51 protein-coding genes, 1 tRNA gene, 3 pseudogenes and 1 riboswitch (1 of these 56 only partly in view) are annotated in these 57,450 nt (G+C 70.8%); of the genes and pseudogenes, 17 read left to right on the forward strand and 38 right to left on the reverse strand.

All coding sequences use genetic code 11. The features are described 5' to 3' along the window. The 8 genes and pseudogenes from HNR02_RS36935 to HNR02_RS00035 form a co-directional block, all read right to left on the reverse strand. A pseudogene (locus HNR02_RS36935) lies at positions 1–455 on the reverse strand (M23 family metallopeptidase); the annotation flags it as partial. A gap of 8 nt (positions 456–463) precedes the next feature. Next, positions 464–1,464: pseudogene (locus HNR02_RS00005) on the reverse strand (replication-relaxation family protein). Positions 1,465–1,496: 32 nt separating this feature from the next. Further along, a pseudogene (locus HNR02_RS36685) lies at positions 1,497–4,031 on the reverse strand (DUF8128 domain-containing protein). A 19-nt stretch (positions 4,032–4,050) separates the two neighbouring features. Further along, positions 4,051–5,916 (reverse strand): VirB4 family type IV secretion system protein, encoded by a 1,866-nt coding sequence (locus tag HNR02_RS00015; protein ID WP_179771175.1) that lies wholly within the window; start codon positions 5,914–5,916, stop codon positions 4,051–4,053. Continuing rightward, positions 5,916–7,079, reverse strand: a complete 1,164-nt coding sequence (locus HNR02_RS00020; protein ID WP_179771176.1) for a PrgI family protein — start codon at positions 7,077–7,079, stop codon at positions 5,916–5,918. The genes HNR02_RS00015 and HNR02_RS00020 overlap by 1 nt, the downstream gene beginning before the upstream one ends. After that, complete coding sequence (locus tag HNR02_RS00025; protein WP_312860856.1) at positions 7,076–9,157, reverse strand: TrbL/VirB6 family protein; 2,082 nt, start codon at positions 9,155–9,157, stop codon at positions 7,076–7,078. The genes HNR02_RS00020 and HNR02_RS00025 overlap by 4 nt, the downstream gene beginning before the upstream one ends. Before the next feature lie 64 nt (positions 9,158–9,221). Beyond that, positions 9,222–9,593, reverse strand: a complete 372-nt coding sequence (locus HNR02_RS00030; protein ID WP_246338470.1) for a pilin — start codon at positions 9,591–9,593, stop codon at positions 9,222–9,224. Next, positions 9,584–10,546, reverse strand: a complete 963-nt coding sequence (locus tag HNR02_RS00035) for a hypothetical protein (protein ID WP_246338471.1) — start codon at positions 10,544–10,546, stop codon at positions 9,584–9,586. The genes HNR02_RS00030 and HNR02_RS00035 overlap by 10 nt, the downstream gene beginning before the upstream one ends. Positions 10,547–11,408: 862 nt before the next feature. Here HNR02_RS00035 and HNR02_RS00040 point away from each other — a divergent pair. Then, entirely contained in the window at positions 11,409–12,167 is a 759-nt protein-coding gene (locus tag HNR02_RS00040; protein WP_179771177.1) for a hypothetical protein, read from the forward strand. On the opposite strand, the gene HNR02_RS00045 is transcribed toward HNR02_RS00040, so the two are convergent. From HNR02_RS00045 to HNR02_RS00055, 3 genes are read right to left on the reverse strand one after another with little or no spacing between them, the layout of a single operon-like run. Next, positions 12,083–13,699, reverse strand: coding sequence for an integrase (locus HNR02_RS00045; protein ID WP_218902546.1), 1,617 nt, complete (start codon positions 13,697–13,699; stop codon positions 12,083–12,085). The two genes, HNR02_RS00040 and HNR02_RS00045, sit on opposite strands and share 85 nt — an antisense overlap. 5 nt (positions 13,700–13,704) lie before the next feature. After that, a complete protein-coding gene (locus tag HNR02_RS00050; RefSeq protein ID WP_179771179.1) occupies positions 13,705–14,028 on the reverse strand; it encodes a helix-turn-helix domain-containing protein in 324 nt (107 codons plus the stop codon). Beyond that, positions 14,029–15,108: a tyrosine-type recombinase/integrase gene (locus tag HNR02_RS00055; RefSeq protein WP_312860857.1), complete on the reverse strand. Its 1,080-nt coding sequence runs from the start codon at positions 15,106–15,108 to the stop codon at positions 14,029–14,031. It lies immediately after the preceding gene. A gap of 260 nt (positions 15,109–15,368) precedes the next feature. On the opposite strand from HNR02_RS00055, the gene HNR02_RS00060 reads away from it, so the two are divergent. The 5 genes from HNR02_RS00060 (at position 15,369) to HNR02_RS34985 (ending at position 19,015) form a co-directional block, all read left to right on the forward strand. Then, entirely contained in the window at positions 15,369–16,403 is a 1,035-nt protein-coding gene (locus HNR02_RS00060; RefSeq protein WP_179771180.1) for a TRM11 family SAM-dependent methyltransferase, read from the forward strand. Positions 16,404–16,438: 35 nt separating this feature from the next. After that, the gene (locus tag HNR02_RS00065; RefSeq protein ID WP_218902548.1) at positions 16,439–17,470 is read left to right on the forward strand and encodes a hypothetical protein; all 1,032 of its coding nucleotides are present in this window, start codon (positions 16,439–16,441) and stop codon (positions 17,468–17,470) included. A gap of 37 nt (positions 17,471–17,507) precedes the next feature. Then, positions 17,508–17,750 carry a helix-turn-helix domain-containing protein gene (locus tag HNR02_RS36690; protein ID WP_376772810.1) on the forward strand — a complete coding sequence of 81 codons (243 nt, stop codon included), beginning with the start codon at positions 17,508–17,510 and terminating at the stop codon, positions 17,748–17,750. Positions 17,751–17,873: 123 nt separating this feature from the next. Then, complete coding sequence (locus HNR02_RS34980) at positions 17,874–18,401, forward strand: site-specific integrase (protein ID WP_218902550.1); 528 nt, start codon at positions 17,874–17,876, stop codon at positions 18,399–18,401. 17 nt (positions 18,402–18,418) lie between these two features. Next, on the forward strand, positions 18,419–19,015 hold the full coding sequence (locus tag HNR02_RS34985) for a tyrosine-type recombinase/integrase (protein WP_218902552.1): 597 nt from the start codon (positions 18,419–18,421) through the stop codon (positions 19,013–19,015). 117 nt (positions 19,016–19,132) lie between these two features. Here the strand turns inward: HNR02_RS34985 and HNR02_RS00075 are convergent. The 3 genes from HNR02_RS00075 to HNR02_RS00085 all read right to left on the reverse strand — a co-directional run bounded on the left by HNR02_RS00075 (position 19,133) and on the right by HNR02_RS00085 (position 21,070). Then, positions 19,133–19,204: transfer RNA gene (locus tag HNR02_RS00075), tRNA-Val, on the reverse strand. 30 nt (positions 19,205–19,234) lie between these two features. After that, the gene (locus tag HNR02_RS00080) at positions 19,235–20,287 is read right to left on the reverse strand and encodes a nitronate monooxygenase (protein WP_179771181.1); all 1,053 of its coding nucleotides are present in this window, start codon (positions 20,285–20,287) and stop codon (positions 19,235–19,237) included. 9 nt (positions 20,288–20,296) lie between these two features. Next, a complete protein-coding gene (locus HNR02_RS00085; protein WP_179771182.1) occupies positions 20,297–21,070 on the reverse strand; it encodes a TetR/AcrR family transcriptional regulator in 774 nt (257 codons plus the stop codon). Between the two features lie 63 nt (positions 21,071–21,133). On the opposite strand from HNR02_RS00085, the gene HNR02_RS00090 reads away from it, so the two are divergent. From HNR02_RS00090 to HNR02_RS00105, 4 genes are all read left to right on the forward strand, one after another. Further along, on the forward strand, positions 21,134–22,057 hold the full coding sequence (locus tag HNR02_RS00090) for an ATP-binding cassette domain-containing protein (RefSeq protein ID WP_179771183.1): 924 nt from the start codon (positions 21,134–21,136) through the stop codon (positions 22,055–22,057). Next, positions 22,054–22,824: an ABC transporter permease gene (locus tag HNR02_RS00095; protein ID WP_179771184.1), complete on the forward strand. Its 771-nt coding sequence runs from the start codon at positions 22,054–22,056 to the stop codon at positions 22,822–22,824. Before HNR02_RS00090 ends, HNR02_RS00095 begins: the two co-directional genes overlap by 4 nt. A 9-nt stretch (positions 22,825–22,833) precedes the next feature. Further along, positions 22,834–23,280, forward strand: coding sequence for a pyridoxamine 5'-phosphate oxidase family protein (locus HNR02_RS00100; protein ID WP_179771185.1), 447 nt, complete (start codon positions 22,834–22,836; stop codon positions 23,278–23,280). A gap of 177 nt (positions 23,281–23,457) precedes the next feature. Then, positions 23,458–23,685, forward strand: coding sequence for a hypothetical protein (locus HNR02_RS00105; protein ID WP_179771171.1), 228 nt, complete (start codon positions 23,458–23,460; stop codon positions 23,683–23,685). Positions 23,686–23,737: 52 nt separating this feature from the next. Here HNR02_RS00105 and lepA read toward each other — a convergent pair whose 3' ends face one another. Further along, the gene (gene lepA, locus HNR02_RS00110) at positions 23,738–25,588 is read right to left on the reverse strand and encodes a translation elongation factor 4 (RefSeq protein ID WP_179771186.1); all 1,851 of its coding nucleotides are present in this window, start codon (positions 25,586–25,588) and stop codon (positions 23,738–23,740) included. Positions 25,589–25,690: 102 nt separating this feature from the next. Here lepA and HNR02_RS00115 point away from each other — a divergent pair, with 102 nt between their 5' ends. Then, a complete protein-coding gene (locus HNR02_RS00115; RefSeq protein ID WP_179771187.1) occupies positions 25,691–26,287 on the forward strand; it encodes a class I SAM-dependent methyltransferase in 597 nt (198 codons plus the stop codon). A gap of 310 nt (positions 26,288–26,597) precedes the next feature. On the opposite strand, the gene HNR02_RS00120 is transcribed toward HNR02_RS00115, so the two are convergent. Both HNR02_RS00120 and HNR02_RS00125 read right to left on the reverse strand, forming a co-directional pair. Next, positions 26,598–26,975, reverse strand: coding sequence for a VOC family protein (locus tag HNR02_RS00120; RefSeq protein ID WP_179771188.1), 378 nt, complete (start codon positions 26,973–26,975; stop codon positions 26,598–26,600). Between the two features lie 22 nt (positions 26,976–26,997). Beyond that, positions 26,998–27,855, reverse strand: a complete 858-nt coding sequence (locus tag HNR02_RS00125) for an EamA family transporter (protein ID WP_179771189.1) — start codon at positions 27,853–27,855, stop codon at positions 26,998–27,000. 158 nt (positions 27,856–28,013) lie between these two features. On the opposite strand from HNR02_RS00125, the gene rpsT reads away from it, so the two are divergent. Further along, on the forward strand, positions 28,014–28,274 hold the full coding sequence (rpsT, locus tag HNR02_RS00130) for a 30S ribosomal protein S20 (protein WP_179771190.1): 261 nt from the start codon (positions 28,014–28,016) through the stop codon (positions 28,272–28,274). A 225-nt stretch (positions 28,275–28,499) separates the two neighbouring features. Here the strand turns inward: rpsT and holA are convergent, their stop codons facing one another. Beyond that, entirely contained in the window at positions 28,500–29,480 is a 981-nt protein-coding gene (gene holA / locus HNR02_RS00135; protein WP_179771191.1) for a DNA polymerase III subunit delta, read from the reverse strand. 136 nt (positions 29,481–29,616) lie between these two features. Next, positions 29,617–29,749: riboswitch (SAM riboswitch) on the forward strand. 13 nt (positions 29,750–29,762) lie between these two features. Between holA and thrC the strand changes: the two genes are divergently transcribed. Beyond that, entirely contained in the window at positions 29,763–31,028 is a 1,266-nt protein-coding gene (gene thrC / locus HNR02_RS00140; RefSeq protein ID WP_179771192.1) for a threonine synthase, read from the forward strand. 12 nt (positions 31,029–31,040) lie between these two features. On the opposite strand, the gene HNR02_RS00145 is transcribed toward thrC, so the two are convergent. The 3 genes from HNR02_RS00145 to HNR02_RS00155 all read right to left on the reverse strand — a co-directional run bounded on the left by HNR02_RS00145 (position 31,041) and on the right by HNR02_RS00155 (position 34,840). Then, complete coding sequence (locus HNR02_RS00145; RefSeq protein WP_179771193.1) at positions 31,041–33,407, reverse strand: ComEC/Rec2 family competence protein; 2,367 nt, start codon at positions 33,405–33,407, stop codon at positions 31,041–31,043. After that, entirely contained in the window at positions 33,404–34,159 is a 756-nt protein-coding gene (locus tag HNR02_RS00150) for a ComEA family DNA-binding protein (RefSeq protein ID WP_179771194.1), read from the reverse strand. The genes HNR02_RS00145 and HNR02_RS00150 overlap by 4 nt, the downstream gene beginning before the upstream one ends. A 228-nt stretch (positions 34,160–34,387) precedes the next feature. Then, positions 34,388–34,840: a MarR family winged helix-turn-helix transcriptional regulator gene (locus HNR02_RS00155; protein WP_179771195.1), complete on the reverse strand. Its 453-nt coding sequence runs from the start codon at positions 34,838–34,840 to the stop codon at positions 34,388–34,390. Positions 34,841–34,903: 63 nt separating this feature from the next. On the opposite strand from HNR02_RS00155, the gene HNR02_RS00160 reads away from it, so the two are divergent. Continuing rightward, positions 34,904–35,272, forward strand: a complete 369-nt coding sequence (locus tag HNR02_RS00160) for a VOC family protein (protein WP_179771196.1) — start codon at positions 34,904–34,906, stop codon at positions 35,270–35,272. Between the two features lie 114 nt (positions 35,273–35,386). On the opposite strand, the gene HNR02_RS00165 is transcribed toward HNR02_RS00160, so the two are convergent. The 5 genes from HNR02_RS00165 to nadD form a co-directional block, all read right to left on the reverse strand. Next, positions 35,387–36,250, reverse strand: a complete 864-nt coding sequence (locus tag HNR02_RS00165) for a DegV family protein (RefSeq protein ID WP_179771197.1) — start codon at positions 36,248–36,250, stop codon at positions 35,387–35,389. A gap of 10 nt (positions 36,251–36,260) precedes the next feature. Continuing rightward, positions 36,261–36,995 (reverse strand): diglucosylglycerate octanoyltransferase, encoded by a 735-nt coding sequence (gene octT / locus HNR02_RS00170; RefSeq protein ID WP_179771198.1) that lies wholly within the window; start codon positions 36,993–36,995, stop codon positions 36,261–36,263. A 1-nt stretch (position 36,996) separates the two neighbouring features. After that, complete coding sequence (locus HNR02_RS00175; RefSeq protein ID WP_179771199.1) at positions 36,997–37,608, reverse strand: histidine phosphatase family protein; 612 nt, start codon at positions 37,606–37,608, stop codon at positions 36,997–36,999. Continuing rightward, positions 37,605–37,994: a ribosome silencing factor gene (gene rsfS / locus HNR02_RS00180; RefSeq protein WP_179771200.1), complete on the reverse strand. Its 390-nt coding sequence runs from the start codon at positions 37,992–37,994 to the stop codon at positions 37,605–37,607. The genes HNR02_RS00175 and rsfS overlap by 4 nt, the downstream gene beginning before the upstream one ends. 72 nt (positions 37,995–38,066) lie before the next feature. Further along, complete coding sequence (nadD, locus tag HNR02_RS00185; protein WP_179771201.1) at positions 38,067–38,660, reverse strand: nicotinate-nucleotide adenylyltransferase; 594 nt, start codon at positions 38,658–38,660, stop codon at positions 38,067–38,069. A gap of 242 nt (positions 38,661–38,902) precedes the next feature. On the opposite strand from nadD, the gene HNR02_RS00190 reads away from it, so the two are divergent. Continuing rightward, the gene (locus tag HNR02_RS00190) at positions 38,903–41,008 is read left to right on the forward strand and encodes a RecQ family ATP-dependent DNA helicase (protein WP_179771202.1); all 2,106 of its coding nucleotides are present in this window, start codon (positions 38,903–38,905) and stop codon (positions 41,006–41,008) included. Between the two features lie 934 nt (positions 41,009–41,942). Next, the gene (locus HNR02_RS00195) at positions 41,943–43,232 is read left to right on the forward strand and encodes an MFS transporter (protein WP_179771203.1); all 1,290 of its coding nucleotides are present in this window, start codon (positions 41,943–41,945) and stop codon (positions 43,230–43,232) included. On the opposite strand, the gene proB is transcribed toward HNR02_RS00195, so the two are convergent. From proB to HNR02_RS00220, 5 genes are all read right to left on the reverse strand, one after another. Next, complete coding sequence (gene proB / locus HNR02_RS00200) at positions 43,229–44,338, reverse strand: glutamate 5-kinase (RefSeq protein WP_179771204.1); 1,110 nt, start codon at positions 44,336–44,338, stop codon at positions 43,229–43,231. The two genes, HNR02_RS00195 and proB, sit on opposite strands and share 4 nt — an antisense overlap. Next, a complete protein-coding gene (obgE, locus tag HNR02_RS00205) occupies positions 44,335–45,792 on the reverse strand; it encodes a GTPase ObgE (protein ID WP_179771205.1) in 1,458 nt (485 codons plus the stop codon). Before obgE ends, proB begins: the two co-directional genes overlap by 4 nt. 118 nt (positions 45,793–45,910) lie before the next feature. Next, positions 45,911–46,168, reverse strand: coding sequence for a 50S ribosomal protein L27 (gene rpmA / locus HNR02_RS00210; RefSeq protein ID WP_179771206.1), 258 nt, complete (start codon positions 46,166–46,168; stop codon positions 45,911–45,913). Positions 46,169–46,183: 15 nt separating this feature from the next. Continuing rightward, complete coding sequence (rplU, locus tag HNR02_RS00215; RefSeq protein WP_179771207.1) at positions 46,184–46,498, reverse strand: 50S ribosomal protein L21; 315 nt, start codon at positions 46,496–46,498, stop codon at positions 46,184–46,186. A 152-nt stretch (positions 46,499–46,650) separates the two neighbouring features. Next, positions 46,651–49,890 carry a ribonuclease E/G gene (locus tag HNR02_RS00220; protein ID WP_179771208.1) on the reverse strand — a complete coding sequence of 1,080 codons (3,240 nt, stop codon included), beginning with the start codon at positions 49,888–49,890 and terminating at the stop codon, positions 46,651–46,653. 501 nt (positions 49,891–50,391) lie between these two features. Between HNR02_RS00220 and HNR02_RS00225 the strand changes: the two genes are divergently transcribed. Then, positions 50,392–51,732 carry a S8 family peptidase gene (locus HNR02_RS00225; RefSeq protein ID WP_218902554.1) on the forward strand — a complete coding sequence of 447 codons (1,341 nt, stop codon included), beginning with the start codon at positions 50,392–50,394 and terminating at the stop codon, positions 51,730–51,732. Here HNR02_RS00225 and HNR02_RS00230 read toward each other — a convergent pair. The 7 genes from HNR02_RS00230 to HNR02_RS00260 all read right to left on the reverse strand — a co-directional run. Further along, on the reverse strand, positions 51,710–52,534 hold the full coding sequence (locus HNR02_RS00230) for an ABC transporter permease (protein WP_179771209.1): 825 nt from the start codon (positions 52,532–52,534) through the stop codon (positions 51,710–51,712). The genes HNR02_RS00225 and HNR02_RS00230 overlap by 23 nt on opposite strands. Positions 52,535–52,536: 2 nt before the next feature. Beyond that, positions 52,537–53,340: an ABC transporter permease gene (locus HNR02_RS00235; protein WP_179771210.1), complete on the reverse strand. Its 804-nt coding sequence runs from the start codon at positions 53,338–53,340 to the stop codon at positions 52,537–52,539. Continuing rightward, positions 53,340–54,251, reverse strand: a complete 912-nt coding sequence (locus HNR02_RS00240) for an ABC transporter ATP-binding protein (RefSeq protein WP_179775630.1) — start codon at positions 54,249–54,251, stop codon at positions 53,340–53,342. The genes HNR02_RS00235 and HNR02_RS00240 overlap by 1 nt, the downstream gene beginning before the upstream one ends. Before the next feature lie 54 nt (positions 54,252–54,305). Further along, positions 54,306–55,061 carry an IclR family transcriptional regulator gene (locus HNR02_RS00245; RefSeq protein WP_179771211.1) on the reverse strand — a complete coding sequence of 252 codons (756 nt, stop codon included), beginning with the start codon at positions 55,059–55,061 and terminating at the stop codon, positions 54,306–54,308. A 68-nt stretch (positions 55,062–55,129) separates the two neighbouring features. Beyond that, complete coding sequence (gene ndk / locus HNR02_RS00250) at positions 55,130–55,540, reverse strand: nucleoside-diphosphate kinase (protein ID WP_179771212.1); 411 nt, start codon at positions 55,538–55,540, stop codon at positions 55,130–55,132. 43 nt (positions 55,541–55,583) lie between these two features. Next, entirely contained in the window at positions 55,584–57,134 is a 1,551-nt protein-coding gene (locus HNR02_RS00255; protein ID WP_179771213.1) for an alkaline phosphatase D family protein, read from the reverse strand. A 60-nt stretch (positions 57,135–57,194) separates the two neighbouring features. Next, a protein-coding gene (locus HNR02_RS00260; protein WP_179771214.1) for a DUF4260 family protein crosses the window boundary here: on the reverse strand, positions 57,195–57,450 show its 3' portion. It continues 110 nt past the right edge of the window; only the last 256 of its 366 coding nucleotides appear in the window; the start codon falls outside the window, past its right edge; its stop codon occupies positions 57,195–57,197.

The raw sequence follows: 57,450 nt of genomic DNA on the forward strand, positions 1-57,450 counted from the left end.
CTGCGCGGCGCCGGTGACGCTCATCTGTTGCCAGTTCGGCACGGCGAGCAGGTGCTCGTAGAACTGGGTGGCGGCGTAGCTGGGGTTGAGGATCTGCGCCGGGGTGCCCCAGCCTTGCGAGGGCCGTTGCTGGAAGAGGCCGAGGCTGTCCCGGTCCCATAGTCGAGGTTGTGCAGCCGGGACTCCTGCATGGCCGCGGCGATGGCGATCACCCACCCGTACTCGGGCACTCGCATCTGCTTGCCGACGGCGACGATGGTGGCGGCGTTGGCAAGCTGTTCGGGGTCATATCCCGCGACTCCGGTCGCGGGGCTGGCACCGGCGGGAGCACAGTCAGCACCGCCACCGCTGGTGAACAGGGAGGCGACCACACCGGCGGCGGCCGCGCCGATCAGAACCGGAATGAGCAGCACCACGGCCGCCGCGACCGCCGCCGTCTTGACTGAAGCGGACACCTGCGCGCCTACCGCTGTGGCGGGGGCGGCATCGGCGAGGGCGGAGGCGGCACCGGGCCGGGCGCGGTGTCGTCCGCGGCGACCGGTGGCGGGAGGCCGGGCCAGGCGTCGGCGAGGCCGGCGAGTGTCCGTCGGCGCAACGGCCCTCGGGGTCGAGGGGAAGCCAGACCTCGTCGGCGGGGCTCGGGTGTGCGGCGTCGGGGTCGAGCAGGGCGGCCGCCGCGGTCGCGACGGGCACGGTGTGCGGCTCGGTCAGCTGAGCCTGAGCTCGGGCGAGTACCCGGCGGGCGTTGACCTCCCGGCGCGAGGTCGGCAGCCACACCAGCACTGGGGTGGTGATGCCGGTGGCTTCCGCCAGGGCGGCGTAGCCGGACAGTTTCCCGGCAAGCTTGGCCAGGGGCTCGGTGCCGAAGTCGTACTCCAGGAACCACTCGATCTGCCGGTCCCCCTGCTGCCACCGGCCGTAGGCGTCGGGCCGGACGAGGTCGCCGAAGTGACGGCTGCACCGTGTCTCGGACCACCAGGCCGTCAAGGCGCCCGGCTCGTGGCGTGCGCGGGCGACGAGGGTGGTGAACCACTCGTTCACCCCGACGGTGTGTGCGAGCCGCAGGCTGTGTGCGACGGCGAAGGCGCGGTCGTGCCGGTAGCCCATCTCCTTGACGTCCCGGCCGTCCTCAGCGGCGAGCACCGTGGCGCCGGCCGGGGCGAGCACGTAATGCATCGGCGCTGTCCCGACGGTGACGAACGGCTGGAAGCGGTCCACCACGCCCCACAGGTAGAGCTCGCGCAGCCGCTGGCGTCCTGACCTGAAGCTGGGAAACGCGAGGGCGGTGACCTGGTGCGAGGTCAGGACCCGGTGCTCCCACAGCATCCGGGCGATCCATTTGTCCCGCGGCGTCAGCCGCACCGCCAGCGCAGCCTGGTGCTCGGCCGAATTCGCGACGCGCGGGCTCGGGCGAGCGGGCCTGTGTCCACGCAGCGCTCGCTGGGGAGTCGGGTTGGTGATCAAGGTCGCCTCCAACGAGGTCAAGTTGGATGGGTTCAGCTGCGCCGCCGGGGATCAGCGCTGTGTGCGCCGGTGACTCGCTCGGTGCGGTTGGCGGGTGCCGCGCTGCCCGGCGACCTACCGCTCAGCCTCGTGGTGCCGAGCCTGGTGACGGGCGTGGCGCGACGAGCGGCGGCGCGGATTGCGCGTGCGCGACCGGGAACCGGTGGCGGGAGCGGCAGGGTGCGAAGGGTGAACGGCTGTGCCTCTTCGCCGTTCAGGACGAGTCGGGCGGCGGCGTGGTAGGCGCCGAGGTGGGCCAGGTCGTGGTCAGATAGCCGTGGCGCGGTGTGGCGGGCCAGCTCACGTGCGTCTTCGGGCGAGGCGTTGAAGAAGATCTTGCTGCGTGCGTTGGTCGAGATACCTTCGCGGAGTTCGCGGGGAAGCTGGCCGAGGTGCTGGTGCGCCAGCGTCATCGAGGTTCGGAACCCGCGGGCCTCGGCGAGCATGTCCTCGATCGGATAGGGCAGGTTGAGGAAGTTGTGGCACTCGTCGATCACCAGGCTCGCGTCCCTGCGACGACGCTGAGGGATGCGCGCGCGGCCGGTGATCGCCTGCCAGGTGCGCGCCACGACCAGCGACCCGACCAACCGGGTGGTCTCCTCCCCCAATGAGCCCTTCGGGATTCGCACCAAACAGATGCCACCATCGAGCACTTGGTCGAGGTCGACTGTGGAGTGTCCTCCCGCGATGGCGGCGCGGACGAAGGGGCGCAGCAGGAAGGCGCGGAGCTTGTTCATCAACGGGCTGATGACCTGCGAGCGGGCCGAGTCGGTGAGCTCCTCATACCAGGACCAGAAGCCACGTAGGACCGGATCGGTGATGCCGGCGGTGACGCGGCTGCGGAAGGCTTCGTCGGCCAGCAGTTTCGGCAGGTCCGCGAGGGTGGCGACGCCTTCCTGGGACCGGAGGGTCAGGCAGGCCGCGCGCATCACGTCGTCGGTGCGCGGGCCCCAGAACGCTGAGTAGACCCGGCGGAACACGGAGACGAGGTTGTCCACCATCAGGTCGGTTTCGCCGCCGTCCAGCGGGTTGAGGCATGGTGGGCGGACCTTGCTGTCGGCGTCGAAGAGCACGACCCGGTCGGCCGCGGAGCGGGGTAGCCGGGACAGGACGTCGGTGACGAGATCGCCTTTGGGATCGATCAGGACGGTTCCGCGGCCGGCCTCGGCGTCGGCCAGGACGATCGTGCCAGCAAGGTCGATTTGCCGGAGCCGGTCGCGCCTAGGCACGTGCAGATGGTTGTCGGGCGTCGGGGACTCGCAGGGCGACGGGCCGTTCGTGCGCGTGTGTCGTGACGCCGAGCGGTTTGGCTTCGGGCCCTGGGACGGCGATGCCAGGTGGAGGCGCAATGGCGCGGGCCCCGGCGCGCTGCAGCCCCGGGATGGCCTCGTCGGTCGGAGGTGGGCTATCGCGGCCAGCTCAGGCACCGACAGCAGGTCGCCCCGCGCCAGAAAGCCGGGAGCCGATCACCTGCTCGGGGCGGCGAAGGCGGTGTCGCGTGTAGTGGTTGTGCTCGGTGTAGGAGGCGAACGATGCGGCGAGGGCGTGTGCGCGCCCGCGGGCGACCTCTCGGGCTGCGCTGACAGCGTCGGCGTCGGCACTTGAGGGGAGGATGGTGGCGACGGCGTAGCGGACGACGTCTCGAACTGGCTGCCGCGCTGCTTGGCGACGATGCCCGTTTTGTGCCGCGTACTCGAGCGAGGTTTGCGGGTCGCTATGCAGAGCACCGGTCTTCGTGCGGTGCAGCGTCGTGCGGCGGGTTCGTGACATCCAGGGGTGACCGCGTCCAGCAGGCGGCCGACCAGCCCGCACCGAACTGCCGGTGTGGACCTGCCGGGCGGCGCGGCGGGCTCGTTGGACGCGGCGGCCGGTGACCGGGCGGGCCAGGACCTGCACGCAGGCGTGCTCGTTGCGACCCAGTCCGACCGGCGCGCCGATCAGCGCGCGGATCGGGTCGGCCTCGAAGGCCGTGCGAATAGGCAGTGCCTCCGACCGCGCGAGCCGCAGCTCGCCGCCGACTACGAGCCGCCGCTCGCCGTCGCGGGAGCTGGCAGTGGCGGCTCAGCAGGCCGCACCTGGGTGTGGGCGCCGGGCCACGTGGCCTCGAGGGCGCGCTCGACGAGGCCGGGTGGGATGGCGCCGGGCACCCACAACCGGATCGCAACCCCTGCCTCGGAGAACACGTACTCGCAGGCCACGTGCGGTTGTCCGGTGAGCGCCCGTCGCCAGCCGGGCCGCAGAAGGCCCACGAGGTTGGACCACAGCGCGGCGCCGCCGGCTGGATCGACGGTGGGAGGGGCGAGCACGGTGACTTGACGTGCGTCGGCGACGAGTCGCTCGTGGCACCGTCGCGCCCACCACCTTCGCCCGGCGAAGAGCGTCGCGATAAGCACGGCGAGCACCGGCACGGCGATCGGGCCTTCATCCACGGCGAGATCGCGGAGTCGGCTCAGCAACGCGACCAACGCACCAGCAGGGTCACGCAGGTAGTTCTCTAGCCAATCGGCGGAAGCGGAACGTATCCACATAGGACGCGTCTCCCAGTGATCAAGGGGCATCGAGGCTGATTTCCTCGCCCTCGACGGGCTGAGGACCGAGGTCGACGAACGCGGCAGCCTGGTCGTCGTCTTGCTCGGCGAGTTCGACCGGATCGCTGGTGATCAGGTAGTGCTCGGTCGGCGACGCCATGCTCTGGAAGGCCACGCGCTGGGTTCCGGTCGACAGCAGTCCCTGGCCGCGGTCGGCTGCGAGCAGGAACTGGCGTTCTCCGGCGGAGAGGGTGAAGGTGCGGGCGATCTCGTCGATGGCTTGCGGGGCCTGCCGGAGCAGGATCTGGGTGGCCGCGTTGGCCACGACGGCTTTGCCGAGGTCGGTGCCGAGGACGTCGTCGACGTCCTGGGTCGCCACTGTCAGACCGGCCCAGTACTTGCGGAAGGCTTTCGCCGAACGGAACAAGAACTCGGCACCGGCCTTGTCTTGCAGCAAAAGCCATGCCTCGTCCACCGCCACCATCCGCGGCCGGCGGATCGCGGGGTTCGACACTCGCCGCCAGATGACGTCGAGCGTGAGCAGCGTGCCGATCGCTTTCAGCTCGTCGGGCAGGTCGCGGAGGCTGAACACCACGAGCTGTCCCTCGGGTTGAACGGTGCTGGGCCCGTCGAAGAGCTGCTTGAACGCGCCCTCGACGAACGGATGCAACCGCGCGGCGAGCTCGCGGCCGGCACCGTCACCGGAGCTAGCGAGCTTTTCTCGCAGTGTGCGCAGCTCGGGTGAGGGTCGGGTCCAGGTGCGGGGATCGGTGGTGATGCCCACGCTCTGGTAGGTCGCGGCGATCGCGCGGTCCAGCGCGGCCCGCTCGGCTGCCGACGGTTCACCGCCGAGAAGAACTTCGATCGCGGTGTGCAGGAACAGGCTGCGCCGAACGAGCGCGTCCTTCGGTGCGGTGCGTCGTCCGTCCGGCCGCGTGTGGATGGGCAAATCGAACGGGTTGAGCCGAACTCCGGGCACGCCGAGGTGGACGTTGGTTCCCCCGACGGCGGCCGCGAGCCGGGCATACTCGTCCTCCGGATCGACAACGGCGACCTCGATCCCGCGGTACAGCGAACGCAGCAGCTCCAACTTGACCAGGTATGACTTCCCCGCGCCCGAGCGGCCAAGGATGACCGAGTTGTGGTTGTGCATGCCCTCGCCGAAGCGGTCCCAGTGGACCAGCCCCTGGGAGCCGATGTTGTACCCGTAGAGCACCCCGGCCGGTGCCGCGACCGAGGTCGGATCAGGCGCGGGCAGGTCCGGGCTGGTGAACGGGAACGCGGCCGACAACGCTGCGGTGTCGAAGGTGCGGCGCATGCCGATCAGGTCCAGGCTCAGCGGCAAGGTCGACACCCACCCCTGGAGGCTGCGGTAGGTGGTGTGCTTGGCGTCCAGCAGCAGGCTGGCGCACAGTGACCGCAGTGCCGCGACTTCCTCGGCGAGAGCGCGTTGGGTGGTGGCGTGGATGGTCAGGTACAGCCCGACGCGGAACAGCTTGCCCTCGCCTCGGGCGACGCGGGAGGACAGGTCGTAGGCGTCTTCGGTGGCGGCCTCGACGTGGGGGTCGAACAGCCGGCCGTGCTCGGCGGTGTGGCGTCGGCCGGCCTCGAGCTTGGCGAGCTGCTTCTTCAACCGGGCGGCGGCGGTGGCAGGGTCGATCGGCTCGACGTGCACGGAGACGTCCAAGCGGCCGGGGTAGGTCAGCAGCGGAGCCAGCCAGCCGGGGTGCACCTCGCGCGGGTAGCCGATGACCGCGAAGCTGGCGACCCATTCGCCGCCGACCTCCAGGTGCCGCGCCCCCACCGACAGGGCGTCCGGCGTGAATGCGGCTGCGGCCGGGGAGGCCGGTTGGCCAGGCCGACGGTGGTGGCTGCGATGGCGCATCAGAACTGCTCCTCTCGCTCGTCCTCGTAGTCCCAGTCGTCCTCGCCCCACGCGGGCTCGTCCTCTGCACGTGCATCCGCACGCCACCGGGCGGCGTCGTCATCCGCCGGGTCCGAAGCGGTAGTGATGACCTCATCCGCGCCGGCGAGCCCGGCTGATGGGGGCAAGAGGCTGTCGGGGTTGCACGCCGAGGCCAGGACCGCGGTGGCCTGCCCCGCGTCGAGCGGGGTCACCGTGATCCCGGCTGGGGACAGCAGCTCCACGGCTTCGGTGAGGCGGCGCACCAGGCGTGACTCGGCCGCTCGTCGTGCGGCGGCGTCGGCCTGGCCGGGCGTCCGGTTGCGGCGGCCCTGCAGAGCGGCCAGCGCCCCAGGGCCGCCGAGTCCGTCAGGAGGGTCGGCTGCGGCGAGCGGTTCCCGCAGCACGAGCAGCACCTGCCGTCGCAGCAGATCGGACTCCTGCCCGAGCTGGACCAGGTAGTCGGCGTGCTCGACCGCGGCCGCTTCCAACGCCGGGTGCGGCAGGCCACCCGCGCGCTCGCGCAGCTCGGCGATCTGAGCGGAGAGGTCGAGACGCTCGGTGCGCACCAGCACCTGGACCGGGGCGGTCAGTGAGTGCAGGTAGCGCCCGAACGAGGCGACCAGTGCCTCCTGCTCGGCCGGTGTCCGGAGCGCGAAGTTCACCGTGCTCGCGACGGCGACGACCGTCAACCCGTCCGGGCCCAGGTCCACCACGCCGGTCTCCGTGACTGCCTCAGCCGGCAGGCGCAGCGCGGTCGGGGAGACGGGTTCAGCCTCGGACGCTGGCCCGCGGCGGCCGGCTCCCTGGTCCGCGTTCGCGGTGAGCCACGCGGGCGCCGGACGGACGCCTTCCGGCGCGGCGACGCGGTGTCGCGGAGCGATCCGCTGGCGGATCGCGGCGATCAGGAGCTTGTCCAGCGGGACACCGTCGCGCTTGCCCAGGGCGAGCATCACCGACGCCGCGCCGACCGGAACCGCGAAGGCGGCGAAGAGCGGGATCGGCAGGAACGCGCGCGTGACGAGCCACACCAGGTACAGCGCCGCTCCGGCCGCGGCGAGGATGCCCAGCTGGCGCGCGGTGAGCGGGCCGAGCACGCGGTCGTGCATGTCGACGTCGGCGGGAATGCGAACGGGTTCGGTCATGACGTGCTACCTCCTGGCTTGCGCCGTCGCACGTTCGTCGGCGGTGGCGGGGTCACGCGCGGGGGCGGCGTCTTGGCGGGCTTGGGCAGGTCGAGCGGGAGTCGCAACTGCCGTCCGGCCTTCGGTGCACGTGGCTTGGGCGGTGGTGGCGGCGCGGGCTTGGGCGGCACGTGTTTCAGGCCGTCCAGGGGCAGCGGGTACTGACCGGACCGGGTCGGTCGGTTGCCCTCGTAGGGGTCAAAGGGCAGCGGCGGCTGGATCACGCGCCGGCCGGTTCCGCGACGAGCGGGAGGCGGTGGCGGGCTCGCCGGCCGAGGCACCTTGCGCAGTCCGTCCAGCGGCAGTGGGTACTGGCCGGACCGGAGCGGCCGGTTGCCCTGGTAGGGGTCGAACGGCAGCTCGAGTTGTTTCCCGGTGCGCCCGCGAGGCGCCCGTCGACCGCTCGTTCCCGCAGCTCCCGTGGCCGCTGAAGGTGGCGCTGCGCGCGGAACGTCGAAGGGCAGGCGGTACTGCCCGTCGCGGCCGAGCACCGGCTTGTTTTCGGGCCAGTCATCGCCCAGCGGCAGCGCCAGTTGACGACCGGGATTGCGCGGTGGTGGTTTCGGCTCCGGAGTGTTCTTCGGTGTGGGCTTGGGCCGGGTCCGGCGCAGGCCCGGCAGCGGCAACACGTACTGCCCGCCCGCGGTGGTCCTCGGCTCCGCTGAGCGCGTGGACGAGCTGCCAAGGCTGTTGCCACCGCCGGTAGCTCGGGGCCTCCGGGGCTTTCCGCCGCCCCCGCCCAGAAGCCCGAACGTCTTGTAGGCGAGGAAGCCCCGGACGAGCGATCCGATCAGGCTGCGGCCGCCTCCACCGCGGATCGAGCCCAGGATCCAGAACGGGATTTTGAGCAGGATGTACATCAGCGCGAGAGCGACGAGCAGGTTGATGAGCCCGGAGGCGGTCGGCCCGAACACGGTGAATCCGCCGGGGGTGAAGAACACCTTCAACGCGGTGATCAGGGTCAGGCTCTGGCCGAGCTGGATCGCGAGGCAGCCGCCGTAGGCTTTCCACCACCAGTAGGCGATGCCCTCGGTCTGCGGCAGGGCGTGGAACATCAGCGCCAGCGGCGCGGCGACGATGAGGATGATCGTCAACGCGACTCGCACGACGTAGGTCACCAGCAGCGCGACGAGCAAACCGGCCAGGACGAGTCCGATGAAGATGATCCACATGCCGCCTTTGAGTGAGCCCATGACGAGGTCGCGCAGAGCCACGCCGGCGGCACTCGCGTCGAGCCCGCCGCCCATGATGGCGGCGACGAGGGCGTTGGCGATCTGGATGCCCTTGGTGGCCACCCACAGGCTCAACGCACCGGCCAGGAACCCCACCACGAGGCGCGGCGCGATCTCCTTGGCCGAGTGCCGGGTCTGGACGGTCTGGTAGCCCATCACGATGACACCCGCGATGAGAATCAGCAGGGCGTAGGAGACGAGCAGGATCTGCCAGGAGTTGTCCCACAGCTCACCCACCCGCGGCAGCGAGTCCGGCGTCGGGGTGGTCAGCAGCGTCTTGGACAGCAGTTCGAGCAGCGGGTTGAGCGCGCTCTCGACGATGCCGCGGAAGAACCGGTCGATCACGTCGGTGATGCAGGCGCCGATGTTCGTGAGGCCGCAGTCGTCGCCGGTCTCCTCGTCCGGAACGGGCTGTTCGGCACCGGGCGCCGTGGGCGGTGTGCTGGTGCCGGGCTGCGGGATGCAGCCCTCACCCGTGCACGGCGGAGCGGTCGAAGTCGGCGACGGAGGGCACCCGTCCTGCAGTGAACCGGGGAAACAGGTGACCGAGGTCGGCGCCCCCGTCGGCAGTGGCAGGGGCACCTCGGGCAGCGACGGTGCTGTGGTCGGCGCAGGCCGCGAGCACAGCGGCAATCCGGGCTCACATGGCTCGACAGTCGGAAGCGGCAGTGGTTGCGCGGCAGCCGGCGGCGCCATCGACGAGCCGGGGTTGAGCGCAGCGACGGCAAGCGTGCCACCGAACAGAACGACGAGGCTCACCGCCAGCCCCACCAGCGCCCGGCCACGAGTCAGCTTGGGTAACCGCACCTTCCGGCGTGATGGCGGAGCGGTGAGTGCTCGACCGTCCGGCGTGTTCGAGGGGCGCATCGCGTCAAGCCCCCACGATGCCTTTGAGCACCTCGACGACCAGCGGGGCGAGCGCGGCCAGAACGTAGCCGATGCCGGCGGCCTTGAACGCCTCCTTCGCCTTCTCCTGCTCCCCCGGGTCGCCGCCGCCGAACACGCGCCGGACACCGCCGATGGTGAGGAACACCGTCGCCAGCCCGGCGAGGATGCCCATCAGCCAGTTGCGGATGTTGTTGAGGACTTCCTCGACGCTGCCCGCGAGCGCGAGCACCACGGTGTCCCCGCGGGCGCTCGCACCAGAGGTCAGCAGGGCGAGCACGACGAGTTCGGCCAGCAGCAGCGCCCGGCGGCGCCAGTGGTGCGTGCGCGGCAGGCGAGGGGTTCGGGTCAGGCGCATCGCGGCTCTCCCGGAGTCGAGCCCGGCCGCCGCTGCGGCTGCTCGGGCGAAGGGGTGGTGTTCGCACGGGAGGCTGGTCTCGTCCCGCACCCCTGAACTCCGGAAGACGCGCCCCGTGGGGACACGTGCGCGCTGGGTTTCTTGCCCGCCCGCGCGCGCAGAGTGGTTACGCGCGGTGATGGTTGGACGTCGGTGATGGCCACCGTGTCGGCCACCCGAGCCGCGACGTCGCACTCGCGATCGGCGGTGTCCGCGTCACGGCGAAGGTCCTCGCGGAGGTATGCGACGAGACGCCGCTCGGCCCGTTGCCTGGCCTTCTTCGCGGCTTGATACGACACGTCGCGCTCCGCCGCGGCATCGGCCAGCGGCACTCCTTCCAAGCGGGTGGCGCCGATCAGCTCGGCCTCCGCCGCGGTAATCGCGCCCTCGGCCACCGCGCGGGCGAGAACGAAATCGGGGTGCCCCCACGGCGGTGGCGGCAACGTCGAACGGAAGCCGTGACCGGATGGCACGGGGGCGTCCAGCGCCTCGCGGACGCACGCGTGCCCGGCGCGGTAGGCAGCCCACCGAAGCCGGAGCATGATACGCGGCCTGCGCAGGTCGATCGTCTCGAGCTCGGCGACGAATCCGGCGAGCACCGCCGCATGGATGTCACTGGGATCGCCGGCGAACCTCGCCGACAGGGTGGCGGCGATCGAGGTCAGCGCGGGCAGCGCGACGCCCACCGCGCCGACCGTCCAAGTGCCGCCTTCGGTGCGCGCCAGCAACACCAGGTGCGCCCACACCGCGTCCCGCAACGTCTGCGGACAACGAGGCCGGAGCAGCCGGTCACGCAGCTCGTTGAGCGGCACACGCCGCCGCGGCAACCCGGCGAACAACCGGCCATCGACCGCCACCGGATGGTCCCCGGTGACCAGCCACTCGAACGCCGCGCGGGCGGCGTCCAACGGCATCGCAGAACGCTCGAAACCCGAGCGCGGAACGGCATCACGTGAATTCATCAAGTGACTCCCAAACGGGCCGGAACAACGACCTACCCAGGACGCCACAAGAGGTGTTACCAACCGCTGACCGAAGTGGCACCGGACAAGTACCGACGGCAAACCGACGATCTTCAACCCGTCACATCGAAGATCGTCTTCGACCGACCCCTGTACTCCCTCAAGATCAGATGCGCCGCCCTGTAATTGCCTTCTACCTGCACCTTTTCCCCATCGGTACTAGATCGGTACCAGTTTGGTCAGCGCTCGAATCCGCCACGGCCACGGTGCCGCCGCATCTCGATGCCCCGGGGTAAATCCACTTGATTACGCACCGAGCTCACTATTTGCCGGCCCGCGGATAAAGGTTCCCCAAGACGTGTCCCCGCCAAGCGGTTCTTTCGGAGTTCAGGGGTGTCATCAGCGCCACGCACAAACGGACGCGCTCGCCTTCTCCGAGGGGATACCCGTGACCACGCCCGACCGTCCCGGCCGCCGCACACCCCGCAAGCGATCCGACTCGACGCACCCGTCCCCGACCCGCGCCGGCCGACGCCGCATCAGCGACCGCAGGCCCTGGCCAACCGCCCCGACCACCACTCGGCCCAGCCCCGGCAAGCCCGCGAACACCACTCGCCGCTCGCGTTCACAAGGCGTCGCTCCGATCCCAACTCCCGCGACTGTGTGGCCTGCCGGTTCGTCCGCCATCGACCTCAACGCGACATGGCCCGCGGCCCTCATCAATCGGGTCGTCACCGCCTTCAGCACGCCCGGCGCGCAGGTCGTCCTACTCCCCTGGCCGTCGCCACCGGGGCCGCGTCCGAAGCTCACACCCGTGGGTCCTGGCGGCGTCATCGACCGCGCTCCCGACGCCGATCCGGATGCCGAACTCACCGATGCCCTGCACGCCGTCGAACGCCTCGGCCGCACCGCTCACATCGAACGCGTGTCACACCCGGCGACCACCGGCACGTCGAATTCAGCACCCTTTTGGGCGGACCTGATCGGAGGCACCGATCCGACTCCGGAGCTGGTCCCTACCACCTCGGCAGTCCCCGCAGACGACGACATGACGGGGGACGAGACAAAGCACAGCAGTGGTGATGATCTGATCATTTCGAGCTTGCGGCCCGGGCTCTCCGGCGACCACTCCGCCGACCTCATCGCACTGTTCGCAGCCTGTCGGCTCCGGCTCGGCGGCATCCTCGTGGTGCTCACGCACTGTGACTGGACAACCGGCCAGCTCACCGACCCGACCGGAGCCATCGTCGCGGCCGGACAGAACGCCGACTTGCTCTACCTCCAACACATCGTCGCCGTCCACACGCCCGTCCGGGACGGCCAATTCGACCTCCCCGACGAGCACCCTGACCGGGCCGACGACAGCACTCGCACGCGGCACCGCGCGCGAGTGCGCGGGCTTCCGCTCCCGCATCACCGCATCCACCCGGACGTCCTCGTCTTCACCCAGGCCCAGAGTCCCGTGGGTTCACGCGAAGCGAAGGGATTTCAGGACGAACCCACGGGTCGGTTGCGCCGATCTCTGGGGGCGGGCCGGTCGGTTCGTGAGGAACTGGGCGAGGCGTCCTCGTGAGGCTGTTCGAGGAGTTGCCGGGCGGAGGCCGTGTAGCGGACCGCGGTCTTGGCGTCGAGGTCGAACACCTCGGAAAGGTGCAGCGGGTCAGCGCCGCTGACGAGGGCCTCGTCGAGTTGCCTGTCGATGCGCAGCCGCTCCAGGGACGCGGGCAAGCCGCGCAGCGTCGTGTTGGCCCAGACGTGACTCACAGGTCCCGTGCCAATCGCGGTCATCGCGTTGATCATGAGATGGGGGTTGGCCGTGTTCGGCCAGTTCCGTCGACGGTGGTCCGACCAGGCGAGCAACGTCTGGTGGCTCAGCTCGCTGAGCGGCTGGTTCCTCCCCGCGATGGTGATGCGCCAGTTTCGCAGGTCGAGGTCGGTCAGGTGCAGGGCGCGGATCGCGCTTGGCCGGGCGGCGTGCACGGCGGCCAGGACAACGAAGACACGTGCCTGGGGTGTGGTCGCGGCGCGAACCGTGCGGGTGATCTCGTCGGCGGTGAGCGGTTGCAGGACACCAGGTTCGACTTGGCCGACCCGGATGCGGTTGGTGGGGTTGGCGAACACGACGCCCTGACGTTTGGCCCAGGAGAACAGCGACCGCAACGCCACGAGCGTGATCTGGCGCCGGATGCCGTGCGACGGGGCGATCGCGGCCACGACCTCGTTGCGGGTGATCTCACGCAGGTGGTCGTGGTGTTCCGACCACGCCAGCAGCACCGGTCGCAGCAGGTCGATGTAGCCGCGCAGGGTCCGGTGGTTGCGGGCGCGGGTGCGCGGCCCGCCGGTGTGCATCAGCTGCACCCGTCGGCGGGTCTCGTCACGGATTCCCGGGGCGATGTCGGTGAGTTTCGCCTCAAGCCAGCGGGCAAAGGTGGGCTGGCGATCGTCGAGCAGGATCCCCATGGTCTGCAGGATCTCGGTGGTCTGGGCGAGGCTGGAACCACGACCGGTCAGCATGGGGTGATAGCTGGAGTAGCGGATCAGTTCGCCGTCGACGTAGCGCGTCAGCAGCATGGTGAGGTTGCGGGTCAGAGTCCGCGTCAGTTGCGGGGTGAACCCTCGGGCCTCGGCCATCGTGGTGGCGAGGTGCAGCGCCCAGCACAGCCACTCGTTGGTCGGGGGCTGCCGGTCTCGCCGGTCGACCATGCCGTAGCGGTAGGTGCGGCGCAGGTCGGGCAACAGCAGCAACTGCGGCTGCGGCAGTGCGCGCCGGGGCCTGGTCACCGCCACGGCCTCGGGTACCTTCGTGCGAGGGCTGGCGGCGCGCTGCAGCGGCATCCCAGCGAAGCACAGCTGGTGGTGCCGCACCTGCCGGACGTACGGCAGCAGCATCGTGTTGGGGCCGGTGGGCCGGTCCAGCTGCGCCTGTGCCCAGCAGGGCCGGCAATGGCCCTTCAACAGCGGCAGCCGGCGTCGGCAGGCACCGCAGTTGGAGACCTCCGGGTGGCGGGCGGCGAACTCCGAGCATGGCCTGCACGCCGCGTCGTGCCAGAGCACGCCCCAGGCGAAGCAGGTGCTGCAACTGTCCGCGTCGCGATGTGCAGGCACCCCGATCACGCCGGGGGAAGCGAGCGACCGTCCCGCCGCCGGGGGACCACCCGCGCGGCCCCTGGCACCGCCGCAGCCGGTGCGCTCTCCGCCTCGCCCGGTGCTGCGACCTTGTCGGGTTCGGGCAGCAGGAGTTCGCCGACCTCGCAGCCCAGAACCGCGCAGATGACGTCGAGGTCGTCGAGCTTGATCGAGGCCGGCTGCCCCGACCACAAGCCGGACATCTTCCCGGCCGAGATCACCAAGCCACGCTCGGCGAGGCTGCGTTGCAGCTCCGAGGCCTTCCAGATGCCGCGGTTGGCCGCGGCAAGACGCAGGTTCCAGCGCACTCAGATCAGCCCTTCCAGCCGTCGCGCCGCCCGCAGCTGCCCAGCAGCCCAGGCGTCTTCGATCCGGGTCCGGTGGACATGGACGTAGCGCATCGTCGTGGCGATCCAGGAATGCCCCAGCAGTTCCTGGATCGCGATGAGGTCCATGCCGTCGTGGTAGAGCTGCGAGGCGCAGTAGTGCCGCAGCACGTGCGGGGTGAGTGCGCCCGGCCAGCTCGGCAGGTGGTCCCTCGCCGCGGCGGCGAGTCCGCGCCGCAGCGCGTCATCGCCGACCCGCGAGCACGACCCGTCGCCGTTGCACCGCTCGGAGGGAAACAGCGGTGCTCCCGGCCGGGTGTGGTCGTCGTCGAAGTGTCCCCACACGTCCTCGACGTACCAGCGCAGCGTCCGATCGGCACCGTTGATCAGCGGCACCATCCGCTCCTTCGGCCCGGAACCGCGCGACCCCTTGCCATGGCGGACGTGGATCTTCCCGAACCGCCCGAGGTGCCACTTGACGTCGCTCAGGTCCAGCCCGCAGACCTCGTTCACGCGCAGCCCGACCTCGGCCATCAGCCGTGCCGCGGCGTAGTTGCGGGCGGTCGGCGCGTACTTGCGGCAGGTCGCCAACTCGGCCGACCAGCCGGCGAACAGTGTCATCGTCTCGGCCGCGGTGGGCGGAATCCGCAGCTTCGCCTGCTTGGCGCCGCGCGGCCGGTTCATCTCATCCAGCGGGCAAGCCACCACCCGGCCGGTCATGGCGTGGATCTCCACCTGATGCCGCAGCTCCAGGTAGGAGAAGTAGGTCGTGATCGCCTGCGCCCGCGCCAGTCGAGTGCCGCTGGGAACTCCGCGCAGCACCCGCCCGAAGTACGCGTCGCCATCCGTGGGCTCCATGTCCCACAACGGCTTGCCCAGCCACGCCCGCACTTGATCCAGATGCCCGACATCACCACGGATAGTGCTGTCGGCCAGACCCGCGGAGGCACGGGCAAGCACGAACCCGGCCAGCACGTCGGTCTCGAAATCGACGAGCTCCTCCGGACTCGTCGGCGCCCGCACCTCGCGGACATCGCGTACCACCGCCAGCGCCAAACCCACCGCCCTCACCTTCACCCCTGCAGCAACAACCTCGACCAGATGGAGATCGGCTCATGAATCCTGAAGTTGAGTCATCGCGCCTCACGACCACCCAAACGGGAAAACACGCCCAGGCCCAGGCGAGCACATCGCCCACGCACGTCCACACCGGACGACCGAACTCGCGGGTTGTCGCACACGACCACCAGTCACAGGTCGACGGCACCTGACGCACCTGCGCCGAGCCCCGACTTCACCCGTCATCGTCAGGAAGGCACCCCATGACAGACGACCGCCGCGCTCCGTCCTCGCCCGGCCCTGCCGACGAGCCGACGCAGCCCATCTCCCGCGCACTCATCGACGCGCTCGACCACCAGACGGGTGCCCAACCGGATTCACGCGACCTCTCGGTGTGGACCACCGCGCAGGTGTCGCCCGCAACCCAACGCAAGGGCAAGTACACGCCCGAGTCGACCGCACATCCGGCCAAGATGCTGCCCGACATCGCCCGCCACGCCATCGAGCACTACACCCGTCCGGGCGAGCTGGTGCTCGACCCGATGTGCGGCATCGGCACCACGCTCGTCGAAGCCGTGCACCTCGGCCGCCGCGCGGTCGGAGTGGAGTACGAACCCCACTGGGTCGCAGTCAGCCGATCGAATCTCGAGCTGGCCCGCGAACAGGGCATCGACCACGACGCGCACGTCATCCAGGGCGACGCCCGCCAGCTGCTGACGCTGCTGCCGCAGGAGTACGTCGGCCAGGCCGCGCTCGTCGTGACCTCCCCGCCCTACGGGCCGTCGACCCACGGGCGCGTGGCCGTCGCACCCAGCGAAGGCATCCAGAAGTACTGGCACCGCTACGGCAGCGCCCTCGACCGTGGCAACCTCGCCAACATCGGGCACCACCGGCTGCTCGCCGGGTTCACCCGGATCCTCGCCGGCCTGCGCACCTTCCTCCGGCCCGGCGGCCACGTCGTCATCACCATCCGCCCCTGGCGCGAGCACGCCGAACTCATCGACCTGCCCGCCCAGATCCTCGCCTGCGGCCGCGCAGCCGGACTCACCCCCACCGAACGCAACGTCGCACTACTCGCCCGCGCAGCGGAGACCGACCTGGTCGCCCGCGGCAGTTTCTTCCAACGCGACTTCATCCGCAAACAGCGCGAAGCCGGACTCCCCCTGCACCTCATCGCCCACGAGGACGTGGTCGTGTTCCGCACAGCTCAGCATCGAACGGCCGCCATCACGGCAGCGCACGTGAGTCCCCTTCCTCCGCACCATGACAGCTCCCGAACCGCGGACCGCGCGGCATGACTGCTGTCCAGCGAACTGCCAGCACGAAGCCCGCCTTGCGCCTGCTGTCCCTCGGTGCCGGGGTTCAGAGCACGACGGTGCTCCTTCTGGCCTGCGAAGGCATAATTCCCAGGTTCGATGTCGCCCTGTTCGCCGACACAGGCTGGGAACCGCGGGCGGTCTATGCCAATCTCGAGAGGCTTCGAGTACACGCCGAACGCGCGGGCATCCCGGTGCAGCGGGTCTCCGCCGGCAACATCCGGACCGATGCGCTCGACCCGATGCACCGCTTCGTCTCGATGCCCTTGCACACCCTCAACCCGGACGGTTCCCGAGGACTCGCTCGGCGTCAATGCACCAGCGAATACAAGATCACCCCGCTAAAGAAGGCAGCGCGCGAGTTGCTCGGATACCCGCATCCACGCCGAGTTCCGAGCGGCGTGTTCGCCGAGCAGGCCATCGGGATCAGCACCGACGAGATCGGGCGCGCGCGAGACTCCGGTGTGCGGTTCATCCACAACATCTTCCCCCTCCTTGACCTTGGGTTCGACCGCGCACGGTGCGTCGAGTACCTCCGGGAGCGAGGCTTCGGAGCGACGGTGAAGTCCGCATGCATCGGTTGCCCGTTTCACGGCAACGCGGGCTGGCGCTGGATCAGGGACCACGACCCGGACGGGTGGGAACAGGCCGTCGAGTTCGACCGCGCGATCCGTCACGGCTACCCGCACGCCTCGAAACACGGACAGCTGCTCCGTGGTCAATACTTTCTGCACCGCTCCTGCAAGCCGCTCGACGAAGTTGACCTCGACACACCAGCGCGACACCCGCAGCTGATTCCAACGCCTGCGACGCTCGACGAGGAGGGAGCTGCTCCCCCTGGTCATGCCGCTCCGGCGCTCCGGTCGGCCAACCAAACGCCGCGTGAACCACCCGCGCTGCGTCACGAATGGGAGTACTTCCATGACCACCGACGACGAGCCGAGCGCCACCTCAAGTCGGAGGGTGGCCGACACTGTCACATCTCTTGCTTCGTCAGTGACCGCCGAGCGTGCCCATTCCGACGCCCAGGGCACAGACGACGGCGTTAGGCCGCTCACGGACCAACTGGCGCCTGATCCGGCCCCCGTGTTGTTCACCCCGGCGCAGGCGGCTGAGTTGCTACAAGTTCGGGAGTCATGGCTACGCCGCCGCGCAGCTCGCCGGCAGGTGCCGTGCACCTTCCTCGGAAAACACCTGCGGTTCTCCCGCGCCAACCTGGAGCAGATCGTTTCCGACGCGGCCCTCCCGGCGACACACGCCCAGCGCCGGGCTCCGGGGACCGGGGCATCTCCACGGCCTCGAAGCCGCCGCCGCAGTCGGCCTGGCTGAAGCACACATTCTTTCGCCCACTGACCACATTTGGGTTGATTTTCTCCGCAAACGGAGCGTGGATACGGCCGTGCCGAATTTCCGGCACGGCCATATCCACTCCTACCGGAAAGAGAACCGACAATGGCCTGGGTAGAAAAACGTCGAGGCGGTTTCCGCGTCCGCTATCGACTCGACGACGGGACGATCTTCACCGAGAGTGGCTTCGCCACCCAGGACGAAGCGGAGGACCGCGCAGCCGACGTGGAGTCCGACCAGCGACGACGCCGGTTCACCGACCCCCGGCTGGCGCAGACCACGATCGACGAGTGGATCCGCGCATGGTCCGACGCCCACCACGCCGCAGACGTGACGCTAGCGACTTATGACTCGCACATCCGCAACCACATCCTGCCCCGCTGGTCAGGAACGGCCCTCGGCGACATTGCGCGAATCGAGGTGAAAGGGTGGGTAAACAAGAAACTGCGCCCCAACCTGGCCGACAAAACCGTCCGGGACATTCTCGTGTTGTTCTCGATGATCCTGGGCGAAGCCGTGGACGAGGGACTGATCGGTGCGAACCCGTGCCGGAAACTCCGCATCAGCTTCGACGAGCGTCCCGAACGGCCCCATGCCAGCAGTGACGAAGTCGACGCACTCGCGGCCGGATGAAGCCGGACGAGGGGCTCATGACCATCACCGACGCGTACACCGGCATGCGCTGGGGTGAGCTGGCCGGGCTGCAATGGATCCGCACCTACCTCGACGAAGACCCACGCATCGAGATTGACCCCAAGTTCGGCGCTCTGCACGAGGTCCGCGGACGGCTGGAACTCGGACCGCCGAAGACCCCCGCAAGCGTCCGCACCATCCACCTGTCGCCGTTCCTGGCCGACCTGCTGAGGGACCACCGGGAACGCAACCCCGACGCACGGTTCGTGTTCACCGGAACCAACGGGGGACTCCACCGCCGGTCCAACTTCCGTCGACGCGTCTGGCTACCCGCCCTAGCCGGCGACAGGAGCCGTGGCTGGGCGCCACCCAATCAGGGGATGCACTTCCATGACCTACGCCACACACATGAGACCTGGTTGATTGAAGACGGCGTCCCGCGAATCCTTCGGCTGGTGCGCCTGGGACACAAGCGCAAGGACACCGACGACCTCTACTCCCACGTGACTGACGTCATGGTCGAGTCGATGCTGGCTGCACTGCAGCGACGGTGGGAGCTGGACGGCGGATGGACCTGGGACGAACACGCAGGTCAGGGGGCGGACGCGGCGTGACCTCTTCGGTTTCGCGAAAGTGGTCAGCACACCCTGCTCCCCATCTGCTCCCCGCAAATGCCGACGGCCCGCCGACGATGGTCGTCGACAGGCCGTCTGAACAGCTAAAATAGCGAGTGGGCGATACTGGGATCGAACCAGTGACCTCTTCGGTGTGAACGAAGCGCTCTCCCCCTGAGCTAATCGCCCGGTGTCCGCCCATGTTAGCGGACCCCATGGCTACCCCAGCCGCCGGGTCAGGCGTTCCTGTGCCGCCCTCGCCTCCCGCGCCAGGCGCGCCACGATCTCGGACGCCGGGCCCTCCGGCGCGATCGAGTAGGTCTGCCCGCCCCAGAGGTTGACCCCCTCCGGGTCGCCGGCCCGGTGCGCGGCGGCGCGCACCGGCTTCGTCAGGTGGTGTACCTGCGGGTAGGCCGAGGGCGCGTAGGGCGAGTGCTCGGTCAGGAACCGGTTCACCAGCGCGCGCGCCGGGCGGCCGCTGAAAGCGCGCGTGACGGCGGTGACGCGTCCACCCTCGGCCAGCGCCGTGCGGTGCGCGGGCTGGGTGCCGGCTTCGTCCGCGCGCAGGAACGCCGTGCCCAGCTGGGCCGCGTCGGCACCGGCGGCCAACACCGCCGCGACGTCGGCGCCGTGCACGAGACCGCCCGCGGCGATCAGCGGCAGGTCCACCGCGGACCCGATCAGTCGCACCAACGCCAGCAGGCCGTAGACCTCTCCCCCGGCTGGATGCGCCGGATCGTCGGCGAACAACCCGCGGTGCCCACCGGCTTCGGAACCCTGTACGCACAGGGCATCCGCCCCGACCTCGGCCGCCTGCACCGCTTCTTCGGGCGTCGTCACCGTCACGATCACCTTCGACCCGGCCTCGTGCAGCCGCCGGACGTCCGACGCGGACGGCAGGCCGAAGGTGAACGACACGAACGGGATCCCCTGCTCCACCACGAGGTCGACCTTCGCCGGGTAGGCGTCGTCCTCCCAGCGCGGGTCGCCCGGCTGGACCTCGTAGTGCCGGGCCTCCTCCTCGATCCGCCGCACGTACGGCGAAAGGTCCACACCGGACTCCGGCCCCGGCACGAACAGGTTCACCCCGAACGGCCGGTCCATCAGCTCCCGCGTCCGCGCGATCAGCTTCGCGAGCGCGTCGGCGGTCAGGTACCCGGCGGCGAGGAATCCCGATCCTCCGGCCCCGGCGACGGCGGCGACGAGTTCCGGCGTCGTCGGCCCACCGGCCATCGGCGCCACGAGGACGGGGACAGGCAGCTCTTCGAACATGCCCCCACCCTAGGGTTTCCGGTCGCGCGCGTACGCCTCGAGACCGTCCAGCAGCCGCTCCACACCGAACTCCAGGTCCGGCAGGATCCCGGCGTCCTCCGCGTCCGGATCGAACGTGCCCTCGGCGACCGTGGCGGCCAGCATCGGGAACCGCTCCGGATCCAGGAACCGCCGCATCGCATCGGCGAAGTCCGCATCCGCTTCGAGCCCGGTGATGCCGGCCTCGCGCTGCGCCTCCGCCATGTCCAGCGAGATCCGCGCGAGCTCGCGCACCGCGCCGTCCAGGAAGGTCATCGCCCAGATCATCTCGGCACCGGTCAGGCCGAGCCCCGAGATCGCCCGCATCCCCGCCTCCATCCAGGCCAGCTGCCGGGGCCCGGAGGGCGGGCCGCTGATCCGGACCCGCAACATCCACGGGTGCCGCAGGTGGAACTGCCACACCGCGCGCACCCACGCCGCGACCTCGGCGCGCCAGTCCTCGCCCGCGGGCTCCGGCGGCGCTTCCTCGGCCCCGTAGTCGACCATCAGCTCGATCAGCTGATCCTTGCCCGACACGTACCGGTACAGCGACATCGTGGTCTTGCCCACGGCCGCCGCCACCCGCTGCATGGACACCGCGCCGATGCCCTCGGCGTCGGCGAGGTCGATCGCCGCGCGGACGATCTTGTCCACGCTCAGCGCGGGCTTCGGCCCGCGGGTGGGCCGCTCGCCGCCACCCCACAGCAGTTCGAGGGTCCGCGTGCGTTCCGCCGTCATCGCCGTCCTTTCGTCCTTGACGGCCATCCTAGAACTGTGTATCACTTACACAAAATAGTCTACGAGATACACAGTCGCAGGGAGAGTGTGATGATCGAGGTCAGCGGCCTGTGCAAGGCATTCGGGGACAGAGAGGTGCTCGGCGGTGTCGACCTCACCGTCGAGCGGGGCAGCGTCGTCGCACTGCTGGGACCGAACGGCGCGGGCAAGAGCACGACCGTCAAGATCCTCACCACACTGCTCGCCCCGGACAGCGGCACCGCGCGGGTCGGCGGGTTCGACGTGGTGCGGCAGGCACGGGAGGTGCGGCGGATCATCGGCGTGACCGGACAGCAGACCGCGGTCGACCGCATCCTGACCGGTCACGAGAACCTGGTCATGATGGGCCGCCTGTTCCGCCTGGGCACCGCGGCCGCGCGCCGCCGTGCCGACGAGCTGCTCGACCGGTTCGACCTGACCGAAGCGGGCGGACGACCGGTGAAGACCTACTCCGGCGGTATGGAACGGCGCCTCGACCTGGCGATCAGCCTGATCACCGCACCGCCGGTGCTCTTCCTCGACGAACCCACCACCGGGCTGGACCCGCGCAGCCGCGCCGGGGTGTGGGACACCGTGCGCGACCTGCTGGCCGGCGGGGTCACCGTCCTGCTCACCACGCAGTACCTGGAAGAGGCGGACGAACTCGCCGACCGGGTCGCCCTGATCGACAACGGGCGGGTCGTGGCCGAAGGCACGCCGGAGTCGCTCAAACAGCGCGTCGGCAGCGAGCGCCTCGACCTCACCTTCGCCACCGCCGGGGCATTCGAGCTGGCCCGTCTCGTGCTCGGCCCGGCCCATTTCGGTGAGGGCCACACGTTGAGCGTTCCGGTCGACGGCGCGCACGACGTCCGCGAGATCCTGAACCGGCTGGAGCAGGCCGGCGCGCAGGTCGCCGACCTCGCCCTGACCCGCCCGACCCTCGACGACGTGTTCCTGTCCCTGACCGGCGAGCCCGCGATCGGAGCCACCCGATGAGCACCCTGCAGTGGACGGCGCACAACTCGTCCGTCCTCACCGGACGGTCCATCCGGCACATCCTGCGCAACCCGGACCAGGCGATGACGGCGATCTTCCTGCCGGTCGCCCTGATGCTGTTGTTCCGCTACGTGTTCGGCGGCGCGATCGACACCGGCGGCACCGCCTACATCGACTACGTGATCGCCGGGATCATCGCGATCAGCGTGACGTTCAACTCGACCGCCACGACCGTCGGCGTCACCGACGACCTCACCCGCGGTGTCGTGGAGCGGTTCCGCTCGATGCCGGTGTCTTCCACCGCCGTCCTCACCGGGCACGTCGTCGGCTCCGTCGTCCGCAACGCGCTCTCGCTCGCCGTGATGATCGGCGTCGGACTGCTGATCGGCTTCTCGCCCGGCGCCGGCCTGGGCGGCTGGCTGGCGGCGCTGGGGATCCTGCTGCTGTTCACGCTGGCGATCTCGTGGGTCGCGGCGATTCTCGGACTCCTCGCGCGCAGTGTCGAAGGGGCGGGCGGGCTCGGCATGGTGCTGGTGTTCGTGCCCTACCTCAGCAGTGCGTTCGTGCCGCCCAGCACGATGCCCGCCGGTTTGCGTGCCGTCGTGGAATACCAGCCGGTGACACCGGTCGTCGACAGTGTCCGCGCGCTCCTGCTGGACGGGCCCGTGGGCAACGCGGCCTGGCTCGCGGTGCTGTGGTGGGGCGCGATCCTCGTGGTCGCGGTCCCGGTCGCCGGAGCACTGTTCCGCCGTCGCGCGCGGGTCTAACTTGGCGGTATGACGACGAAACTCGACGCCGTCCGCGCGCTCGCCGCCGGGGAAACCGGCTTGGCGACGGTGGCGATCGCGCGGACGGACGGCACGGTGCAAGCCTCGGTGGTCAACGCGGGCCTGCTCGACGACCCGGTGTCCGGCAGGCCCTCGGTCGCGTTCGTGGCGGTCGGCGGGGCGCGCAAGCTCGGCCTGCTGCGCGAGCGCGGCAATGCGACGGTCGTGTTCCGGCGCGGCTGGAACTGGGCGGCGATACAGGGCCCGGCCCGCCTGATCGGACCCGACGACCCCGATCCGGGCTTCGACCCGGCCGGGCTGCCCGGGTTGCTGCGTGACATTTTCACCGCGGCGGGTGGCACCCACGACGACTGGGACACCTACGACCGCGTGATGGCCGAGGAACGGCGATGCGCGGTGTTCGTCGAGGCGAGCCGGATCTCCGGACCTGCATGATCGACATTGTGTCCCCGGCGTGGCCGCGTTGTTAACGGAGACTCACCCACCGGCGCGACATCCGGTTGCCATGTCGTCAAGTGCCCGTTAAGCACCTTGTTGCGCCGATCGGCCTAGTCCACGCTGCTGCTCATGCGAACGCGCTTCGCATTTCTGCCGACGAGCCGAAGGGACACCATGAGCGAGAACCAGGCTGTGACCGCCCCGAAGACCGAGAGCAAGACCCGCCGCTGGACGCAACGCGGCATCGCACTGGGGCTGCTCACCGCGCCGATGCTGGCGCTGGTCGGCGGCCAGGCCTCCGCGGCCGAACTGACCCCGATCGCCGAGTACCTGGACGCGACCGTCGCCGGCGTGTCGTCGTCTCTCGTCGAGGCACTCGCTGTGCTGCTGGGCGTTTCCTGACCCGGAAACCACGAAGGCCCGCGATCCCGGCTCCGGGATCGCGGGCCTTCCGCTACTTCTTCTTGCCCTTGTCACCGGAGGGCTCGTCGGTGGACAGCGCCGCGACGAAGGCCTCCTGCGGAACCTCGACCCGGCCGATGTTCTTCATCCGCTTCTTGCCCTCCTTCTGCTTCTCCAGCAGCTTGCGCTTCCGCGAGATGTCACCGCCGTAGCACTTGGACAACACGTCCTTGCGCATCGCGCGGATCGTCTCGCGCGCGATGATCCGCGAACCGACCGCAGCCTGGATCGGCACCTCGAACTGCTGGCGCGGGATCAGCTCCCGCAGCCGGTTCGCCATCCGGTTGCCGTAGGCGTAGGCGGCGTCCTTGTGCACGATCGCGGAGAACGCGTCGACCGGCTCGCCCTGCAGCAGGATGTCGACCTTCACCAGGTCCGACACCTGGGTGCCCGCCTCCTCGTAGTCGAGCGAGGCGTAGCCGCGGGTGCGGGACTTCAGCGAGTCGAAGAAGTCGAAGATGATCTCGGCCAGCGGCAGGTGGTAACGCAGCTCGACGCGTTCCTCGGACAGGTAGTCCATGCCGAGCAGGGTGCCGCGCTTGCCCTGGCACAGCTCCATGATCGCGCCGATGAACTCGGACGGGGCGATCACGGTGACCTTCGACAGCGGCTCGTGCACCTCGGCGATCTTCACGTTGCCCGGCCAGTCGGACGGGTTGGTGACCATCACCTCGACACCGTCGTCCTGGACGACGCGGTACTCCACGTTCGGGGCCGTCGCGATCAGGTCGAGGCCGAACTCGCGCTCCAGCCGGTCGCGGGTGATCTCCAGGTGCAGCAGGCCGAGGAACCCGCAGCGGAACCCGAAGCCCAGCGCGACCGAGGTCTCCGGCTCGAAGGTCAACGCGGCGTCGTTGAGCTGCAGCTTCTCCAGCGCCTCGCGCAGCTCCGGGTAGTCCGAGCCGTCCACCGGGTAGAGCCCGGAGAACACCATCGGCTTCGGATCGCGGTAACCGGCCAGCGGTTCGGCGGCGCCCTTGCGTTCGGAGGTGACGGTGTCACCGACCCTCGACTGGCGGACGTCCTTCACACCGGTGATCAGGTACCCCACCTCGCCGACCCCGAGGCCGGCGCTGGGTTTCGGCTCGGGAGAGATGATGCCGACCTCGAGCAGCTCGTGCGTGGCACCGGTGGACATCATGCGGATCCGCTCACGCGGGGTGATCTTGCCGTCCACCACGCGGATGTAGGTGACGACGCCGCGGTAGGTGTCGTACACCGAGTCGAAGATCATGGCGCGGGCCGGGCCGTCGGCGTCCCCGACGGGCGACGGCACCTGGCGGACGACCTCGTCGAGCAGATCGGTCACACCCATCCCGGTCTTCGCCGAGACGCGCAGCACCTCGGACGGGTCGCAGCCGATGATGTGCGACAGCTCGGCGGCGTACTTGTCCGGATCGGCGGCGGGCAGGTCGATCTTGTTCAGGACCGGGATGATGTGCAGGTCCTTCTCCAGCGCCAGGTACAGGTTGGCCAGGGTCTGGGCCTCGATGCCCTGGGCGGCGTCGACCAGCAGGATCGCGCCCTCGCACGCTTCCAGCGCACGGGAGACCTCGTAGGTGAAGTCGACGTGGCCGGGGGTGTCGATGAGGTGCAGGACGTGGTCGCGGCCGTCGACCTGCCACGGCAACCGCACGTTCTGGGCCTTGATCGTGATGCCGCGTTCGCGCTCGATGTCCATCCGGTCGAGGTACTGGGCGCGCATGGCCCGCGCCTCGACCACGCCGGTGAGCTGCAGCATCCGGTCGGCCAGGGTGGACTTGCCGTGGTCGATGTGCGCGATGATGCAGAAGTTCCGGATCTGCTCCGGCGGCGTGAAGGTCTGGTCGGCGAACGTGCTCACTCGGGTCCTCGGCTCGTCGTGGGGTACGACTCCATGTTCCCATGCCCGATTTCCGGGTCATCCCCGATGCCGGTGAGCAGGGCCGAGTGCTGACCTGGAGGTATGAGCACAACGATCGGACAGATCTTCGACCGGGCCTTCGGTCACCCCCGCGGCCTGCTGGGACGCATCGGGGGCGCGGTGATGGCCCAGAGCAACGGCGCGACGGAACGGCATGTGGTGAACGTGGCGAGGCTCACCCCGGACGAGACGGTGCTGGTCCTCGGACCCGGTCCGGGGGTGGGCCTGCGGCTCGCCGGGCAGCGGGCGACGCTGGCGGTGGGGGTGGACCCGTCACCGGAGATGCTGGCACTGGCGCAGACCCGGTGCGCCGAGGAGATTTCGGCCGGGCGGGTGCGGTTGACGCGCGGGACGGCGGAACGGACGAACCTGGACCCGGCCTCCGTGGACATCGCGCTGAGCGTCAACAACGTCCAACTGTGGGACGACCGCGCCGCGGGTTTCGCCGAACTGCTGCGGGTCCTGCGCCCGGGCGGCCGCCTGGTGCTCTCCGCCCACGAGAAATGGCTCCCCGTGCCGCGGCACGTACTGGCGGACGAACTGACGGACGCGGGCTTCACGGACCTCCAGACGTGGGTGTGGCAGCCCCCCGGTGTGACGGCGCCGCTGGCCGCGCAACTGCGCGCCCACCGCCCCTGACCCGCCCGCGAGTCCCACGCTCCCGTCGACGAGTCCCCCCTTCCGGCGCGCGAGTCCTGCGCTCCCGCGCACGAGTCCGAGTTCACGTCCGCGAGGTCCACGCTCGTTGCCGCGGGTTTCCGCGCAGGCCCGCGACCCCGGGAACACTGCATCCACGCGAGTTCCACGGCGCGAGCACGAGCCCCGTCACCCGCGGCGCGGGATGCACCGCGCCGCCGCCCAGCCGGGACCATCGCCACCGAAGGCGTCGTCCCGGCCGCCCACACGGTGGTCAGCCCACCGCCGCCACAAACCCGCCGACGGCCGGTCACTACGGCCGAATGTCCGTCCTGAGTGGATGGTCCGGCGGGATCTCGACCAGCACGATGGACGTCCCGTCGGGGTCGGAGATGCGCGCCTCGTCCAGGCCCCACGGCTCACGGCGGGCCTCACGATCGGGCTCGACGCCGCGTCCGGCGAGCTCGTCGAGCGTCGCGGCCAGGTCGCGGACCTGGAACCACAGTTCGACGTCCGGGCTGGTGCCCTTCTCGCCACGGCCGACGACCTCCAGGAAGCCGTGGCCGGTGAAGAACACGGTGCCGCCGGGGAACGTGCGGTAGATCGCCAGGCCGAGTGTGTCCCGGTAGAACGCCGTCGTCTTCTCGAGGTCACGGGGGTGGATCAGAACACGGCTGCTCAGCACGTCCATGCCTCCTGCCTACCCCACCCCGTCAGGAGGCCGCAATCGCGGCGATCCCGGCCAGCACCACGGTCGAGCCGACCAGCCGCCGCACCGGGTTCGCCTCGCCGAGCACGATCCAGGCGGCGATCCCGCCCAGCACGATGCTGACCTCACGGGCCGGGGCGACCAGGCTCACCGGCGCCCGCCGCATCGCGTAGAGCACGAGCAGGTACGCCACCGGCGACAGCATGCCGACGACCAGGGTCTCCCGCCAGTGCGCCCGCCACAAAGTGGCCACCTGTCCACCGGAGCGCAGGGCCGCCGGGGCGAGCAGCAGGCTCTGCAGCACCGCGCCGGTGGCGAAATAGATCAGCGGCGGGACGGCGAGCGCGTTGACGGAATGGTCGTCCCACAGCGTGTACCCCGCGATGGTGACGCCGGTGAGCAGCCCGTAGAACACGCCCGCCCGGCGTGCTCGCCGGTCCGCCGACGGCCCGAGCCCGATCACCAGTACCCCGGCCACGACCAGGAGCGCCCCGGCGAGCCCGAGCCACCCCGGCCGTTCACCGAGGAGGACCACCGCGGCGAGGACGGACAACAGCGGCCCGCTCCCCCGCGCCAGCGGATAGACGACGGACAGGTCACCCACGCGGTAGCCCCGCTGCAGCACGATGCCGTAGGCGACGTGGAAGACCGCGGTCAGCAATGCGGCGACCAGCCAGGTCCAGTGCGGACGCTCCCCCGACACGATCAACGCGGCGACCGCGAGGGGAGCGCAGACCACCGCGGACACCGTGTAGTAAAGGAAGACGAACCGGGCGCCGGCGTCGACCCGTTTGGCCGCGAGGTTCCACCCGGCGTGCACGACAGCGGCGACGAGAACGAACGCCAGTGCGGTGCCGTCCACGTGCCTCCGTCCCGGTCATGGCCAGTGCAAGTGTCACGGTAGTCCCCTGCTAGCCTTGACGGTCGTTGCCGCGCGGCATTCCGCCAGGGAGGAAACCCGCACGCCGGGGCCGGTACAGCGCGGCAGCGAACCCACCGATCGATTGAAGGAGCGCCCTCGTGGCCAACATCAAGTCCCAGATCAAGCGCATCAAGACCAACGAGAAGGCGCGCCAGCGCAACCAGTCGGTCAAGTCCTCGGTGAAGACCGCGATCCGCAAGTTCCGCGAGGCCGCCGAGTCGGGTGACAAGACCAAGGCCGTCGAGCAGCAGCAGATCGCCGCTCGCGCCCTGGACAAGGCCGCCAGCAAGGGCGTCATCCACGCGAACCAGGCCGCGAACAAGAAGTCCGCGATGGCCAAGCGCGTCAACCAGCTCTGAGCAGGACCTCCACGAGGGCGGGCATCTGCGGATGCCCGCCCTTTGTGCTGTGGTGCACTATCTGCCTGTTCAGGCACCACGAAACGTGGTCTCCCGGCGCCGCGCGGCGGCGCCGTCACGCCGCGACCGAGGCAGGTTTCATCCCTCTCGTCGGCGGTACGAGCGTTGGGTCGCCGACCGCATCAGCACCGGCTCCACCCGCGCCGGACGTTCGCCCGTGCGGGGTCAGCGCTTGTCGCGGGCGGCGGCCAGTTCCAGGACGGCCCGTTCGAGCGCGTAGGACGGGTCCGCCGCCTGGCCCTTGACCTCACCGTTCACGCGCGCCACTACCGCCATCGCCTCGGCGAGGCCCGCCTGTGTCCATCCCCGGGACTGTCCCTGGGCCTTGCGGATCTTCCACGGCGGCATCCCGAGCTCACCCGCCATCTGGTTCGGGTTGCCGCGGCCGGCCGCGGACACCCGGGCGATGGTCCGCACGGCGTCGGCCAGCGCGTCGGCGATCAGGACGTGCGCCACGCCGATCTGGAGCGCCCACCGCATCGCCTCCAGCGCCGCCCCGCGTTCTCCCCCGACCGCCTTTTCCGCCACTGCGAAGCCGGTCACGTCCGCGCGGCCGCGGTGGTAGCGCCGCACCGCCTCCTCGTCGACTCGGCCGCCCGAGTCGGCCACCAGCTGCGACGCGGCCGCGGCCAGTTCCCGCAGGTCGGACCCGACCGCGTCGATCAACGCGGCGACACCCGCCGGGTCGATCTTGCCCCCGGCCTGGCGGACCTCGTTGCGGACGAACGATTCCCGGTCGGCGGGTCTGGTGATCTTCGGGCACTCGGTGACCTGGGCTCCGGCCTTGCGCAACGCCGCCGGCAGCGCCTTGGCCGCCTTGCTGCGCCCGCCACCGGTGTGCACGACGACCAGAACGACCCCGTCGGCAGGCATCTTCGCGTAGGCCAGGACCGCGTCGGACAGGTCCTGGCCGATGTCCTGCGCCGCGTCCAGGACGATCACCCTGCCCTCGCTGAACAGCGACGGGCTGACCAGCTCCGCCAGCGCGGGCGGGGTGAGATCCGACACCCTGACCTTCGTCAGCTCAGCGGCCGGATCCTCCTTCCTGGCCTGGTCGAGCGCAGCCCGGACGGCACGCTCGACGAGCAGTTCCTCTTCGCCGAGCACGAGCTGGAGAGGAGCGGTGGTGGTTGCCGGCGCGGTCACGAACCAGATACTGCCACGCGCGACCGACAGTTCCGGACCGTGATGAAACCCGGAGGGGCATGGCGTGGCCCGAGCCCGGTGCCGTATGTTGTTGACCGGGCGTTGCCGCAGCGCGGTATCCCCGACAACTGAACACCGCTCATCCAGAGGGGCAGAGGGAACGGCCCGACGAAGCCCCGGCAACCGGCGTCAGCCTGTCATCTCGATTCCGCGAGGTAGCTGACGACCACGGTGCCAATTCCGGCCCGCGCCAGCGGGACAGATGAGGAAAGGAACCTCGCGATGACTGCAGCCCTCGATTCGACCGCCACCGGCCGCACCGTCGACCTCGGTCCGGCTGTCGAGCTGGTCTCCAAGGAAGAGGGTCACCGCCAGCCGCTGGCCCCGGAGTTCGTCTCCGCCGAGGACTTCTCGCCGCTCGAGGTCGCCTACGACTTCGGACGCGTGCGCCGCGAGGACATCGAGTCCGGCCCGCGCAACATCTGGCGCTACAAGAAGCTCCTCCCGGTGCCCTCGAACGTCGAGGAGATCCCCAACACCGAGCCGGGCTGTACCCGGCTGGTGAAGGCCGACCGGCTCGCCAAAGCTCTCGGCGTCAAGAGCCTGTGGGTCAAGGACGACACCGGCAACCCCACGCACTCCTTCAAGGACCGCGTCGTCGCCGTCGCACTGGCCGCGGCCCGCGAGTTCGGTTTCGACACCCTCGCCTGCCCGTCCACCGGCAACCTGGCCAATGCCGTCGCCTCGGCCGCGGCCCGGGCCGGCTGGCAGTCCGTGGTGCTGATCCCGTCCTCGCTTGAGCGCGCCAAGATCCTGACCACCGCGGTCTACGACGGCAACCTGATCGCCGTCGACGGCAACTACGACGACGTCAACCGCCTGGCCACCCAGCTGGCAGCCGAGCACGAGAGCTGGGCGTTCGTCAACGTCAACGTCCGCCCGTACTACTCGGAGGGCTCGAAGACGCTCGCCTTCGAGGTCGCCGAGCAGCTCGGCTGGCGGATCCCGGAGCAGATCGTCGTGCCGATCGCGTCGGGCTCCCAGCTGACCAAGGTGGACAAGGGCTTCCGCGAGTTCGCCAAGCTCGGCTTGGTCGAGGACACCCCGTACAAGGTGTTCGGCGCCCAGGCCGCGGGCTGCTCGCCGGTCTCCACCGCGTTCCGCAACGGCCACGATGTCGTCCAGCCGGTCAAACCGGACACCATCGCGCGCTCGCTGGCGATCGGCAATCCGGCCGACGGCCCGTACGTGCTCGACACCGTCCGCCGCACCGGCGGTGCGATCGAGGACGTCACCGACGAAGAGGTCGTCGAGGGCATCCGCCTGCTCGCCCGCACCGAGGGCATCTTCACCGAGACCGCCGGTGGTGTCACCGTGGCGACGGCGAAGAAGCTCATCGAAGCCGGCAAGATCGACCCGGACGCCGAGACCGTCCTGCTGATCACCGGTGACGGCCTCAAGACCCTGGACGCGATCGAGAACCACGTCGGTCCGAAGGCGACGGTCGCACCGTCGGCGGCGGCCGTGCACGAAGCTCTCGGTCTCTGAGCATCTCCTGCCTCACTTTCCCCGGCGCACCACTGCGGGGCCGGCCTGGTCGGGGATCACCGCGGTGTCGCCGTCGGTGTCCGTGCGGGTGATGAGCGCGCCGTCCGCGGTCAGGGTGTCGAGTGTCGTGCGGTTCGGGTGGCCGTACCGGTTGCCCGGACCGACGCTGACCAGCGCCAGCCGCGCGGACACCGCGGCCAGGAACTGCGGGAGCGAGAACCTGCTGCCGTGGTGCGGCACCTTGAGGATCTCCGCGTGCAGATCGGCTCCCGCGGCGAGCAGGTCGGCCTGTGCCGCCAGCTCGACGTCACCGGTCAGCAGCACCGTTCCCGCCGTCGTCCGGGCACGCAGGACGACCGAACCGTTGTTGATCTGTGTGCCGTCGTCGTTGTCCTCCTCCTCTGGCGACACGTATCTGGGGCCCAGCACCTCCAGGTTCAGTGACGGCCACTCCAGTCGCCGTCCCAGCTCCAGTTCCAGCAAGGGCACCCCGTGGCGCGCCGCGACCTGGACCGCCTGCCGCCAGGCCCAGTCCGGCTGCCGCCCCGGCCCGACGGCGATCCCGCCGACGGAGCGCCCCTCGAACACCGAGTCCAGTCCGCCGATGTGGTCGGCGTGCAGGTGGCTCAGCACCACCAGGGGCACCCGTTCCACGCCCAGCCGGTCCAGGCACCGGTCCACCGGCCCCGGCTCGGGCCCCGTGTCCACCACGACCGCCCGCCCCGCCTCACCGGTGGACAGGACGAGACTGTCGCCCTGCCCGACGTCGCAGGCCACCACCGCCCAGCCCGGCGGCGGCCAGCCCGGGGTGACGACCTTGCCCGGCACGACCACCAGCAGGAGCCCGGCCAGGACCAGCGCCAGCAGCACTCGCAGCCGTCTTCGGCGCAGGGCCAGCACCACGGCCACCGCGACCACCAGGGCGAGCAACCCGCCCCACCACCCGGCCGGCCAGGCCAGCACCGCACCCGGCACCTCCGACGCTCGCCGCGCGACGACGATGAGCCACCCCGCCTCCGGCCCGGCCAGCCGCACGGCCAGTTCCCCGCCCGCGGGCCAGATAGCCGCCACCACCGTGGCGAACACCCCGAACACCGTGGCCGGAGCGACGACCGGCGCGACGAGGATGTTCGCGGCGACACTGACCACGCTGAGCTGTCCGGCCATCCCCGCTACCACGGGGGCAGTCACCACGAACGCCGCCGCGGGGACGGCGAGACCCTCGGCGAATCCGGGTGGCATCCCTCGGCGCTGGAGCACTTCCGCCCAGCGCGGCGCCAGCAACACGAGCCCCGCCGTCGCGATCACCGAGAGTACGAAGCCGAAGCTGACGGCCATCGCCGGATCCCACGCCACGAGCACGCACACCGCCGCCGCGAGCGCCGGAACGACCGATCGTTGCCGTCCCAGTGCCAGGGCCAGCAGGGCGATCCCGCCCATCACCCCGGCCCGCAGGACGCTGGGCTCGCCCCCCGACAGGACCACGAACCCGGTCAGCGCCACTCCGGCCAGCCCCGCCGACAACCGTGGCCCGGCCCGCAGGAGCCGCAACAGCAACAGCACGGCGCCGCACACGATCGCCACGTTCGAACCGCTGACCGCCATCAGGTGCGTGAGCCCGGCGTCGGTGAACTCGCGGTCGAGCCGTTCGGACAGTCCGCTCGTGTCGCCCACGACCAGACCCGGCACCAGCCCGGCCTGCTCCTCGGGCAGGACCGCCACGCATGCCTGCCGCAGCGCGTCCCGCATCGATTCGGCGCCACGCTGCCACCACGGGGCTCCGGTCGCGGCGACGGGCGGCCCGCGGACGTAGACCGCGGCCACGGTCAGATCGGCGTCTCGTGGCGGGGCCAGCTCGCCGCTCGCCGTGACCTCCTGGCCCGGGAGGGCCCCGCTCCAAGTGCCGAAGGGCGCGAGCAGCACGACCCTGCCTGCCGAGGGCACCGCCTGACCGTGGGATTCGGCGTGCAGGACCTCGGCCGTGACGACCACCGAGCGCGGACCGGCCTGCTGGTCGGCGTACCCCGCGGAGCGCACGGGTCTCGGTCGGTCGGTGACGAGCACCCGCAACGTTGCCCCGGCGCCCCGGCCCGCCAGATCCAGCAGCGGATCGTGCTCCGCTCGGCTGAGCCGGAAGCCGAGCGGGCCCGCCAGCACCAGGCCGGCCACGAGCAGCGCCAACGCCCCCGACCACCAACGCGACCGGGACGGGCGCAACCGGACGAGCAGCACCACGGCCACCAGCACCCCCGCCACTCCGAAGGCGAGTGCCACCCACCACGACCACAGCAACCCGAGCAACGCGCCGAGCCAGAGCACCGACGCCGCGGGCACCAGGCGGAAATCGTGCCTCACCAGCGGTTCGGTTCCGGTGATCATGAGACGCTGACCTGGTCGCGCAGCCGGGAAAGCCGTGTCTCACCGATGCCCTCGACCTCGCGCAACTGGTCGACGGAACGGAACCCGCCGTGCTCGGTGCGCCAGTCGATGATCCGCTGCGCGGTGACCTCGCCGACGCCCGGCAGCGCGTCCAGCTGCTCGGCCGTGGCCGTGTTGAGGTCGACTTGCGCGGACGCGCCACTACTCGTCGCGGGTTGCTGGACGCCGGGCGGGGGCTGGACGCCGACGTAGATCTGCTCGCCGTCGGCAAGCTTCCGGGCGAGGTTGAGCGCCGTGACGTCAGTGCCCTCGACGGCGCCGCCTGCCGCCCGGAGCGCGTCCGCGACCCGTGCACCAGCGGGCACCGTGACGAGCCCGGGAGTGCGGACCTTGCCGACGACGCTGATGACGAGCGAACTGTCGGCGACCCGGCTCGCGGACGCGGCGACCGGCGCCGGCCGCTCCGGCGCGGCAGGCAGCACCGGGGCGCGCTCGACCTGCGGCCCTCCGCCCAGGAGCGCGATCGACGTGCCGACGAGCACGAGGACCACGACGAGCGCCAGGAGGACCGTCGTCAGGCGCCGCCGCTGCGGGCCGCGGGTGAGCGATTCGGGTACCCAGCGTTCGACCAGACGACCGACGGCACCTGGTGGTCCGGTGTCACGGTCGGCCGCGAGGGCCTGGTCGGCGAGCTTCTCGAGCCGGTGGTTGACGGGGAGGCCCGGCGATTCCGGGACTGATCGTTCGAACACGCATTCGACGCTAGGGGGCGCGATGCGGAGGGAGAAGCGGGAATCGTGGAGGCTGTGGACAAGTGGGGGTCTGTGGACAAGTAGCGCGTTCCGCCACGGTCACCCGGGTTTCTGTCGGTGGCCTGTGGCAGGGTGGAAAGTTCTGCCTCGCTCTCGACTCGCGACCACTTCGACAGCGCATGCGGCGCCCGCGAGCGCATGGCACCGACGCGGAACCAACCGCCCGAGCTACGGTTCGTCGTTGCCGTCGCGCAGGGAATCGATCATGCCCCGCAGAATCCGGAACGCGTCCGACCGCTCGGTCTCGGTCATGCCGCCCAGCATTCTGACCTCCACGGACCGAACCGCCATGGACGCCTTCTCGAGCTCCCGCCGTCCGCGAGGCGTGAGCCGCGTGGGAAGAACCTTCCCGACCGGCGCCTTCGCGGGCCTGGTCACGTGCCCCTCTCGTTCCAGGGCCTGGAGCAGCACGTTCATCGACTGCCGCGTCACGAACGCGCCCCGCGCGAGCTCAGAGTTGGACAAGCCCGGCCGTTGGGCCAGCAGCTCGAGGCAGGAGTAGTGCGTCACGCTCATCCCGAGCGGCCGCAGCACCTCCTCCATCGCCAGACGGAGGGTGCTCGACGCCTCCTTGAGCAGGTAGCCCAGTGACGTCTCCAAGTCGACACCCTCTTGACTCATGTCAGCATTCTGACATAGGTTGGTCTGTGTCAGAAAGCTGACACGAAGAGAAGGAGCATCACCATGCCCGCCACCGGCCCCGACTTCATCTCGCTCCAGGCGCGCGACCTCGCCGCTTCGCAGGCGTTCTACGAGCACTACCTCGGCCTCGTCCGCTCGCAGGCCGGGCCTCCGCACGCCGTCGTCTTCGAGACGAAGCCGATCGCGTTCGCACTCCGCGACGTGATTCCGGGCACCGATCTCACCTCCGTCGCCCAGCCCGGCATCGGTGCCGCGATCTGGCTCCACGCCACAGACGTCCAGGCCATCCACGACGCTCTCGTCGCCGACGGTCACACCATCGTCTCGGCACCGATCGACGGCCCCTTCGGCCGGACGTTCACCTTCGCCGACCCCGACGGCTACCGGATCACCCTGCACGACCGCGCCTGACAGGCCCGAACGGAATGTGAGGTCTGCCGGAGAAGCGGGCCTCGCCGATCGCGCGGCCGCGGCCGGGCCGCCGGCGCTGCCGCCATCGCCGCCAGGCGACGGGCACCTTCTTGATCAGACAGCGCCGGGCCCGGCCGGGTTCCGTTGCACCACGACGCCCACCACGCCGGGCCCGGTGTGCGCGCCGATCACCGCGCCCAGTTCCGACACGACACAGCCCTCGGTGACGTTCAGCCGTTCCTCGATGCGGTTCGCCAGTTCCACGGCCCGTTGCGGCGAGGCGAGGTGGTGCACCGCCACCTCCACCGGTTCGCCGCGTCCCGCCTCCTCCGCCAACTCGACCAACCGCGCGATGGCGCGGTTCATCGTGCGCACCTTTTCGAGCGGCTTGATCCGGCCGTCGTCCAGGTGCAACACCGGTTTCATGGCCAGCGCGGTCCCCAGCAGCGCCGCCGCCGCGCCGATCCGGCCGCCGCGCCGCAGGTACTCCAGCGTCTCGACCACGAAGAGGGTCTGCGAACACCGCACCGCCGCCGTCGCGGCCGTCTCGACCTCCCGGGACGAAGCGCCCGATGAAGCGGCCCTGGCGGCGTGCAGGGCCGCGAAACCGAGGCCCATCGCCGTCCCCCGCGAGTCCACGACCCGCACCAGGTCCGGCCCCACCTCCTGCGCGGCCAGGACCGCCGACTCCCAGGTTCCGGAGATCTCGCTGGACAGGTGAACCGACACGACCGAGTCCGCGCCCTGAGCCAGCGCGTCGCGGTAGGCCGCGGCGAACGCGCCCGGTGTCGGCCGTGAGGTGGTCACGATCCGGCGCTGCCCCAGTGCCTCGGCCAGCGCCTCGGGACCCACATCGACCCCGTCCAGGGCCGCGGCACCGTCGATGAGGACGTGCAGCGGCACGACGCGCAGGGCGAAGCGGTCGGCGAAGCCCTCGGGCAGATGGGCGGTGGAATCCGTGATGACGGCGACCGGCACGACCGCCAGCCTACGTGCCCGCGGACGGTTCGCCGGGGGCCAGCAGCGGACCGAGCAACGCGGCCATCGCCTTGCCCACGAGCGCGTGCCCCTCCCAGCCCCAGTGCATGCCGTCGGGATTGCCGCGGCCGCTCAGGACGTGCTCCCCCACCACCTCGGCCAGGTTCAGCAGGGGCACGTCGACACGCCGCGACCAGGCCGCGATGGCACCGGCCGTCTCCTCGCGGCCGGTGTGCACGTTGCCGTAGGACGAGGCCCGGTGCACGCTCGGCAACACCGCGACGACCGGCATCTCCGGCCGCAGGACACGCAACGCGTACACCGCGCGGTCGAGGTAGTGCACCGTCAGCTTCGCCGGCAACACCCGCGGCCGTCCGCGCAGCACGACCGCGAGCCGCGGTTGGGCCGCGAGATAGGTCTTGCGCACGGCACGCCGGAGCCCGGCCGGCCGCAGGTACTTCAATCCGCCACGCAAGTACGTCGGCAACGGCGACGGCAGCGTGTCCATGCTGCCGACCGCCAAGATGACGACGTCGGCGTGCTTGAGGTCCGCCCACACCCGCGGGTCACCGGTCATCGACCACCACGCGTCGCGTGCGGTCCAGCCCGCGGAGGCCACGACGTCGGCGCTGCCGCCCAGCGCGTCCGCCGCGATGTTCGGCCACAGGCGCGGCTCGTCGGCCGCGCACGGGCTCTCCGGGCCCTGGAAACTCAGCGAGTCCCCGAAGACCAGCAGCCTCGGCATCTCAGCCGAGCATTCCCGCGTTGTAGGCGAGCAGACGCCACCGGCCGTCACGCAGGCCGAGTTCGACCCAGTGGCAGTTGCCGATGCCGCCCAGCTGCGGCCACGCCTCGACCGGGAGATCGAGCAGCTTGCCGGTCAGCGCCGTGATCAGACCGCCGTGCGCGGCCAGCAGGACCGTCTCGCCGGAGTCGTCCGCGGCCAGCAGGTCACTGACGACCTCGGACGCCCGTTCGGCGACGTCGACCCTGGACTCACCACCCGGCGGAGCCCACGTGGCGTCCACGCGCCAGATGGCCCGGTCGCCGGGCCAGCCCTCGTCGACCTCGGCGCCGGTCATCCCCTGCCATTCGCCGAGGTGGGTCTCGCGCAGTCGCTTGTCGATCCGCAGCGGCACCCCGATCGCCTCGGTGAGCACGGTCGCGGTGTCCATGGCCCGGTGCAGGTCGGAGGAGATGACCAGATCCGGTTCGAACCGGGCGAGCGCGGGCGCGGCGAACCGGGCCTGGTTCCAGCCCACCTCGGTGAGCGCCGAATCCAGGTGCCCCTGCATGCGCCCGGCGGCGTTGTAGTCGGTCTCACCGTGGCGCCACAGCACCAGGCGCCGGATCGTCACGAGGCGTCCCCGGCTTCGACGGCTTCGGCGAGCCCGTCGATCTCGATGCGCGGGCAGTCCTTCCAGAGCCGCTCGATGCCGTAGAAGGAGCGCTCCTCGTCGTGCTGGACGTGGACGACGACGTCGACGAAGTCGAGCAGGACCCAGCGGCCCTCACGCGCGCCCTCGCGGCGCACCGGCTTGTGACCGGCCGCGCGCAGCTTCTCCTCGACGTTGTCCACGATCGCCCCCACCTGGCGCTCGTTGGGCGCCGAGGCGATGACGAACACGTCGGTGATGACGAGCTGCTCGGAGACGTCCAGCACCACCACGTCGGTGGCCTTCTTGTCCGCGGCCGCGTACGCCGCCGCGGTCGCGATGTCTCGTGCCTGGGACGTCGCTGCCACTCCTGTGCTCCCTCACCTCGGAAAGTCGGTCCACCGAGGGTACCTGCCGGGCCGGACGGCCCCGGCGGCGTGTCAGGCCGGTTTGCGGTACAGACCGCGCTTGTCGATGTACCGGACCACACCGTCGGGCACCAGGTACCAGATCGGCTCGCCCTGCTCGACGCGCTCGCGGCACCCGGTGGAAGAGATGGCCATCGCGGTGACCTCGACCAGGCTCACCTTGCCGCTGGGCAGGTGGTGGTCGTTGAGGCGGTAACCGGGCCGCGTGACGCCGATGAAGTGCGCGAGCGTGAACAGCTCGTCGGCGTTGTGCCAGGTCAGGATCTGTTCCAGGGCGTCGGCGCCGGTGATGAAGAAGAGCTCGTCCTCGGGGTATTCGGCCTTGAGGTCGCGCAGCGTGTCGACCGTGTAGGTCTCGCCCCCGCGGTCGATGTCCACCCGGCTCACGGAGAAGACCGGATTGGACGCGGTGGCGATGACGGTCATGAGGTAGCGGTCCTCGGCGCGGGTGACCTGCCTGCCGGACTTCTGCCACGGCTGACCGGTGGGCACGAAGATCACCTCGTCGAGGTCGAACCGGGCCTGCACCTCACTGGCCGCGACGAGGTGGCCGTGGTGGACGGGGTCGAACGTGCCGCCCATGACCCCGATTCGGCGTGGTGACATGAACGGATCGTAGAAGCGCGAGTGCGCGGGCACTGCCCCGCTCCCCGGTAACAGCACCCGCGCACCTCGCTCCGCCGGAAGTTCGAGGGGAACCTCCGGAGGGCCCCGACACCGTGGAGACGCGGCCGAACGGGTGTTCTGACGCGGCTGATTGACGTGTCCTGAGTCACATTTTGCACCACTGGACCGTTCGTGCGGTATTCGCGCCGGTTTCGTCGGAGCGATGGGGTAGACGTTGTCCCGTGGACCTTCACCTCTTGCGCGAACGAGCCGAGACGCTGCTCCGGGCACTGGCCGGGGACGGCGCGACCCTGCGCGACGACCAGTGGACCGCCATCGAGGCACTGGTCGCGCACCAGCGGCGTGCCCTCGTCGTGCAGCGCACCGGCTGGGGCAAGTCGGCGGTGTACTTCCTGGCCACCGCCCTCCTGCGGGAGCGTGGCGCCGGGCCGACGGTGATCATCTCGCCGCTGCTGGCGCTGATGCGCAACCAGATCGCCGCGGCCGGACGCGCCGGGATCCACGCGGCGACGATGAACTCGGCGAACCCGCAGGAGTGGGACGACGTCCAGGCCCGCATCGCGGGCGGCGAGGTCGACGTGCTGCTGGTCAGCCCGGAGCGGCTGAACAACCCGGACTTCCGCGACACCGTGCTGCCCAAGCTCACCGCGACGGCGGGTCTGCTGGTCGTCGACGAGGCACACTGCATCTCCGACTGGGGGCACGACTTCCGGCCCGACTACCGGCGGCTGCGCACGCTGCTGACCGGTCTTCCGGACGGTGTGCCGGTACTGGCGACCACCGCGACCGCGAACGACCGCGTGGTCACCGACGTCGCCGAGCAACTGGGGCTCGGCCAGGGCGGTGACACGCTCGTGCTGCGCGGCCCGCTCGACCGCGAGAGCCTGCGCCTGTCGGTCGCCAGGCTGCCCACCGCCCAGGCGCGGCTCGCATGGCTCGCCGACCGGCTCGGCGAGCTGCCCGGTTCCGGCATCATCTACACGCTCACCGTCGCCGCTGCCCACGACATCGCGGAGATGTTGCGGGAGCGCGGTTTCCCGGTCACGGCCTACACGGGCAAGACCGAGCCCGCCGAACGGGAGGCCGCCGAGGACGATCTGCTCGCCAACCGGGTCAAGGCGCTGGTGGCCACATCCGCGCTGGGCATGGGCTTCGACAAGCCGGACCTCGGGTTCGTCGTGCACGTGGGCGCGCCGTCCTCGCCGATCGCCTACTACCAGCAGGTCGGCCGTGCCGGGCGTGGCGTGCGGCGGGCCGAGGTGATCCTCCTGCCGGGCGAGGAGGACGCCGAGATCTGGCGCTACTTCGGGTCGCTGGCCTTCCCCGACGAGCAGCGCGTCAACCAGGTACTCAACGCACTCGCCTATGCCGACCGTCCATTGTCGACCGCGGCGCTGGAGCCGATGGTCGAACTGTCCCGGTCGCGTCTGGAGATGGTGCTCAAGGTCCTCGACGTGGACGGCGCGGTCCGGCGCGTCAAGGGCGGCTGGGAGTCGACCGGGCAGGACTGGAGCTACGACCGCGAACGCTACGAGCGGGTCGCGCAGTCGCGGCGGGCCGAACAGCAGGCAATGCTCGAATACCAGGCGACGACGTCGTGCCGGATGGAGTTCCTGCGCCGCCAGCTGGACGACCCCTACGCCGAGCCCTGCGGCCGGTGCGACAACTGCACGGGCGAACGCCGGGACGTGACGGTTTCGGCGGAGGCGGTCGAAAAGACCGACGAACGACTCCGACGGCCGGGCGTCGAAGTGAGCCCGCGACGGCAGTGGCCGACTGGCATGGGCTCGCTCGACGTTCCGCTGTCGGGGCGGATCGCGAAGGGCGAACTGTCCGAGCCGGGCCGCACGCTGGGCCGGTTGACGGACGTCGGATGGGGCGCACGGCTGCGGGAGCTGGTCGGCGAACGCGCGAGCGACGGCGAGGCCCCCGAATCGGTGTTCCGGTCGTGCGTCCAGGTCCTGGCGGCGTGGGGGTGGTCGCAACGACCGGTGGCCGTGGTGGCGTTGCCGTCGGCGTCCCGGCCGCGGCTCGTGCACGACCTCGCCACGCGCCTGGCGCAGATCGGCAGGCTGCGTTTCCTCGGCACGCTGGACAGCCGGGGAGGACGGCCACGACGGGCGAACAGCGCACAGCGCGTCGCTGATCTGTGGCATTCGCTTGCGGTGCCGGGAGAACTGGCCGCAGAGCTGTCCGGTGTGGAGGGCCCGGTGCTGCTCGTGGACGATCTCGTGGACACCGGCTGGACCATGACGATGGCGACCCGGCTCCTGCGGCAGGCCGGGGCACCTGCCGTGCTGCCGTTCGCCCTGGCGAGCACGAGCTGAGAGGGTGGTGGATCACAGGTTGAGCGGCGCGGGATTTCGGCGCCCGGCCCGGTCTGGCTGACGAGCGAGGACACGGGCGCGGTGGGCCTTCGGCCGACGGACTGGAGGCCCGGGCAGGGCCGGAGCCAGGAGCCAGGAGCCAGGAGCCAGGAGCCAGGAGCCAAACGGTAAGCCGGAGCAGCGGAGGGCACCGCGACAGCCCGGCGGCGACGGCCCGACGCCGGTAGCCGGTCGGCGACGGCGGCCCGGCGACAGCTCGTCGGGGGTGGCCCGACGGCGACAGCCCGTCGGCGGTCGGCCGGAGGCTGGGTCCCGAGCGGCGAGCTGGAGCAGCGGAGTGTGCGGCCGCGATCAGCCGCGGCACGCAGGTCGCGGGGCGTGGCCGTGAGGCGTGAGGCGTGAGGCGTGGCCACAGTGGCGAATGTCGGCAAGCGGCGGCTTAGCGCGCGGCGGGGCAACGACAGCAAATACAGCCCTACGCCGGCAAGCGGCGGCGAAGCGGACGGCCAAGCACGGCAGCCAAGGTGGCGTGCACGACCGCCGCCACTGACGCGCGGCGGCGACCTGCGCGCCGCACGTGCACCGGGCGCACTGGGCGCCCCACGGCAGACCGGCACACCACGCACACCGGCGACACCCGCCGCACCGGGCGCACCGGGCGCACCGAGGCACCGGAGACACCCGCCGCACCGGAGACACCCGCCTCACCGCCGACACCAGGCGCACCGCCGACACCGAGCGCACCGAGGCACCGCGACACCCGACGCATCGGGCGCACCCGACGCACCGGCGACACCCGACGCACCCCGCACCGGCGACACCGGGTGCGCCAGGAAAAACCAGCTCAACGGGGGTCGGACGAAAAGTAACCTTTCGGTCCAGGCCGACGTGTGGCATTGTCCCACCTCATCGGGTGAACGTGGAGGTGGCGTCCATGGTCGAGTCGAAGCTGAATTCCGAGGTCCGGCATCGGCTGCCCGTCCGCAAGTTGTTCGCGGCCAGCGTCGGCAATGCGCTGGAGTGGTTCGACTGGACCATCTACGCCACGTTCAGCATCTACTTCGCCACGGCGTTCTTCCCCTCCGGCAACGACGTGCTGGCCCAGATCAACACGTTCGCCACCTACGCGCTCGCGTTCTTCTTCCGGCCGCTCGGGGGGATGCTGCTCGGGCGGTTCGCGGACGTGCGCGGGCGCAAGCCGGCGATGATCCTCACCATCAGCCTCATGGCGGGCGGCTCCATCGTGATCGCCATCCTGCCGACGTTCCAGCAGGTCGGCTGGCTGGCACCGGTCCTGCTGCTCCTCGCGCGCATCGCGCAGGGACTGTCGCTCGGAGGTGAGGTGTCCAACGCCTCCGCCTACCTCGGTGAGATCGCCCCGGCCAAGTGGCGCGGGCGCTACTCCTCGTTCTTCTACATCTCCACCGGCTCGGCGGTGCTGCTCGCGTCGGTGCTCGGGTTCGTCCTTGCCCGCACCATGGACAAGGCCGCCATGAGCTCCTACGGCTGGCGCATCCCGTTCCTGCTCGGCGGCGTCCTCGGCATCATCGGCCTGTGGCTGCGCCGCAGCCTCTCCGAAACCGAACAGTTCGAGCAGAACAAGACCCGCGCCCAGAAAGTCCGCCGCCCCCTGCTCACCACCCTGCGTGAACACCCCAGGGCCGTCGGGCAGCTGATCGGCATCACCATGCTGTCCACGCTCTGCTACTACACCTTCTTCAGCGCCCTCACCCCGTTCGCGGTCAAGACCCGGCACGCCAGCGACGTCGACGTCTTCCTCGCCCTGTCCGTCGGAACCGCACTGTTCGTCGCCCTGCAATACCCCTACGGCGCGCTCTCCGACCGGATCGGGCGCAAACCCCAGCTGTTCGCCTGGTCCGCCGCCACCGCGATCCTCATCGTCCCACTGTCCACACTGGTCAAACCAGGACTCGGCGGGCTGCTCATCGTGTTCTGCGTGGGCCTCGGGCTCTACGCGGCGCTGTCCAGCCTCGCGCCCGCGATCATGAGCGAACTGTTCCCCACCGAACTGCGCGGCCTCGGCATCGGCGCCTGGTACAACCTCACCGTCGCCGTCTTCGGCGGCACCGCACCACTGGTCATCAGCGCGTTGTCCGCGGCCGGGGCATCGATCCTGTTCTTCTGGTACGTCGCGGCGGGCGCGGTCATCGCGTTCCTGGTGCTGCTCACCCTGCCCGAAACGAAAGGCACGGAACTGCGCTAACGCCGGAACGGCACCAGATCGTCGGCGTGCACGACCTCGCGGCGCTGCTCCTCCGGCAACTCGTGGCTCGACCGGCCGATCAGCTCCGGCAACTCCCCCGCGTCGAACGCCACGACACCCCGCGCCACAACCTTCTGCGCCGGATCGACCAGCTCCACCACGTCGCCCGCCTCGAAATCCCCGTCCACACCGGTGATCCCGGCCGCGAGCAGCGACCGACGGCGACGGACCACCGCCGCGACCGCACCGTCGTCCAGGTGCAGCCGTCCCCGCGTCCCGGCCGCGTAGCCGAGCCAGAACCGGCGCGCCGACAACCGCGAGTCGGCCGGGCGGAACGCCGTGCCCACCTCGGCCGTCGACAACGCGTGACCGGAATCGGCCGCCGCGGCCAGCAACACCGGGATTCCCGCCGAAGCCGCGGTGCGCGCCGCCGCCAGTTTCGACACCATGCCGCCCGTGCCCAAGCCCGAACTGGACATGCCGACGGCGATGCCCTCCAGATCCGACGGGCCGGTGACCTCGGCGATCCGGCTGGTCGACCCCGACCGCGGATCACCGTCGTACAGACCGTCCACATCCGACAGCAGCACCAGCGCGTCCGCGCCGATCAGGTGCGCGACCAGCGCCGCCAGACGGTCGTTGTCACCGAACTTGATCTCCTCGGTGGCGACCGTGTCGTTCTCGTTCACCACCGGCACCGCGCCCAGCGCCAGCAGCCGCGAGAACGTGCGCTGCGCGTTGCGGTAGTGCGCGCGCCGCACCACGTCGTCGGAGGTCATCAGCACCTGACCCACCGTCAGCGAATACCGCCCGAACGACTCCGCGTAGGCGTGCGCCAGCTGCAGCTGCCCCACACTCGCCGCGGCCTGCTGGGTCGCCAGGTCCCGCGGTCGCTTGCCCAGGGCGAGCGGCGCCAGGCCGGCACCGATCGCCCCCGACGACACGAGCACGATCTGGCTGCCGCGTGAGATCCGCGTCGCGATGGCGTCGACCAGCGCGTTCAACCGCGTCACGTCCAGCCCGTCACCCGCGGTCGTCAGCGCTGACGAACCGACCTTGACGACCAGCCGTTGGGCCGCCGCGACGGCTTTCCGGGCGGCGCTCATCGCTCCGACGCGTCCTCGGTGTCGGCGGCGTCGGGCCCGTCCCGGCGGATGCGGCGGGCCTCCTTGCGCGCCGCCGCGCCCACCCGGCTGTGGTCCTCCAGCCGGACGTCGGTGCCACGGCCGGTCATCATCGACGCGACACCCGGCGTCGAGGGCTCCCACTCGAACGTGATGGCGCCGATGGTCACCGGGCAACCCGGTTCGGCGCCGCGCTTGGCCAGAGCGTCCTCGACACCGAGCCGGTTGAGACGGTCTGCGAGGTAGCCCACGGCCTCGTCGTTGCCGAAGTCGGTCTGCCGGATCCACCGCTCGGGACGCGCGCCCCGCACGATGAAGCCGCCCGGCTCCTCGGGGTCCTCTTCGATGGTGAAACCGGCATCGTCCACTGCCAACGGCTTCAGCACGATCCGCGTCGGCTCCGCCTCGGGCTGCGCCGCACGGTACTTCTCGACTTCCTTGGCCAGCGCGAAGGTCAGCTCGCGCAGGCCGCGGCGCGTCACCGTGGACACTTCGAACACCGGCAGGCCGCGCGCTTCGAACTCGGACCGCACCATCTCCGCCAGCTCGGCGGCGTCCGGCACGTCGGTCTTGTTGAGCACCACGACACGCGGCCGCTCGTCCAGGTCCTCACCCAGCGCGGGCGTGTAGCGCGCCAGTTCCGCTTCGAGAGCGTCCACATCCGACACGGGGTCACGCCCGGACTCGAAGGTCGCACAGTCGACGACGTGCACCAGCACCGCGCACCGCTCGATGTGGCGGAGGAAGTCCAGCCCGAGCCCCTTGCCCTGGCTCGCGCCCGGGATGAGACCCGGCACGTCGGCCATGGTGAACACGGTGTCGCCCGCGTTGACCACACCGAGGTTCGGCACCAGCGTCGTGAACGGGTAGTCGGCGATCTTCGGTTTGGCCGCGGACAGCACCGAGATCAGCGACGACTTGCCAGCCGACGGAAAACCGAGCAGGCCCGCGTCGGCGACCGAGCGCAGCTCCAGCACCAGGCTGCGCTCCTCGCCCGGCTCGCCGAGCAGGGCGAACCCGGGGGCCTTACGGGCCCTGGACGCCAGCGCCGCGTTGCCGAGGCCGCCGCGACCGCCCTGGGCGGCGATGAACGTGGTGCCCGGGCCGGTCAGGTCCGCCACCACCTCGCCGCCCTCGGTCATCACGACGGTGCCGTCGGGGACCTTGAGCTCCAGTGTGTCGCCTGCCGCGCCCGCGCGGTGGCTGCCCTGGCCCTGACGGCCGTTGGTGGCCTTCGCGTGCGGGTGGAAGTGGAAGTCGAGCAGCGTGTGCACGTTCGGATCGACGACGAGGCGGACGTCGCCGCCGTTGCCGCCGTTGCCCCCGTCGGGGCCGCCGAGCGGCTTGAACTTCTCGCGGTGGATCGAGGCACAGCCGTGCCCGCCGTCACCCGCGGCGACGTGGATCACCGCGCGGTCAACGAACCGGGACGCCATTGTGAAGCCTCTTCTCGTTGTTCGGAGGGATATCAGCCATTACCAGCAACAAGGGGCGGGACCGGATCTGTTCCGGGCCCGCCCCTTGCTGGAGGTGCTGGGTTGTCTCGGCGGACCCTCAGGCCTCGACCGGGACGATGTTGACCGTCTTGCGGCCACGCTTCGCGCCGAACTCCACGGTGCCCGCCGAAAGGGCGAACAGCGTGTCGTCACCGCCGCGGCCGACGTTCAGACCGGGGTGGAACTTGGTGCCGCGCTGGCGGACCAGGATCTCACCGGCGTTCACGAGCTGACCGCCGTAGCGCTTGACGCCGAGGTACTGGGGGTTGGAGTCGCGCCCGTTGCGGGAGCTGGACGCACCCTTCTTGTGTGCCATGGCTCCTGCAGCTCCTTACTTCGTGATTCCGGTGACCTCGACGCGGGTCAGCTTCTGACGGTGACCCTGCCGCTTGTGGTACCCGGTCTTGTTCTTGAACTTGTGGATGCGGATCTTGGGACCCTTGGTCTGCTCGACGACCTTGCCGGTGACCGAGATCTTCGCGAGTGCGTCGGCGTCCGCCGTGACATCGCTGCCGTCGACGTACAGCACGGCGGGGAAGGAATGCTCGGTGCCCGGCTTGCCCTCGAGCTTCTCGACCTCGACGACGTCGCCGACGGCCACCTTGTACTGCTTGCCGCCGGTCTTGACGATCGCGTACGCCGACACGGAAGTCTCCTGCTAACTCGACAATGGGTGAGGGCTTGCGCCACGTCCCGCTCTCTCGCGGTCCTGTGATCGCGCCATAGCCCATCCGGGGATGGGCCGCCTTACAGGTTACGTGACGCCCCGGCGCCGGGTGACACCGGGGCGTCCGAACATCAGCTCTGGTCCGCCGCGTGCACCGGCGGGCCCGCCGGACGCGTGGCCGCGCGGCGCGGACGCCGACGGGTCGTCCGGGTGGCCGGGGTGGGCACGTCGACCTCCGCGGTGGTCTCCTCGGCCGTCTCGGCGACCTCCGGAGCCGTGGCCGCCGGGGACGGCTCGGCGGGGGTGGAGATCTCGACGGCCTCGCCCGCGGACTGCTGCGGCCTGCGGGCGACGCGGCGGGCCCGGGACGGCGTGCGCCGCGCCGGGGTGGCCTCGTCGGCCTGCTCGGGGGTGACCGAAGCGGCCTGCTCCCCGCCGGCCGGCTGCTCCGCGGTGGGCGGTTGCTCCGGGGCGGCGGGCTGTGCAGGGGCAGCCGAGCTCGCGGACGTGGCGGACTGTTCCGGCGTGGCCGGATCCGCCGCCGCGGCGGGCTCCGCCGTGGTGACCGGCTTCGCCGAAGTGGCGGCGGGGTGCTCGGAGTCAGCCGAGCTCGCCGAGGTGGCGGGCTGCTCCGAGGTCACCGCGGCGCTCGACTGCTGCGCGACGGGCTGGTCCGTCTTGGCGGGCGCCGCCTGCTCGCGGGTGGCGCTCCGCCGCTTCCTGGCCGAGCGCTCCGGCTGGGGCCGGGCGGGCTCGGCCGTGTCCGGGCGGTCCGCCGGGTCGGCGCCGTTCAGCGCGACGGCGTCCGGCTCCGCGGCGGGCTTCTCGCCGCCCTCGGTCTTCGTCGAGGCGATCTTGGCCGCCTTGGCCATGGCCTCGACCGCCGAGATCGTGCTCTCCCGCTGCACCGGCGACGGCGCGGGCTCGGTGTTCTTCGGCTCCTGCTGCTCCTCGGTCTTCGCGCGGCTACGGGACCGGCGCGAGCCGCCGCCACCGTGCTGGTGACCGTTGCCGCCGCCACCGCCGTTGCCGGACTTCACCGGCTCGGTCGAGACGATCACGCCGCGGCCCTTGCAGTGCTCGCACGTCGTGGAGAACGCTTCGAGCAGGCCGGTGCCGATCTTCTTGCGGGTCATCTGGACCAGGCCCAGCGAGGTGACCTCGGCGACCTGGTGGCGCGTCCGGTCGCGGCCGAGGCACTCGGTCAGCCGCTTGAGCACCAGCTCCCGGTTGGACTCCAGCACCATGTCGATGAAGTCGATGACGATGATGCCGCCGATGTCGCGCAGCCGCAGCTGACGCACGATCTCCTCGGCCGACTCGAGGTTGTTGCGGGTGACCGTCTCTTCGAGGTTGCCGCCGGAGCCGGTGAACTTGCCGGTGTTGACGTCGATCACCGTCATCGCCTCGGTGCGGTCGATGACCAGGTAACCGCCCGAGGGCAGCCACACCTTGCGGTCCAGCGCCTTGGTCAGCTGCTCGTCGATGCGATGCTCGGCGAGCACGTCACCGTTGCCGACGTACCGCTTGAGCCGCCCGGTCAGGTCCGGCGCGACGTGCTCGACGTAGGCGTGGATGGTCTCCCACGCCGTGCTGCCCTGGACCTCCAGCTTCGCGAAGTCCTCGGTGAACAGGTCGCGGACCACCTTGACCAGCAGGTCCGGCTCCTCGTACAGCATCACCGGCGCGGAGGACTTCTTGCCGCCGGAGGCGGAGTCGGCCTTCTCCTTCACGACCTCCCACTGCGCCTTCAACCGCTTGACGTCGCGCTCCAGCTCCTCCTCGCTGATGCCCTCCGACGCGGTCCGGATGATCACTCCGGCGTCGTCGGGGACGATCCGCTTGAGGATGTCCTTGAGCCGCCGCCGCTCGTTCTCCGGCAGCTTGCGGGAGATGCCGGTGGCACCGCCGGAGGGCATGTAGACCAGGAACCTGCCGGGCAGCGAGATCTGCGTGGTCAGCCGGGCCCCCTTGTGCCCGACCGGATCCTTGGTGACCTGCACCAGGACGTTGTCGCCGCTGGAGAGGGCCTGCTCGATCTTGCGGGACTTGCCCTCCAGGCCCGCGGCGTCCCAGTCGACCTCGCCCGCGTAGAGCACGGCGTTGCGGCCGCGGCCGATGTCGACGAACGCGGCCTCCATCGAGGGCAGCACGTTCTGCACGCGGCCCAGGTAGACGTTGCCCACGATCGAGCCGCTGTGCTGCGAGGTCACGAAGTGCTCGACCAGCACGCCGTCCTCAAGGACGCCGATCTGGGTGTGCTCGCCGTTCTCGGCGACCACCATCGAGCGCTCGACCGCTTCGCGCCGGGCCAGGAACTCGGCCTCGGACAGGATCGGCGCGCGGCGGCGGCCCGCCTCGCGGCCGTCGCGGCGGCGCTGGCGCTTGGCCTCCAGCCGGGTCGAACCGCGGACGCTGCGGACACCGTCCGAGCTGCTGCTGCCGCCCCGCTCCTTGTCCTCGCCCTTGGTGTCGCGGACGTGGACGACGGTGTTCGGCGGGTCGTCGGTGCCGTCGGCGTTGTCCCCGTCGGAGCCCTTGCGGCGGCGACGGCGGCGCCGGCGCCGGTTCGACGCCTCGCCCTCGTCGGAGTCGTCGGACTGCTCCGGCGTCTCCCCCTCGTCGGCGGTGTCGTCGTCCTCGGCCCTGCCGGTCTCCTCGGGCCGCTCGGACTCGGTCTCGGTGGTGTTCTCGTCGCCGCCCTTGCCCCGGCCGCGGCCACGGCGGCCACGGCGGCGGCGACGGCGGCCGGCGCCGTCCTCACCCTCGCCGTCGTCGGCGTCCTCGTCGCGCCGGGTGTCCTCGGGCTCCTCGGCCTGCTCCACCTTGGCGGGCCTGGCCTGCTTGGGCTTGGGCTCCCCGGCCGTGGCCTCGGGCGGGAGGAACACCGGCGACGGGGCCGCGAAGACCGGCATGTGGGCGGACGGGCGCTTGGCTTCCTTCGCCGGAGCCTCGGGCTCGGCCGGCGCGTCGGTCGTGGGAGCGACCTCCGGCTCGGGCTTCGCGGCGGGCTGGGTGGTCTTCTCGACGACCGGTTCGGGCGTGCTCTCCGGTACGGCGTCCGGGCCGGGCGCGGCGTCCTCGGCGGGGGCGACCGCCTCCGGGGAAGCGGCCTCGTCCGCAGCCTGCTCGTCGGCCGGGGCGAGCGCCTCGGCGACCTTGACCGCGACCTCCCGCGGCACGCTCGACTGAGCGCTGCGTGCCGTCTCACCCAGTTCGGTGAGCTTGGCCAGCACGGTCCGGCTGTTCGAGCCGAGCAGCTTCGCCAGTGCGTGGACCCGGACGCGCGGCGGCAGTTCGCCGAGCGGGCCGGGTGCGGGTAGGGCGGTGTTCCCGCCGGTGTTCTCGGCGGGTGTGTCCGCGTTCGACATACATCTCCTCCGCCCCCGGGCGCGTCCCCAGCCACACGGGCTGGCGGACGCGGCCGCACAGGGGCCCTTCCTGTCTGTTCCGCCAGGGTGGTCACCACCGGCGGGAATCCTGTGCCTCGTCTCGCCGCGACGGCGCCGGGGTCCGGCTCCCGCCGCAAGCAGGTCTCCTCGGTGACGGGCCGTCCGAGCCGGCGGTTCCCGTCCGCCTGCCGCTCGTCGAGCCACCCAGGTGGTTCCTGGCGGCGACGACCTGGCGCTCTTCCGTCCTGTCTCCGGACCGCTCCCCCCGGACCGACCGCAGGTCGCGGGCGTGTCGGCGGGAGCAGCCGAGTCGAGTATCCCACACGGCGGGTCCGGTGCGGCGTGCTCGGTGCCAACAGGGGTGTCGCCACGGCCGGGCGAACTTGCCCGCCGCGCTTGTCGGCGGCGCGCGGAGTGGCTTAGCGTGCGGCAGAACACCGCAGGTCCCCGACCGCCTGTTCGCCCTGTTGGAGGTCCCCGTTGCCCGGCTTGGGTCGCTCGCTGGTGACCTTCGCGTGCGCCGTGCTGGTCCTCGCGCCGGTGCCGGCCGCGGCGGAGCAGGACGAGGCGTGTTCCGGCGGCGAACGGACCGTGCGCCACCTGATCGTCCTCGATCCCGGTACGTCCGAGGCGGCGGCGCGGGACCGGGTCGAAGCGGCCTGTGGGGACCTGACCGGCTGGTTCCCGCGGATCGCGGTGGGGGTGGCCACCTCCACCGACCCGGGTTTCGGCACGCGGATGGGGCCGGGCCGCAGTTACGGCGCGCAGGACGAACGGGGGGCGGGCAGGCGGCCGGTGCGGCCCTCGCTGCACGCGAACGCCGAGGTGTCCGCCGCCGACCGCAGCGCCGAGCAGTGGAACCTGGCGGCGGTGGGCGGGCCGGAGCGGGGCAGCCCGGATGTCGTGGTCGGGGTCCTCGACTCCGGCATCGACCCCGGCCACCCCGATCTGGCCGGCGCCGTGGACCGGGAGAACTCGGCAGGGTGCGTCGGCGGGGTGGCGGATCCGTCGGAGCGCGCGTGGGAGGCGACGACGTCCGCGCACGGTACGCACGTCGCCGGGATCATCGCCGCCGCCGATGACGGGAAGGGCACGACCGGGGTCGCGCCCGGCACGCGGGTCGCCTCGGTCAAGGTGGTCGACGACCGCGGCCTCGTCACGCCGGAGGCCGTGGTGTGCGGCCTGATGTGGGCGGCCGAGCACCGGATGGCGGTCACGAACAGCAGCATCGCGATCAACACGTGGAGCCCCTCGTGCACGGGTTCGCCGGGGCACGAGGTGGTCCGCGAGGCGCTCTCGCGTGCGGTCGGCTATGCGGCAGGGCAGGGCACGCTGACCGTCGCGGCGGCGACGAACGACGCGCTGGACCTGACCCCGTCGTGGAGCGAGCCAGGAACGCGATGTGACGCGTTTCCCGCGGCGCTCCGCGATGTGGTGACGGTGTCGGCGGCCGGACCGGACGGGGTGAAGGCCGGGTACAGCTCGTACGGGCTCGGCGTGGTGGACCTGACCGCGCCCGGTGGCGACGGTGACACGTGCGTGTTGTCCACGATCCCCGGCGGCTATGGCACGTTGTGCGGCACGTCGATGGCGGCGCCGCACGTGGCGGGCGCCGCGGCGGTGCTGGCCGCCGAACGGCCGGGGTCGACGACGCGGCAGCTGCGGCGGGCTCTGGAGAACCGGGCCCGGCCCGTCCCGTGCCCTGCCGACTACGACCTCACCGGCGACGGCCGTCAGGACGCCTTCTGCGCCGGGTACACCGGCTACAACGGCTTCTACGGCCACGGGATGGTGCGGGTCAGCGGAGGAGCAGTCCGCTGAGGCGCCGCGCCGTGCCCCAGATCCCGAGGGCCGCCAGCGCCACCAGGTAGGCGACGTGACCGAGCATGCCGGGGTGCAGTGCCCCGACCGACAGCTCCCGCATCAGCTGGATCCCGTGGTAGAGCGGCGAGCACTGCACGACGATCCGCAGCGCCTCCGGGTACACCGACAGCGGGTAGAACGTCGTCGAGAACAGGAACAGCGGGACGACGACCAGGTTGATGTAGTCGAACTGGGACGTCGAGCGGAGGAAGGTCGCGCAGGTCATGCCGACCGCGGCGAAGGCGAACGCGATCAGGACCGCGGCGGGGATCAGCAGCAGCGCCCACGGCGTGGTGACCAGGCCCATCGCGGCCATCACGACGAAGAACGCGACCGAGTACAGACCGCCGCGCAGCACCGCCCACGAGATCTCGCCGATCGCGATGTCGAGCGGGCCGATGGGGGTCGCCAGCATCGCGTCGTAGGTCTTGGCGTAGCGGAACTTGAAGAACACGTTGAACGTGCTGTCGAAGATCGCGCCGTTCATCGCCGAGGACGCCAGCAGGGCGGGCGCGACGAACGCGACGTAACTCATCGGCGCACCGCCGGGGCCGGTCGCTTCGCCCACGAGCCTGCCGAAACCGATCTGGAACGCGACCAGGTAGAGCAGCGGTTCGAGCACACCGGACGCGAACACCAGCCACATGCGGGAGTACGCCAGCACCGACCGTTCGATGATCTTGCTCGCCCGGCCCGCGTAGAGGCCCGGCGGGAGAACGCGCAGCAGCAGGCCGCGACGAGGGGTGTCCAGGACGGTCATCGTCACACCACCAGTCGCCGGTAGAAGTAGCGGTGCGCCAGGGCCGTGCCCGCCGCGAAGAGGGCACCCAGGAACGCCAGGTGCCCCAGCGCGGGCAGCGGATCCAGACCGCCGAGCGTGACACCCCGGGCGAGTTCGTTGCCGTGCCACAGCGGGGAGATCCATGCCAGCCAGCGCAGCGCGAGCGGGATCTGCTCGATCGGGAAGAACGTGCCCGCGAACAACGTCATCGGCATCACCACGAACCGGAACACGCCGTTGAACCGGACGCCCTCGTCGTAGGTGGTGGCCGCGAGCGCCGTCACCGGTGCCGCACACGCCAGACCGGTGGCCGCGCCGACCAGGACGACCAGCACCGCACCCGCGTTCAACCACGCCCCGAACGGCACCGCGATCACCGCGTACACCGTGCCCGCCAGCAGCAGGCGCAACGTCACCCAGATCAGATGCCCGCCCAGCACCTGCCCCGGCGTGACCGGTGTCGCCGTGACCGCCAGGTAGTCCTTCTGCCACTTGAACCCGGACAGCACCGGGTACGTCGACTCCCCCACCGCGTTCTGCAGCGCCGCCGACACCAGCAGCGCGGGCGCGATGTAGTGCACATAGGACAGTCCGCCGGTGGCGGGGCCCGCCTGCACCTGCGAACCGAACCCCAGCCCCATCGCGAGCAGGAACAGCAGCGGCTGCAGACCCGTCGAGTACAGATTGGACTTCCAGTACCGCCGGTACCACGTCCAGTAGCCCTCGACGCGCAGCCACGCGCCGTGCCAGGCCGGGACCACCCGGCCGGTCGGGGAAACGCTCATCAGTCCACCAGCGTCCGTCCGGTCAGCCGGAGGAACACGTCCTCCAGGGTGCTGCGGCGCACCAGGCTCGACGTCGGCCGCACGCCGCGCTGGTGCACCTGCTCCAGCGCGCTCTCCCCGGCCGCGGTATAGAGCAGCAGACGGTCCGGCAGCACCTCGACGCGGTCGGCGAGGTCGGCCACGCGGCCGGCCGGCGCCTCCTCTCCCGGCGGGAACCGCAGCTCCAGCACCTCGCGGGTCGAGTACCGCAGGATCAGCTCGGCCGGGGAGCCCTCGGCGACGATCCGCCCGCCGTCCATGACCACCAGCCGGTCGCACAGCTGCTCGGCCTCGTCCATGTAATGCGTGGTGACGATGAGCGTGACACCCTGCGCCTTGAGCCGGAACAGCTTGTCCCACAACAGGTGCCGCGCCTGCGGGTCGAGTCCCGTGGTCGGCTCGTCGAGCAGCAGCAGCTCGGGATCGTTGACCAGTGCCCGTGCGATCGTCAGCCGCCGCTTCATACCGCCGGACAGCGGTTCGACCTCGTCCCCGGCCCGGTCGGTCAGCTGCGCGAACTCCATCAGCTCGACCGCCTTGCGCCGGACGTGCGCGCGGGACAGCCCGAAGTAGCGGCCGTACACGTGCAGGTTCTGCCGCACGGTCAGCTCGTTGTCGAGGTTGTCCTGCTGCGGCACCACCCCGAGACGCGCACGGATGCGCGGGCCCTCGGCATTCGGGTCCAGGCCGAGGACCTTCAGATCCCCGTCGGAGCGCGGCGAGACCGACGCGATCATCCGCATGGTCGACGACTTGCCCGCGCCGTTGGGCCCGAGGAACCCGAACGCCTCCCCGCGCCGGACCTCGACGTCGATCCCCCGCACCGCTTCGAAGTCGCCGAAGCGCTTCACCAGCGCCTTCGCCTCCACCATGCTCTCGTCCACGCTTCGCAGACTAGGGCGACCCACCGACAGTTTTCGATCGGTTTAAGGCCCGACCAGCTCCCGTGAGAGCGCCGAAGCCGCCGTGCGGACCGCGGGTGCCAACCGGTCCACGTCGAGCTTCGCGGCGCTTCCCGTGATGGACACCGCGGCGATCAGGCGGCGCCGCCGGTCGTACACCGGCGCTGCCACGGCCGCGACCCCGACCTCGGCTTCCTCGTGGTTGACCCCGTACCCGCGCTCGACGGCGCGGTCCAGGTCCCGGCGCAGCAGCCCGGGCGCGACGATCGTGCGGGGTGTGCGGCGGGCCAGCCCGGCCGCGGTCACGCGCTGGAAGTACTCCGGCGGCCCGAGCGCGAGGAACACCTTCCCGGTCGCGGTGCAGTGCACCGGCATGCGCCCGCCGACGCGGGACACGATGGGTGTGGACCGGTGCCCGGTGACCTTCTCCAGGAACAGGGTGTGGCGGCCGTCCGGCACCGCGAGGTGGATGTTCTCGTGCGTGGCCTCGTAGAGGTCCTGCAGGTAGGGCAGCGCCGCTTCCCGCAGCTCACGGCGCCGCGGCACGCGCTGGCCGAGTTCGAACAGCTTCATGCTGAGCCGGTACGCGCCACCGTCGCGTTCCAGTCCGCCCCAGCGGACGAGTTCGGCGACCAGCCGGTGCGCGGTGGCCTTCGGCAGGCCGGTGCGCGCGGACAGCTCGGCCAGGGAGAGCTGGACGTCGGCGGGCTCGAACGCGTCGAGCAGCATCAGGCCGCGCGCCAGCACCGACTTCGGGACCTCGCCTCCGTTGGCGGTCATCCACGGATGGTAAATCCCCGGAGGGACTCCCGGTAAGGTCGATCTTCCCGGGAGTCCCCGCGGTCAGGTCACAGGTCGGGGAACCAGAGCTTCAGCTCGCGCTCGGCCGACTCGGGCGAGTCCGAGCCGTGCACCAGGTTGAACTGGGTCTCCAGGCCGTAGTCCCCGCGCAGCGTGCCGGGGGTGGCCTTCTCGACCGGGTCGGTGCCGCCGGCGAGCTGGCGGAAGGCGGCGATGGCGCGCACGCCCTCGACGGCGATCGCCACGACCTGGCCGGAGGTGATGAACTCCAGCAGGTCACCGAAGAACGGCTTGTCCTTGTGCTCGGCGTAGTGCTCCTCGGCGACCGAACGCTCGACGGTGCGCAGCTCCAGCGCGGCCAGCTTCAGCCCCTTGCGCTCGATGCGCGAAATGACCTCGCCGACGAGGCCGCGCTGTACGCCGTCGGGCTTGACCAGAACCAGCGTGCGTTCACTCACGACTGCGTTTCTCCTTAATCACGTGCACGGATTGACCGGAAGCCTACTGGCCTTCCCGGCGCTGGGGTTCCAGGGTGGTCGACCACAGCGAAGCGCCCGTGCCGTCACGGAGATCGACGCGAAGCTCGCCGGAGCGGCCATCGACGTTGATCTCGCCGAAATGCTGGAAACCGCCCATCGGGGAGGTGTTCTGGGCAGGCGGCGCGTGCACGAAAACCGCTTCCGGGCCGAACGTCGGGTCGAGCGTGTTGGGACCGAAGGCACCCGCGTGCAGCGGCCCGGAAACGAATTCCCAGAACGGGTCGAAATCCTGCACGGCCGCGCGGTCCGGCGAATAGTGGTGCGCCGCCGTGTAGTGCACGTCCGCGGTCAGCCACACGGTGTTGCGCACCTTGCGCCGGGAGAGTTCGCGCAGCACGCCCGCGATCTCGCTCTCGCGGCCGGCGGGCGCGCCGGGCAGGTTGTTGGCCACGCCCTCGATTCCGGTGCCGTCGAGCACCGCCAGCCCGATGGGGAGATCGGCCTGCACGATCTTCCACGTCGCGCGGCTGCGGGACAGGCCGTCGACGAGCCACTTCGCCTGCTTCTCGCCGAGGATCTGCCCGGGCTTGGTCTGATCGGCGGTGTTGGCGTCCTTGTAGGTGCGCATGTCGAGGACGAACACCTCGAGTCGCGAGCCGTAGGTGAAGCTGCGGTAGACGCGGCCGTCGACGGCACGGCGCGGGTCGATCGGCTGCCATTCGTGGAATGCCTGGAACGCACGCCGGGCCAGGACGTCCACGCGCTTCTCGGTGTACTGCGGCAGGTCCAGGATTTCGCCCGGGTACCAGTTGTTGGTCACCTCGTGGTCGTCCCACTGGACGTAGGCGGCCGTGGCGGCGGTGAACGCGCGCACGTTCTCGTCGAGCATGTTGTAGGCGAACTGCCCGCGGTACTCGTCGAGGGTCTCGGCGACCTTCGACTTCTCCGGGGTGACGATGTTGCGCCACACGCGACCGTCCGGCAGCGTGACCGATTCGGCGAGCGGGCCGTCGGCGTAGACCGTGTCGCCGCTGTGCAGGAACAGGTCCGGCTTGCGGGCCAGCATCGCGGAATAGGCGGTCATCCCCCCGATGTCGGGGTTGATGCCCCAGCCCTGGCCGACGACGTCGCCCGACCAGGTCAGGCGGACATCGCTCCGGCCGACCGGGGCGGTCTTGAAGGTGCCGGTGAGCGGCTCGCTGGTGGCGCGGCCGTCGAGCGATTCGGCGGTGACGCGGTAGTGCACTTCGCTGCCCGGGGCGAGCGCGGAGACCCGCAGTTTGCCGGTGCCGCCGGTGTCCGGGGTGAGCAGCGGGCCGCGGACGGTGCGCGCGTGGCGGAACGACGGGTCGCGGGAGATCTCAACCACCATGCGCGACGGCCGGTCGGCGCGGGTCCAGACGAGGCCGGAGGTGGGGGTGACGTCACCCGCCTGGACACCGTGGGTGAGCACCGGGCGGTCCGTGCGCAGGAGGGCGGCCCCGGCGAGCGGGCTGCCCACCACCCCGGCGGCCAGGACACCGGCGCCGACGAGGCCGGTTCGGAGAGCGGAACGTCGAGTCTGTTCGGTCATGCCGGTGTTCTATGCGGCGTTCGGGGCCGACGGGCCAACTCCGGCTGTCCGCCCGGTGAATTACGCCGCGGCGCGCTGCCTGCCTTCGGCGGTGCGAAGGCCGTAGCCGAACACGCGATCCACCGCGATGTGCGCGAGCCAGGCGAGGCCGAGGGTAAAGGCCGCGGGGCTCGCGACGAAGCTGAACACCACGAGGAGAACGACGGGCGGCGCCCAGTGGTGGGCCGCGTTGTAGAACGGCACGACCCGGCGGGGCAGGACGCCACGCTCGATCGGACCCGCGCCGATGCCGGCGAGGAACGTCAGGTCCGGTCCG

It is taken from the genome of Amycolatopsis endophytica (assembly GCF_013410405.1).
Classification (GTDB): Bacteria; Actinomycetota; Actinomycetes; order Mycobacteriales; family Pseudonocardiaceae; genus Amycolatopsis_E; species Amycolatopsis_E endophytica.

Bases quoted from the DNA above. Each gene is read 5' to 3' on its own strand.
- HNR02_RS00015 (WP_179771175.1), bottom strand. From the start codon at position 5,916: ATGCGCCATCGCAGCCACCACCGTCGGCCTGGCCAACCGGCCTCCCCG.
- HNR02_RS00020 (WP_179771176.1), bottom strand. From the start codon at position 7,079: ATGACCGAACCCGTTCGCATTCCCGCCGACGTCGACATGCACGACCGC.
- HNR02_RS00030 (WP_246338470.1), bottom strand. From the start codon at position 9,593: ATGCGCCTGACCCGAACCCCTCGCCTGCCGCGCACGCACCACTGGCGC.
- HNR02_RS00035 (WP_246338471.1), bottom strand. From the start codon at position 10,546: ATGCCGTTGGACGCCGCCCGCGCGGCGTTCGAGTGGCTGGTCACCGGG.
- HNR02_RS00060 (WP_179771180.1), top strand. From the start codon at position 15,369: ATGACAGACGACCGCCGCGCTCCGTCCTCGCCCGGCCCTGCCGACGAG.
- HNR02_RS34980 (WP_218902550.1), top strand. From the start codon at position 17,874: ATGGCCTGGGTAGAAAAACGTCGAGGCGGTTTCCGCGTCCGCTATCGA.
- HNR02_RS34985 (WP_218902552.1), top strand. From the start codon at position 18,419: ATGACCATCACCGACGCGTACACCGGCATGCGCTGGGGTGAGCTGGCC.
- HNR02_RS00080 (WP_179771181.1), bottom strand. From the start codon at position 20,287: ATGTTCGAAGAGCTGCCTGTCCCCGTCCTCGTGGCGCCGATGGCCGGT.
- HNR02_RS00085 (WP_179771182.1), bottom strand. From the start codon at position 21,070: ATGGCCGTCAAGGACGAAAGGACGGCGATGACGGCGGAACGCACGCGG.
- HNR02_RS00090 (WP_179771183.1), top strand. From the start codon at position 21,134: ATGATCGAGGTCAGCGGCCTGTGCAAGGCATTCGGGGACAGAGAGGTG.
- HNR02_RS00095 (WP_179771184.1), top strand. From the start codon at position 22,054: ATGAGCACCCTGCAGTGGACGGCGCACAACTCGTCCGTCCTCACCGGA.
- HNR02_RS00100 (WP_179771185.1), top strand. From the start codon at position 22,834: ATGACGACGAAACTCGACGCCGTCCGCGCGCTCGCCGCCGGGGAAACC.
- HNR02_RS00105 (WP_179771171.1), top strand. From the start codon at position 23,458: ATGAGCGAGAACCAGGCTGTGACCGCCCCGAAGACCGAGAGCAAGACC.
- HNR02_RS00115 (WP_179771187.1), top strand. From the start codon at position 25,691: ATGAGCACAACGATCGGACAGATCTTCGACCGGGCCTTCGGTCACCCC.
- HNR02_RS00120 (WP_179771188.1), bottom strand. From the start codon at position 26,975: ATGGACGTGCTGAGCAGCCGTGTTCTGATCCACCCCCGTGACCTCGAG.
- thrC (WP_179771192.1), top strand. From the start codon at position 29,763: ATGACTGCAGCCCTCGATTCGACCGCCACCGGCCGCACCGTCGACCTC.
- HNR02_RS00145 (WP_179771193.1), bottom strand. From the start codon at position 33,407: ATGATCACCGGAACCGAACCGCTGGTGAGGCACGATTTCCGCCTGGTG.
- HNR02_RS00155 (WP_179771195.1), bottom strand. From the start codon at position 34,840: ATGAGTCAAGAGGGTGTCGACTTGGAGACGTCACTGGGCTACCTGCTC.
- HNR02_RS00160 (WP_179771196.1), top strand. From the start codon at position 34,904: ATGCCCGCCACCGGCCCCGACTTCATCTCGCTCCAGGCGCGCGACCTC.
- octT (WP_179771198.1), bottom strand. From the start codon at position 36,995: ATGCCGAGGCTGCTGGTCTTCGGGGACTCGCTGAGTTTCCAGGGCCCG.
- nadD (WP_179771201.1), bottom strand. From the start codon at position 38,660: ATGTCACCACGCCGAATCGGGGTCATGGGCGGCACGTTCGACCCCGTC.
- HNR02_RS00195 (WP_179771203.1), top strand. From the start codon at position 41,943: ATGGTCGAGTCGAAGCTGAATTCCGAGGTCCGGCATCGGCTGCCCGTC.
- proB (WP_179771204.1), bottom strand. From the start codon at position 44,338: ATGAGCGCCGCCCGGAAAGCCGTCGCGGCGGCCCAACGGCTGGTCGTC.
- obgE (WP_179771205.1), bottom strand. From the start codon at position 45,792: ATGGCGTCCCGGTTCGTTGACCGCGCGGTGATCCACGTCGCCGCGGGT.
- rpmA (WP_179771206.1), bottom strand. From the start codon at position 46,168: ATGGCACACAAGAAGGGTGCGTCCAGCTCCCGCAACGGGCGCGACTCC.
- HNR02_RS00220 (WP_179771208.1), bottom strand. From the start codon at position 49,890: ATGTCGAACGCGGACACACCCGCCGAGAACACCGGCGGGAACACCGCC.
- HNR02_RS00230 (WP_179771209.1), bottom strand. From the start codon at position 52,534: ATGACCGTCCTGGACACCCCTCGTCGCGGCCTGCTGCTGCGCGTTCTC.
- HNR02_RS00235 (WP_179771210.1), bottom strand. From the start codon at position 53,340: ATGAGCGTTTCCCCGACCGGCCGGGTGGTCCCGGCCTGGCACGGCGCG.
- HNR02_RS00240 (WP_179775630.1), bottom strand. From the start codon at position 54,251: ATGGTGGAGGCGAAGGCGCTGGTGAAGCGCTTCGGCGACTTCGAAGCG.
- HNR02_RS00245 (WP_179771211.1), bottom strand. From the start codon at position 55,061: ATGACCGCCAACGGAGGCGAGGTCCCGAAGTCGGTGCTGGCGCGCGGC.
- HNR02_RS00255 (WP_179771213.1), bottom strand. From the start codon at position 57,134: ATGACCGAACAGACTCGACGTTCCGCTCTCCGAACCGGCCTCGTCGGC.